Annotated in this window: 54 protein-coding genes and 1 tRNA gene (2 of these 55 cut by a window edge); 27 read left to right on the forward strand and 28 right to left on the reverse strand. The window is 68.0% G+C overall.

Annotation, left to right across the window (positions count from 1 at the left end):
* The 4 genes from ACTIEW_RS04700 to ACTIEW_RS04715 form a co-directional block, all read left to right on the forward strand.
* Positions 1-1,184: the 3' portion of a circularly permuted type 2 ATP-grasp protein gene (locus ACTIEW_RS04700; protein ID WP_439476761.1), read on the forward strand. Its footprint begins 229 nt before the window's first position; 1,184 of the gene's 1,413 nt are visible here — the last part of the coding sequence; its start codon lies beyond the left edge, outside the window; its stop codon occupies positions 1,182-1,184.
* Between the two features lie 149 nt (positions 1,185-1,333).
* On the forward strand, positions 1,334-2,266 hold the full coding sequence (locus ACTIEW_RS04705; protein WP_439476762.1) for an alpha-E domain-containing protein: 933 nt from the start codon (positions 1,334-1,336) through the stop codon (positions 2,264-2,266).
* Between the two features lie 3 nt (positions 2,267-2,269).
* Positions 2,270-3,097 (forward strand): transglutaminase family protein, encoded by an 828-nt coding sequence (locus tag ACTIEW_RS04710; protein ID WP_439476763.1) that lies wholly within the window; start codon positions 2,270-2,272, stop codon positions 3,095-3,097.
* Between the two features lie 74 nt (positions 3,098-3,171).
* Positions 3,172-3,939 (forward strand): peptidase, encoded by a 768-nt coding sequence (locus ACTIEW_RS04715; RefSeq protein ID WP_439476764.1) that lies wholly within the window; start codon positions 3,172-3,174, stop codon positions 3,937-3,939.
* Between the two features lie 48 nt (positions 3,940-3,987).
* On the opposite strand, the gene ACTIEW_RS04720 is transcribed toward ACTIEW_RS04715, so the two are convergent.
* Positions 3,988-7,329 carry an amidohydrolase family protein gene (locus ACTIEW_RS04720; protein ID WP_439476765.1) on the reverse strand — a complete coding sequence of 1,114 codons (3,342 nt, stop codon included), beginning with the start codon at positions 7,327-7,329 and terminating at the stop codon, positions 3,988-3,990.
* Between the two features lie 155 nt (positions 7,330-7,484).
* Positions 7,485-7,560: transfer RNA gene (locus ACTIEW_RS04725), tRNA-Lys, on the reverse strand.
* Between the two features lie 213 nt (positions 7,561-7,773).
* Between ACTIEW_RS04725 and ACTIEW_RS04730 the strand changes: the two genes are divergently transcribed.
* Together ACTIEW_RS04730 and ACTIEW_RS04735 are read left to right on the forward strand one after the other, a co-directional pair.
* Positions 7,774-9,225: an amino acid permease gene (locus tag ACTIEW_RS04730; protein ID WP_439476766.1), complete on the forward strand. Its 1,452-nt coding sequence runs from the start codon at positions 7,774-7,776 to the stop codon at positions 9,223-9,225.
* Entirely contained in the window at positions 9,225-9,578 is a 354-nt protein-coding gene (locus ACTIEW_RS04735; RefSeq protein WP_439476767.1) for an Hpt domain-containing protein, read from the forward strand. Before ACTIEW_RS04730 ends, ACTIEW_RS04735 begins: the two co-directional genes overlap by 1 nt.
* On the opposite strand, the gene ACTIEW_RS04740 is transcribed toward ACTIEW_RS04735, so the two are convergent.
* From ACTIEW_RS04740 to ACTIEW_RS04750, 3 genes are read right to left on the reverse strand one after another with little or no spacing between them, the layout of a single operon-like run.
* Positions 9,575-9,958, reverse strand: coding sequence for a DUF1330 domain-containing protein (locus ACTIEW_RS04740; RefSeq protein WP_439476768.1), 384 nt, complete (start codon positions 9,956-9,958; stop codon positions 9,575-9,577). The genes ACTIEW_RS04735 and ACTIEW_RS04740 overlap by 4 nt on opposite strands.
* A 3-nt stretch (positions 9,959-9,961) precedes the next feature.
* Positions 9,962-10,306: a chorismate mutase gene (locus tag ACTIEW_RS04745; RefSeq protein ID WP_439476769.1), complete on the reverse strand. Its 345-nt coding sequence runs from the start codon at positions 10,304-10,306 to the stop codon at positions 9,962-9,964.
* Positions 10,278-11,093: a ferredoxin--NADP reductase gene (locus ACTIEW_RS04750; protein ID WP_439476770.1), complete on the reverse strand. Its 816-nt coding sequence runs from the start codon at positions 11,091-11,093 to the stop codon at positions 10,278-10,280. The genes ACTIEW_RS04745 and ACTIEW_RS04750 overlap by 29 nt, the downstream gene beginning before the upstream one ends.
* A 104-nt stretch (positions 11,094-11,197) precedes the next feature.
* Between ACTIEW_RS04750 and ACTIEW_RS04755 the strand changes: the two genes are divergently transcribed.
* From ACTIEW_RS04755 to ACTIEW_RS04775, 5 genes are all read left to right on the forward strand, one after another.
* Positions 11,198-13,546 carry a DPP IV N-terminal domain-containing protein gene (locus ACTIEW_RS04755; RefSeq protein WP_439476771.1) on the forward strand — a complete coding sequence of 783 codons (2,349 nt, stop codon included), beginning with the start codon at positions 11,198-11,200 and terminating at the stop codon, positions 13,544-13,546.
* Positions 13,480-15,105, forward strand: coding sequence for an amidase (locus tag ACTIEW_RS04760; protein WP_439476772.1), 1,626 nt, complete (start codon positions 13,480-13,482; stop codon positions 15,103-15,105). Before ACTIEW_RS04755 ends, ACTIEW_RS04760 begins: the two co-directional genes overlap by 67 nt.
* 17 nt (positions 15,106-15,122) lie before the next feature.
* On the forward strand, positions 15,123-15,599 hold the full coding sequence (locus tag ACTIEW_RS04765; RefSeq protein WP_439476773.1) for a low affinity iron permease family protein: 477 nt from the start codon (positions 15,123-15,125) through the stop codon (positions 15,597-15,599).
* Positions 15,596-15,871: a SemiSWEET family sugar transporter gene (locus ACTIEW_RS04770; protein WP_439476774.1), complete on the forward strand. Its 276-nt coding sequence runs from the start codon at positions 15,596-15,598 to the stop codon at positions 15,869-15,871. Before ACTIEW_RS04765 ends, ACTIEW_RS04770 begins: the two co-directional genes overlap by 4 nt.
* 140 nt (positions 15,872-16,011) lie before the next feature.
* On the forward strand, positions 16,012-17,277 hold the full coding sequence (locus ACTIEW_RS04775) for a tyrosinase family protein (RefSeq protein WP_439476775.1): 1,266 nt from the start codon (positions 16,012-16,014) through the stop codon (positions 17,275-17,277).
* Positions 17,278-17,281: 4 nt separating this feature from the next.
* On the opposite strand, the gene cysC is transcribed toward ACTIEW_RS04775, so the two are convergent.
* Together cysC and cysD are read right to left on the reverse strand one after the other, a co-directional pair.
* Positions 17,282-19,132 (reverse strand): adenylyl-sulfate kinase, encoded by a 1,851-nt coding sequence (cysC, locus tag ACTIEW_RS04780; protein WP_439476776.1) that lies wholly within the window; start codon positions 19,130-19,132, stop codon positions 17,282-17,284.
* Positions 19,132-20,037, reverse strand: a complete 906-nt coding sequence (gene cysD / locus ACTIEW_RS04785) for a sulfate adenylyltransferase subunit CysD (protein ID WP_439476777.1) — start codon at positions 20,035-20,037, stop codon at positions 19,132-19,134. The genes cysC and cysD overlap by 1 nt, the downstream gene beginning before the upstream one ends.
* Before the next feature lie 167 nt (positions 20,038-20,204).
* Here cysD and ACTIEW_RS04790 point away from each other — a divergent pair, with 167 nt between their 5' ends.
* Complete coding sequence (locus ACTIEW_RS04790; protein WP_439476778.1) at positions 20,205-20,429, forward strand: hypothetical protein; 225 nt, start codon at positions 20,205-20,207, stop codon at positions 20,427-20,429.
* A gap of 134 nt (positions 20,430-20,563) precedes the next feature.
* Here ACTIEW_RS04790 and ACTIEW_RS04795 read toward each other — a convergent pair whose 3' ends face one another.
* The 9 genes from ACTIEW_RS04795 to ACTIEW_RS04835 are packed head-to-tail and all read right to left on the reverse strand — an operon-like array spanning position 20,564 to position 29,438.
* Positions 20,564-20,956: a RidA family protein gene (locus ACTIEW_RS04795; protein ID WP_439476779.1), complete on the reverse strand. Its 393-nt coding sequence runs from the start codon at positions 20,954-20,956 to the stop codon at positions 20,564-20,566.
* Positions 20,953-21,375 carry an acyl-CoA thioesterase gene (locus ACTIEW_RS04800; RefSeq protein WP_439476780.1) on the reverse strand — a complete coding sequence of 141 codons (423 nt, stop codon included), beginning with the start codon at positions 21,373-21,375 and terminating at the stop codon, positions 20,953-20,955. Before ACTIEW_RS04800 ends, ACTIEW_RS04795 begins: the two co-directional genes overlap by 4 nt.
* A complete protein-coding gene (locus tag ACTIEW_RS04805; RefSeq protein WP_439476781.1) occupies positions 21,372-22,970 on the reverse strand; it encodes an AMP-binding protein in 1,599 nt (532 codons plus the stop codon). The genes ACTIEW_RS04800 and ACTIEW_RS04805 overlap by 4 nt, the downstream gene beginning before the upstream one ends.
* Positions 22,963-24,132, reverse strand: coding sequence for an acyl-CoA dehydrogenase family protein (locus tag ACTIEW_RS04810; protein ID WP_439476782.1), 1,170 nt, complete (start codon positions 24,130-24,132; stop codon positions 22,963-22,965). Before ACTIEW_RS04810 ends, ACTIEW_RS04805 begins: the two co-directional genes overlap by 8 nt.
* A gap of 3 nt (positions 24,133-24,135) precedes the next feature.
* A complete protein-coding gene (locus tag ACTIEW_RS04815; RefSeq protein WP_439476783.1) occupies positions 24,136-24,948 on the reverse strand; it encodes an enoyl-CoA hydratase family protein in 813 nt (270 codons plus the stop codon).
* Entirely contained in the window at positions 24,945-25,448 is a 504-nt protein-coding gene (locus ACTIEW_RS04820) for a MarR family winged helix-turn-helix transcriptional regulator (RefSeq protein WP_439476784.1), read from the reverse strand. Before ACTIEW_RS04820 ends, ACTIEW_RS04815 begins: the two co-directional genes overlap by 4 nt.
* Entirely contained in the window at positions 25,445-26,206 is a 762-nt protein-coding gene (locus tag ACTIEW_RS04825; RefSeq protein ID WP_439476785.1) for an SDR family NAD(P)-dependent oxidoreductase, read from the reverse strand. Before ACTIEW_RS04825 ends, ACTIEW_RS04820 begins: the two co-directional genes overlap by 4 nt.
* On the reverse strand, positions 26,203-28,500 hold the full coding sequence (locus tag ACTIEW_RS04830; RefSeq protein WP_439476786.1) for a bifunctional salicylyl-CoA 5-hydroxylase/oxidoreductase: 2,298 nt from the start codon (positions 28,498-28,500) through the stop codon (positions 26,203-26,205). The genes ACTIEW_RS04825 and ACTIEW_RS04830 overlap by 4 nt, the downstream gene beginning before the upstream one ends.
* 38 nt (positions 28,501-28,538) lie before the next feature.
* Positions 28,539-29,438 (reverse strand): LysR family transcriptional regulator, encoded by a 900-nt coding sequence (locus tag ACTIEW_RS04835; RefSeq protein WP_439476787.1) that lies wholly within the window; start codon positions 29,436-29,438, stop codon positions 28,539-28,541.
* Between the two features lie 113 nt (positions 29,439-29,551).
* Here ACTIEW_RS04835 and ACTIEW_RS04840 point away from each other — a divergent pair, with 113 nt between their 5' ends.
* Positions 29,552-29,740 carry a hypothetical protein gene (locus ACTIEW_RS04840; RefSeq protein WP_439476788.1) on the forward strand — a complete coding sequence of 63 codons (189 nt, stop codon included), beginning with the start codon at positions 29,552-29,554 and terminating at the stop codon, positions 29,738-29,740.
* A gap of 14 nt (positions 29,741-29,754) precedes the next feature.
* Positions 29,755-31,539 carry a PHA/PHB synthase family protein gene (locus tag ACTIEW_RS04845; protein ID WP_439476789.1) on the forward strand — a complete coding sequence of 595 codons (1,785 nt, stop codon included), beginning with the start codon at positions 29,755-29,757 and terminating at the stop codon, positions 31,537-31,539.
* On the opposite strand, the gene ACTIEW_RS04850 is transcribed toward ACTIEW_RS04845, so the two are convergent.
* Positions 31,536-32,405 carry a TSUP family transporter gene (locus tag ACTIEW_RS04850; protein WP_439476790.1) on the reverse strand — a complete coding sequence of 290 codons (870 nt, stop codon included), beginning with the start codon at positions 32,403-32,405 and terminating at the stop codon, positions 31,536-31,538. The genes ACTIEW_RS04845 and ACTIEW_RS04850 overlap by 4 nt on opposite strands.
* A gap of 80 nt (positions 32,406-32,485) precedes the next feature.
* On the opposite strand from ACTIEW_RS04850, the gene ACTIEW_RS04855 reads away from it, so the two are divergent.
* Positions 32,486-33,658 carry a M24 family metallopeptidase gene (locus ACTIEW_RS04855; protein WP_439476791.1) on the forward strand — a complete coding sequence of 391 codons (1,173 nt, stop codon included), beginning with the start codon at positions 32,486-32,488 and terminating at the stop codon, positions 33,656-33,658.
* On the opposite strand, the gene ACTIEW_RS04860 is transcribed toward ACTIEW_RS04855, so the two are convergent.
* Genes ACTIEW_RS04860 through ACTIEW_RS04870 form a run of 3 tightly spaced genes read right to left on the reverse strand, consistent with a single transcriptional unit; the run spans position 33,655 to position 36,208 of the window.
* Positions 33,655-34,305 (reverse strand): GntR family transcriptional regulator, encoded by a 651-nt coding sequence (locus ACTIEW_RS04860; protein WP_439476792.1) that lies wholly within the window; start codon positions 34,303-34,305, stop codon positions 33,655-33,657. The genes ACTIEW_RS04855 and ACTIEW_RS04860 overlap by 4 nt on opposite strands.
* Before the next feature lie 2 nt (positions 34,306-34,307).
* A complete protein-coding gene (locus ACTIEW_RS04865; protein WP_439476793.1) occupies positions 34,308-35,309 on the reverse strand; it encodes a 4-hydroxyproline epimerase in 1,002 nt (333 codons plus the stop codon).
* Between the two features lie 2 nt (positions 35,310-35,311).
* Positions 35,312-36,208 (reverse strand): dihydrodipicolinate synthase family protein, encoded by an 897-nt coding sequence (locus ACTIEW_RS04870; RefSeq protein ID WP_439476794.1) that lies wholly within the window; start codon positions 36,206-36,208, stop codon positions 35,312-35,314.
* 69 nt (positions 36,209-36,277) lie between these two features.
* On the opposite strand from ACTIEW_RS04870, the gene ACTIEW_RS04875 reads away from it, so the two are divergent.
* Positions 36,278-37,525, forward strand: a complete 1,248-nt coding sequence (locus ACTIEW_RS04875; RefSeq protein WP_439476795.1) for an NAD(P)/FAD-dependent oxidoreductase — start codon at positions 36,278-36,280, stop codon at positions 37,523-37,525.
* A gap of 25 nt (positions 37,526-37,550) precedes the next feature.
* Here ACTIEW_RS04875 and ACTIEW_RS04880 read toward each other — a convergent pair whose 3' ends face one another.
* From ACTIEW_RS04880 to ACTIEW_RS04900, 5 genes are all read right to left on the reverse strand, one after another.
* A complete protein-coding gene (locus tag ACTIEW_RS04880) occupies positions 37,551-39,167 on the reverse strand; it encodes a cisplatin damage response ATP-dependent DNA ligase (RefSeq protein WP_439476796.1) in 1,617 nt (538 codons plus the stop codon).
* Positions 39,167-40,201, reverse strand: coding sequence for a ligase-associated DNA damage response exonuclease (locus ACTIEW_RS04885; protein WP_439476797.1), 1,035 nt, complete (start codon positions 40,199-40,201; stop codon positions 39,167-39,169). The genes ACTIEW_RS04880 and ACTIEW_RS04885 overlap by 1 nt, the downstream gene beginning before the upstream one ends.
* A gap of 141 nt (positions 40,202-40,342) precedes the next feature.
* Positions 40,343-41,569, reverse strand: a complete 1,227-nt coding sequence (gene hemA, locus ACTIEW_RS04890) for a 5-aminolevulinate synthase (protein ID WP_439476798.1) — start codon at positions 41,567-41,569, stop codon at positions 40,343-40,345.
* A gap of 83 nt (positions 41,570-41,652) precedes the next feature.
* The gene (fixJ, locus tag ACTIEW_RS04895) at positions 41,653-42,264 is read right to left on the reverse strand and encodes a response regulator FixJ (RefSeq protein ID WP_439476799.1); all 612 of its coding nucleotides are present in this window, start codon (positions 42,262-42,264) and stop codon (positions 41,653-41,655) included.
* Entirely contained in the window at positions 42,254-43,774 is a 1,521-nt protein-coding gene (locus ACTIEW_RS04900) for a PAS domain-containing sensor histidine kinase (RefSeq protein ID WP_439476800.1), read from the reverse strand. The genes fixJ and ACTIEW_RS04900 overlap by 11 nt, the downstream gene beginning before the upstream one ends.
* Positions 43,775-43,846: 72 nt before the next feature.
* Here ACTIEW_RS04900 and ACTIEW_RS04905 point away from each other — a divergent pair, with 72 nt between their 5' ends.
* From ACTIEW_RS04905 to ACTIEW_RS04915, 3 genes are all read left to right on the forward strand, one after another.
* Positions 43,847-44,005 (forward strand): hypothetical protein, encoded by a 159-nt coding sequence (locus tag ACTIEW_RS04905; protein ID WP_439476801.1) that lies wholly within the window; start codon positions 43,847-43,849, stop codon positions 44,003-44,005.
* Between the two features lie 107 nt (positions 44,006-44,112).
* Complete coding sequence (locus ACTIEW_RS04910; protein WP_439476802.1) at positions 44,113-44,796, forward strand: helix-turn-helix domain-containing protein; 684 nt, start codon at positions 44,113-44,115, stop codon at positions 44,794-44,796.
* Positions 44,793-45,185 (forward strand): response regulator transcription factor, encoded by a 393-nt coding sequence (locus tag ACTIEW_RS04915; RefSeq protein ID WP_439476803.1) that lies wholly within the window; start codon positions 44,793-44,795, stop codon positions 45,183-45,185. The genes ACTIEW_RS04910 and ACTIEW_RS04915 overlap by 4 nt, the downstream gene beginning before the upstream one ends.
* Positions 45,186-45,194: 9 nt before the next feature.
* Here the strand turns inward: ACTIEW_RS04915 and ACTIEW_RS04920 are convergent, their stop codons facing one another.
* Positions 45,195-45,455: a hypothetical protein gene (locus tag ACTIEW_RS04920; protein ID WP_439476804.1), complete on the reverse strand. Its 261-nt coding sequence runs from the start codon at positions 45,453-45,455 to the stop codon at positions 45,195-45,197.
* 291 nt (positions 45,456-45,746) lie between these two features.
* Between ACTIEW_RS04920 and ccoN the strand changes: the two genes are divergently transcribed.
* From ccoN to ccoS, 8 genes are read left to right on the forward strand one after another with little or no spacing between them, the layout of a single operon-like run.
* Complete coding sequence (ccoN, locus tag ACTIEW_RS04925; RefSeq protein WP_439476989.1) at positions 45,747-47,234, forward strand: cytochrome-c oxidase, cbb3-type subunit I; 1,488 nt, start codon at positions 45,747-45,749, stop codon at positions 47,232-47,234.
* Positions 47,235-47,244: 10 nt separating this feature from the next.
* Positions 47,245-47,982 carry a cytochrome-c oxidase, cbb3-type subunit II gene (ccoO, locus tag ACTIEW_RS04930; RefSeq protein WP_439476805.1) on the forward strand — a complete coding sequence of 246 codons (738 nt, stop codon included), beginning with the start codon at positions 47,245-47,247 and terminating at the stop codon, positions 47,980-47,982.
* Positions 47,979-48,152, forward strand: coding sequence for a cbb3-type cytochrome c oxidase subunit 3 (locus ACTIEW_RS04935; protein WP_439476806.1), 174 nt, complete (start codon positions 47,979-47,981; stop codon positions 48,150-48,152). The genes ccoO and ACTIEW_RS04935 overlap by 4 nt, the downstream gene beginning before the upstream one ends.
* Positions 48,145-49,041 carry a cytochrome-c oxidase, cbb3-type subunit III gene (gene ccoP / locus ACTIEW_RS04940; RefSeq protein ID WP_439476807.1) on the forward strand — a complete coding sequence of 299 codons (897 nt, stop codon included), beginning with the start codon at positions 48,145-48,147 and terminating at the stop codon, positions 49,039-49,041. The genes ACTIEW_RS04935 and ccoP overlap by 8 nt, the downstream gene beginning before the upstream one ends.
* Entirely contained in the window at positions 49,038-50,525 is a 1,488-nt protein-coding gene (gene ccoG, locus ACTIEW_RS04945) for a cytochrome c oxidase accessory protein CcoG (RefSeq protein ID WP_439476808.1), read from the forward strand. The genes ccoP and ccoG overlap by 4 nt, the downstream gene beginning before the upstream one ends.
* Entirely contained in the window at positions 50,525-51,010 is a 486-nt protein-coding gene (locus ACTIEW_RS04950) for a FixH family protein (RefSeq protein ID WP_439476809.1), read from the forward strand. The genes ccoG and ACTIEW_RS04950 overlap by 1 nt, the downstream gene beginning before the upstream one ends.
* Positions 51,001-53,175: a heavy metal translocating P-type ATPase gene (locus tag ACTIEW_RS04955; RefSeq protein ID WP_439476810.1), complete on the forward strand. Its 2,175-nt coding sequence runs from the start codon at positions 51,001-51,003 to the stop codon at positions 53,173-53,175. The genes ACTIEW_RS04950 and ACTIEW_RS04955 overlap by 10 nt, the downstream gene beginning before the upstream one ends.
* Entirely contained in the window at positions 53,172-53,399 is a 228-nt protein-coding gene (ccoS, locus tag ACTIEW_RS04960; RefSeq protein ID WP_439476811.1) for a cbb3-type cytochrome oxidase assembly protein CcoS, read from the forward strand. Before ACTIEW_RS04955 ends, ccoS begins: the two co-directional genes overlap by 4 nt.
* An 18-nt stretch (positions 53,400-53,417) precedes the next feature.
* Here ccoS and ACTIEW_RS04965 read toward each other — a convergent pair whose 3' ends face one another.
* Complete coding sequence (locus ACTIEW_RS04965; RefSeq protein WP_439476812.1) at positions 53,418-54,473, reverse strand: 2-oxoacid:ferredoxin oxidoreductase subunit beta; 1,056 nt, start codon at positions 54,471-54,473, stop codon at positions 53,418-53,420.
* Positions 54,470-54,950, reverse strand: the 3' portion of a protein-coding gene (locus ACTIEW_RS04970) for a 2-oxoacid:acceptor oxidoreductase subunit alpha (protein ID WP_439476813.1). The gene runs 1,358 nt beyond the window's last position; 481 of the gene's 1,839 nt are visible here — the last part of the coding sequence; the start codon falls outside the window, past its right edge; the stop codon is at positions 54,470-54,472. The genes ACTIEW_RS04965 and ACTIEW_RS04970 overlap by 4 nt, the downstream gene beginning before the upstream one ends.

The following is a 54,950-nucleotide window of genomic DNA, read 5'->3' on the forward strand; positions in this document are numbered from 1 at the left end:
GGGCAGGGCTCGAGGCCGGGCTCACCCAGCGGGTGCGGGCGATCAATCTGTTCCTGGCCGACGTCTACGGCGCGCAGGAATGTCTGAAGGCCGGCATCGTCCCGGCTGAACTGATCCTGACCAACCCCCACTATGTGCCCGAGATGCAGGGCCGACGGCCGCCGCGCGGAGTCTGGGTGCATATCGCCGGCGTCGATCTGGTCCGCACGGGCGAGGACGGCTTCTACGTGCTGGAAGACAACTGCCGCACGCCGTCCGGCGTCTCCTACATGCTGGAGAACCGCGAGATGATGATGCGGTTGTTCCCCGACCTGTTCGCCGACTATCCCGTCCGGCCGGTCGAGACATACGCCGACATGCTGTTGTCCAGCCTGCGAGCGTCTGCGCCCGAGGCGGCGCTGGCTGATCCGACCATCGTCGTCCTGACGCCGGGGCCGTTCAACTCGGCCTACTACGAACACTCCTTCCTGGCCGACAAACTGGGGGTGGACCTGGTCGAGGGGCGCGACCTGTTCGTCGACGACGGCAAGGTCTTCATGCGGACGACCCAGGGCCGCCAGCAGGTCGATGTGATCTATCGGCGGATCGACGACGACTTCCTCGATCCCCTGACCTTCCGCCCGGACTCCAGCCTGGGCGTGCCGGGGCTGATGACGGCCTACCAGGCGGGGACGGTGACCCTGGCCAATGCGGTCGGCACCGGCGTGGCCGACGACAAGGCCGTCTATACCTACATGCCCGAGATCATCCGCTTCTTCACCGGCGAGGAGCCGATCCTGAAGAACGTTCCGACCTGGCGCTGCCGCGAGCCGGAGGCGTTGAAGGAGGTGCTGTCGAAACTGGACCAGCTGGTGGTCAAGGAGGTTGGCGGCTCGGGCGGCTACGGCATGCTGGTCGGACCGGCGGCGTCGAAGGCCGAGCTCGAGGCCTTCCGCAAGAAGCTGATCAACGATCCCGAAGACTTCATCGCCCAGCCGACGCTGGACCTGTCGACCGCGCCGACGCTGGACAAGGGCGAACTGCACGGCCGCCATGTCGATCTGCGCCCGTTCGTTCTGTCTGATCCCAAAGGGGTCAAGGTGGCTCCGGGCGGGCTGACGCGGGTGGCGCTGAAGCCGGGCTCGCTGGTGGTCAACTCCAGCCAGGGCGGCGGGACCAAGGACACCTGGGTGCTGGATGTTTGAGATCGCGATCAAACATCCGCTCATCCCGGCGAATGCCGGGACCCGGATCACGAGAGCGGTTGATGGGATGACGTACCGATTCCGGTCGAAAGCCCGCCCGTGTCCTTCCATCTGGGTCCCGGCATTCGCCGGGATGAGCGGTTTTTAGTATGCTCTCAAGAACCGCAGACAGCCTGTACTGGACCGGACGCTATATCGAGCGGGCGGATTTCCTCGCCCGCATCCTCGAGGCCACGCTGCGGCTGGCCGCCATTCCGACGCGGGGAGACGGCGACGCCGGGACGGTCTGGGCCAGCGCCCTGGCATCGGCGGGGGCGCCCAAGGCGCTGGGCCGGTCGCCGACCGAGAAGTCGGTGCGCGAATATCTGGCCTTCGCCCCGAACAACGCCTCGTCCATCACCGCCTGCATCACCCGCGCCCGCACCAATGCCCGTTCGGTGCGCACGGCGCTGACGGTCGAGCTGTGGGAGGCCATCAACGGAGCCTGGAACGGGCTGGAGGAGCAGGGCCAGCCGACCCGGCGCGACGAGTTCGCGCGCTTCCTGGAGTGGGTGAAGACCGTCACCCTGTCGGTCGAAGGCGCGACGTCGCGGACCATGCTGCGCAACGACGGCTATTATTTCCTGCGACTGGGCGCGGCGATCGAGCGGGCCGACAACACCGCGCGCCTGCTGGACGTCAAATACCATCTGCTGCTGCCCGAGGGCGAACGCGTCGGCGGACAGCTGGACTATTTCCAGTGGACCACCCTGCTGCGCGAGGTCTCGGCCCTGACGGCCTATCGCTGGGTGTATCGCGACAGCGTCAAGCCGTGGCTGGTGGCCGACCTGCTGGTGTTGAACCGCCAGATGCCGCGTTCGCTTGCCAGTTGCCAAGCCTCGATCGTGCGCTATCTGGAACGGCTGGCCAATGACTACGGACGGCGCGGCCCGGCGCAGCGGCTGGCGGCGGACCGGATGCGGGCGTTCGACAATTCGCGCATCGAGGACATCTTCCAGTCGGGCCTGCACGAATACATCCAGGCCTTCCTCGGCGAGAACCATCGCCTGGGCCAGGCCATTCATGACCAGTATCTGAGCTGACCTGTGCGTATCAGCATCGACCATGCGACCACCTATGCCTACGACCGGGCGGCGCGCTTCATCATCCAGACCCTGAGGCTGACGCCGCGTTCCTCCGAGGCGCAACAGGTCCGCAACTGGCGGGTCGAGACCGACGTCGACGCGCGCCTGCGCCGGTCCGAGGACGCCTTCGGCAACATCGTCCACACCCTCTACACCGAACAGCCGACCCAGAGCCTGACGGTCCGGGTCTCCGGCGAGGTGGTGACCACCGACACCGCCGGCGTCGTCCCAGCGGGGCAGGAGACGCTGTCGCCGCTGGTCTTCCTGCGCGACACCACCCTGACGCGACGGGACAAGCTGATCTCGGTCTTCGCCTCGGAGTTTTCGGCCCATCCGCCGCTTGAGCGACTGCATCGTCTGATGGCGGGGATTCATGGCTCAGTGGCCTTCGAGGTCGGGGTGACGACGCCCACCCATACGGCGGCCGAGGTGCTCGCGCTGGGCCGCGGCGTCTGTCAGGACCATGCCCACGTCTTCATCGCCTGCGCCCGCGAGATGGGCATGCCGGCCCGCTATGTCTCGGGTCATCTGCTGCGCCGTGACGGTCAGGACGATCAGGAGGCGGCCCACGCCTGGGCCGAGGCCTGGATCCCGGATCTGGGCTGGGTCGGCTTCGATCCCGCCAACGGCATCTGCTCCACGGACCGCTACGTCCGGGTCGCCGCCGGGCTCGACTATCGCGGCGCGGCTCCGGTGCGGGGGGCCAGCTATGGCGGCGGCGGCGAGCGGCTGGCCGTGCGGCTCAATGTGCGTGATGCCGACATGCAACAGGGACAGCAACAGGCGTAGGACGTGGGTTACCCGTCGCGGGAATCTGTTACCGTGGACGTCATGACGGACGGGCACCGGGCATTGCGCGCCACATGACCTATTGCGTGGGCATGCTGGTTGAAGAGGGGTTGGCGATGATCGCCGACACCCGGACCAATGCGGGCGTGGACAACATCTCGTCCTATCGCAAGCTGCACATCGTCGACCGCCCCGGCGAGCGGGTGCTGGGCATCTGCACCGCCGGCAATCTGTCCGTGACCCAGACGGCCCTCGCGATGGCGCGAGAGGGGGTCCACCTGCATGTCGGCGAGGAGCCGGAGACGCTGGAGACCGCGCCCACCCTGTTCCGGTGCGCCCAGCTGTTGGGTCATGCCCTGCGCGAGACGCGGCTGTCGATCGCCCCGGCGATGGAAGCTGACAGCCTGAACACCTCGGCCTCGATGCTGCTGGGCGGCCAGGTCGCGGGCGGCCGGATGGGGCTGTATCTGATCTACAGCCAGGGCAATTTCATCGAGTGCGGACGCGATACGCCCTATCTGCAGATCGGCGAGGCCAAATACGGCAAGCCGATCCTCGAGAGCGGTCTGGGCTTCGACACGCCTTTGGCCGAGGGCGTGAAGCTGGGCCTGATCTCCTTCTCGACGACGATGCGCAGCAATGTCGGGGTCGGGGCGCCGTTCGATATGCTGACCCTGCGCCGCGACTTCCTCAGCGGCGAGCATCGGCGGATCGAGGAAGACGACGCCTATTTCACCGATCTGCACGAACAGTGGACCCGCGCCCAGGCCCAGGCCCGGCGGCAGATGCCGGCCCCGCCCTGGCTGATGGGCGGTCCGAGACTGGCGACCAGCCGGAGCTGAGGGCCGGCGGAACCGCGAGCGGTCCCGCCTGACGCCTGACCCCCGACCTCAGTGGCCGTGGTCGCCCTCTGAATCGGCCTCCGTCGCCCCGGCGGCCCAGCCCTCTCCGCCGGTTTCGGCGAACCAGAAGGGCGCGCGGGTCCGCTGGCGCGGCGCGACCTCGTTCATGCCGGAATCGTACACCCGGCCGTTGGCGATGGTGTAGGCGACAGCGGTGGTGTTGCGGATGTTCTCCAGCGGGTTCTGGTCCAGCACCACCATGTCGGCCAGCTTGCCGACCTCCAGCGAGCCGATGTCCCGGTCCAGACCCAGCGATCGCGCGCCGTTCAGGGTGCCGGCGCGGATCACGTCGATCGGAGCCATCCCGCCCTGGGCCAGGCTCCAGAGCTCCCAGTGCGCCGCCAGTCCTTCCCGCTGGCCGTGGGCCCCGATCGAGACGCTGACGCCCTGTTCGGAAAGCCGGGCGGCTTCGCGGGCGACCGAGATGTGGTTCCACTCATTGTCCGGCAGGGTCACCGGCCTGCGCGCGCGGGAATCGAGGATTCGGCGCGGCACGTACTGGGTCAGGATCGGATGGTTCCAGACCTCGCTCTCCTGGTACCAGTAGTTTTCGCCGTAGCTGCCGCCATAGGCCACGACCAGCGTCGGGTTGTAGGCCACTCCGGTCTGCCGCCACAGCTGGTGGACGTCGTCGTACAGATGGGCCAGGGGGATCGAGTGTTCGATCGTGGTGTGGCCGTCGACGATCATCGACATGTTGTGCTGGAACAGCGAGCCGCCCTCCGGCACCACCATCATGTTCAGCTGGCGCGCCGCCTCGATGATCTGCTGACGCTGGTCGCGGCGGGGCTGGTTGTAGCTCTTGACGCTCCACGCTCCCGCCGCCTGCATCCGCCGCAGGGTCGACATGGCGTCGTCAAGGCCATCGACCTGGGCCGTGAAGCCCGTGCTGGCCCCGTACAGGATGGTGCCGGTCGAGAAGATGCGCGGCGCCGTGATCCGCCCGGTGCGGGCCAGTTCGCTGTGGGCGAAGATCGTGCTGGTGTCCGCCGAGGGGTTGTGGATCGTGGTTACGCCGAAGGCCAGCGAGGCGTAGTCGACCCAGCTCTGTTCGGGGATGATCTCGTCCGACCCCATGGAGCCGTGCCAGTGGGCGTCGACCAGACCGGGCATGATGGTCTTGCCGGCCATGTCCATGACCGGCACGCCCGCGGGCACCGGGGTGCTGGCGGCTGAACCGATGGCCTCGATCCGGTTGCCGTTCAGGATAACGACCCCGTTCTCGATGACCTCGGCGCCGTTCATGGTGATCAGCCGGGCGCCGGTCAGGGCCATGCGGCCCTCCGGCACATCGGCCTGGGCGGTGAAGCTGAGGTTGATCCCGGTCTCATCGGGTTTGGGAAGTTCGTCCGGTGCGCCGTCCACGAAGCTGAAGGCCTGGTTCAGGTCGCGGGTGAACAGTTCCGGCCCCAACGACCATTGCAGCCGCCGGGAATCGCCCGACCAGCTCAGCCAATCGCCGGCGTCGCGGGTCATCCGGGCCTGGGGCAGGGACTTGCCCTCGGCGCTGATGGCGACGGGTCGGCCCGACATGACGAAGGGCGCGACATAGGCGTTGAACCGCTCGGTCCAGCCGATCCAGTTCCCGTCGGGTGAGACGGCGAACTCGCTGGCCCATTCCGAGGTCAGGTGGGTGCGTTCGTCCTCGCCGTCGAGATTGACCGAGATCAGCGTCTGCTTGTCGCCGTCGCGGTCCGACAGGAAGACCCGGTCGTTAGCGGCGCCGAACTGCGGCGCGGAGCCGTCATCGGTCATGAAGACCGGCTCGCCGCCCGCCGCCGGGATGCGATAGACGCCCGGATCACGGCTCCACAGAGCGCTGGTCAGGAAGCCGTCGCTGACGGTGCGATAGACGATGGTCCGGCCGTCGGGCGAGAAGGTCGGCTCGATATAGTGGCCGGGTTGCGAGGTCACGACGCGACCTGCGCCGCCGCTCACGGGCACGACGCGGATCGAGCCGAATTCCTGATCGTCCCAGGTTGTATAGACGATCGACCGGCCGTCGCGGGACCAGTTGGGATAGAGTTCGAAATGGTCGCTCTGGCGGGTCAGCCGCCGCGCCGTTCCGGTCGGCAGGTCGCGGATCCACAGATTGCCGAGCGCCTCGAACACGACCTTGGTCCCGTCCGGCGAGGGCCGGGCCCAGCGGATCATGCGGACATCGAATGTGTCGGGCGCGACCTCGACCGGGAAGCGCACCGTGTCCTGCACCCGCCGGGTGTCGGCGACGTGGAAGGGGATGTCCGCCACCGCCTGCGTGCCAACATCGACGCGCTGGATGCGGCCGTCGGCCCAGAAGACGATGGAGCGGTTGTCGGGGGTCCAACTGATCGCCGGATAGACGCCGTGGATGGCCCAGGTTTCCTGCAGGTCGCGGTCGAGACCCGAGAAGACCGGCGTCTCGCGCCCGGACTCGATGTCCATGACATAGAGCACCGACTGGTAGCGAACGCGGCGGATGAAGGCGATCGACTTGCCGTCGGGCGAGGGCGTCGGCCGGATCGAGCCGCCGGGGCCGTTGATATAGGCGTCGATCTCGCCGGTTTCCCGGTCGAGACGGCGGATGATGTAGATCTGGTCGTTGACGTCCTTGGAATATTCGAAGGTCATGCCCGGCGTGGCGTCGTCGCTGAAATAGATATAGCGGCCGTCCGGCGAGAAGGCGGGCTCGCCGGTGTCCTTCTGCTGCGTCCGGCGCTCGGTCATCTGCACGCCGCCGCCGCCCGAGCGGTGGTACATCCACAGCTCCCCGGCTCCCAGCGAGCGGGACGAGGTGAAATGTTTGCGGGCCACGATGAACTGGCCGTCGGGCGACCATTCGGGCTGGTTCAGCAGGCGGAAGGTCTCCTTGGACACCTGCGTCGGGTCCGAGCCGTCGGCCTCCATGATCCAGATGTTGTCGCCGCCGGCCCGATCCGAGGTGAAGGCGATATGGCGGCCGTCGGGCGACCATTTCGGCTGCATGTCCCAGGCCACGCCGCTGGCGATAGCGCGCGCCTCGCCGCCTGAGACCGGCATCACATAGATGTCGCCGAGCAGGTCGAAGACGATGGTCTGGCCGTCGGGGCTGACGTCCAGCGACATCCAGGTGCCGCGGGTCACGTCGATGGGGATGTCGCGCGACGGTCCGGGCGGGTTCTGCACATCCCATTTGGGCGTCTCGGCCGGGGCAGCGGCGGGAGGCGCGGCGACCGGATCCGGCGCGGCCTGCGGCTCGACCGGCCCGGGGACGGGCGGGGCGGCGATCGGCGAGACCGGTTCAGGCGTCTGGGCGGCGGCGGGACAGGCGAGCGCCAGCAGGGCGACCGTGGTCAGAAAAGCGCGCTTCATGGTGTGTCATCCCCGGGGACATGGGCGGACGTCTCTCGCCGCCGTCGACGGCCGCGTCCTTGCGGGGGGAGATGAACATTGTCGGGGGCGGGAAGTCCAGCGGGGGTGATCGCCCAAAGGTCGGGTGGCCGATCAATGCTGGGGGAAGATGACGATGGTGGGTGATGTAGGGTTCGAACCTACGACCCGCTGATTAAGAGTCAGCTGCTCTACCAACTGAGCTAATCACCCGGACCACTCGTCAGGCGGGGCCACGCAAGGCCCGTGCCGTTTCGCCCCGTGCCGGTCGAGGACCGGCTTCGGCGAGGGGCGTTCCTAATGGGAATGCCTCTCGCGCGCAAGGAGATTTCGGGCTCCGTTTCGGTTTGCCGCAGGACCGGCTAGGCTCGAGTCGGAATCAGCCGCGCCCCCACCTGGGCCAGAGCGGCGAGGGGGACGAACGACATGGCTTTCTGGAACCGCCGGCGCTCGATCGACGCCATGCTGGCCCCGCACGACGGTCCGGCGCTGAAGAAGACGCTGGGCTGGCCGCACCTGATGGCGCTGGGCGTCGGGGCCATCGTCGGCACCGGCATCCTGACCCTGATCGGGGTCGGGGCCGGGCTGGCAGGTCCGGCGGTGATGGTCAGTTTCGCGCTGGCGGGTCTGGTCTGCGCCTGCGCCGCCCTGGCCTATGCCGAGCTCTCGACGATGATGCCCGCGGCGGGCAGCGCCTATACCTATTCCTATGCCGTGCTGGGCGAGCTGATCGCCTGGATCGTCGGCTGGAGCCTGATCCTCGAATATTCGCTGGTCGTGTCGGCCGTGGCGGTGGGCTGGTCGGGGTATGCGACCGGATTCCTCGCCGGGATGGGCGTCGAACTGCCGGCCATGTTGGCGGCGGGACCGCACGTCGAGGGCGGGCTGATCAACCTGCCGGCGGTGTTCATCATCGCCGTGGTCACCGGCCTGCTGCTGCTGGGCACCCGCGAGAGCGCGACGCTGAACGCCATACTGGTGGTCATCAAGATCGTCGCCCTGATCGCCTTCGTGGCCATCGCCCTGCCGGCCTTCGACGCGGCCAACTTCACGCCCTTCATGCCCAACGGCTTCGGCTCTCCGGCCCTGCCGTTCGCGGAGCAGATCACCGGCCAGCCCGTGGTCCAGACCGGAGTCATGGCGGCGGCGGCGATCATCTTCTTCGCCTTCTACGGCTTCGACGCCATCTCGACGGCGGCGGAAGAGACCAAACGGCCCGAGCGCGATCTGGCCATCGGCATCGTCGGCTCGATGGTGGTCTGCACGGTCCTGTATCTGATCGTGGCGGCCGCCGCGATCGGCGCCCGGCCAGTGGCCACTTTCGCCGAAAGCCCCGAGCCACTGGCGCTGATCCTGCGTGAAATGGGTCAGGGCACGGCGGCGCAATGGATTGCGGTCTCGGCCGTGGTCGCCCTGCCAACCGTCCTGCTGGCCTTCCTGTTCGGCCAGAGCCGCATCTTCCTCGGCATGGCGCGCGACGGCCTGTTGCCGCGCAAGCTGGCCAGGGTGTCCTCGCGCGGCGTGCCGGCGGTGGTGACCATCTTCACCGCCATCGTGGTGGCGGGGCTGGCTGGCGTCATGCGGCTGGACGAACTGGCGTCGCTGGCCAACGCCGGGACGCTGGCGGCCTTCGCGGCGGTCGGGGTCTGTCTGATCGTCCTGCGCATCCGCGACCCGCACCGCCCGCGCGTGTTCAAGGCCCCGCTGTGGTGGCTGGTCGGAGCGATCACCATTGTCGGCTGCGTGATCTTCTTCTTCAGCCTGCGGCCCTCGACCCAGATGTGGTTCCTCTACTGGAACATCGCCGGACTGGTCGTCTATTTCGGCTGGTCGGCCTGGAACTCGCGGCTGGCCAAGGGTGAGGAGACCGCCGGCTGATGGCGCTGCGCGACCTGTCCGGCGCGGTCGACTTCACCGTGCTGGAGCGGATGACCGGCGGCGACGACGCGATCACCGAGGAGGTGTTGGGCCTGTTCGTCCAGCAGGCCGCCATGTGGTCGCCGCTGCTGGACGTCCGCGAGGACGGCTGGCGCGACGGCGTTCACACCCTGCGGGGGGCTGCGGCGGGCATAGGCGCCGGAAGGCTCGCGGCGGCCTGCCAGACAGCCGAGGCGGCGGACAAGGCCGAGGCCCCGCCGCTGCTGGACCGGGTGCGTGACGCACTGGAAACGGCTCTGGCCGACGTTGCGGCCTATCGGCACGAACTGATGCTGAGGTCGCTTCGGGGTTAGGGGGCGACTCCGTCCACGATATAGGCCCGTGACGTGGAAGCGGCCTGCCGGATCGGCAGGATCGCCTGGTATTCCGGGGAGGCCAGAAAGTTTGCCGCCGCCTGGTGTGAAGGAAACTCGACCACGACGATCCGGGCCGTCGGCGGTTCGCCGATCATGGGCGTAACCGCACCCGCGCGGACGATATAGCGACCGCCGAAGGCCTCCACCACGGCCGGAGCCTGCCGGACGTAGTCGGCATAGGCCGCTGGATCGGTGACGGTGATCTCATTGATGATATAGGCCTTGGCCGCCGCACTCGGGGCGGTCTGGGCCACTGCGGGCGCGCTGAAGGTCAGGAGCGCAAGAGCCGCGAGCGGCGCGATCAGGCGGCGGGTCATCTGTCAGCTCCGTGTCCGGTCGAACGCCTCGAACTCATGCGCGATACAGCGGTCGATGAGCAAGCGCCAGACCGGCTCGGCGATGGCCGGCGAAAGGCCGGCGGGACCGGCGGCGGCCAGCACCTTGGCGACCACGTCCTCGATGCGGGCGTCGTCATGCACGACCGAACGGTCCGGCTTGATGCGGGCGGCGGCGTCCATATAGCGCTGGCGCTCGGCCAGCAGACGGACGAGGGCGCGGTCGAGGGCGTCGACGCCCTGACGGACCTCGGCCATGGAGGCGCAGGCTTCCGGCGCCGTGCGCGGATCGATCGGGACGCTATCCGACAAAGGCGCGCTCCAGCACATAGTCGCCCGGTTCGGCGTTCGAGCCTTCCTTCATCCCGAAGGATTCGAGCAGTTCGCCCGTTTCCTTGATCATGGCCATGGAGCCGCAGAGCATCACCCGGTCGCGCTCGGGCGAGAAACCCGCGGGCAGGCCGAGGTCGGCGAACAGGGCGCCCGACTTGATGCGGTCGGTGATCCGGCCCGGCGATTCGAACGGCTCGCGGGTGACGGTGGGATAGTAGGTCAGCTGGGCCCGGGCCTCCTCGCCGATCAGGGGGTCGTCGTGGATGCCGGAGGTGAAGAAGTCGCGGTAGGTCAGGTCGGCGACATTGCGCACCGTGTGGCAGACCACGACATGGCCGAAGCGGCTGTAGGTGTCAGGGTCGCGCGCCACGCTGATCCAGGGCGCCAGGCCGGTGCCCGTCCCGATCAGCCACAGACGCTCGCCGCCGGTCAGGGCGTCCAGCACAAGGGTGCCGGTCGGCTTCTTGCCCATCAGCACGGTGTCGCCCGGCTGGATCTTCTGCAGGCGTGAGGTCAGGGGGCCGTCGGGGACCTTGATCGACAGGAACTCCAGCTGTTCGTCCCAGGCCGGGCTGGCGATGGAATAGGCGCGCAGGATCGGCTTTCCCCCGTCTTCGCCCGGGAGGCCGATCATCACGAACTCGCCGGAGCGGAAACGGAAATCCTCGGGGCGGGCGATGGCGAAGCTGAACAGCTGGTCCGTCCAGTGGCGCACCCACAGCACTTCCAGTTCATGGAAGGCGGAGGCTTTCGCGGGCGGGAAGGCGGCGGCGACGTCGGTCATTGCGGGCTTATTAGGGGGTGTGGGGGCGGGGGGGAAGCCGTGCGGGTGTCGCGTTTGCCGCAAGGGGGATGACGACGCCGGAATCTCCCTCTAGCGTCACCGCCATGCGCAGCAATCTCCTCGCCTCCACCCTGTTTCTCGCGGCGCTGTCGCCCTTCACCGCCGCAATGGCGCAAAGTTCAGGCGGGGCGCCGGACCCGGCGATCCTGACGCCCGAGCGGGTATTCGCCAATCCGTCGCTGGCCGGGCCGGTGGCGCGGGGCGTCAGCTTGTCGCCCGACGGCGAATTGGTGGCCTTCCTGCGCTCCCGAGAGGACGACGTCGACGTGCTGGACCTGTGGGCCGCGCCGACGGGCGAGGGCGAGCCTTTCAAACTGATCGACGCCCGGGCGCTGGTCCCCGACGCCGGCGAACTGTCCGAGGCCGAGAAGGCGCGGCGCGAGCGGATGCGGATCAGCCAGCGCGGCGTGGTCGAATATTCCTGGGACCAGCAGGGGCGCTACATCCTCGCGCCGTTGGAGGGCGACATCTTCCTAGCCGAACGGGCCGGCGGGGCGGTGCGCCGTTTGACCGAGACCGAGGCCGACGAGATCGACGCCAAGGTCTCGCCGCAGGGCAATTTCGTCTCTTTCGTGCGCGAGCAGGACCTCGTCGTTCTGGACCTGAACGGAAACCGCGAAACGGCGGTGACGACCGACGGCGACGGGCTGATCACCTGGGCCACGGCCGAGTTCATCGCCCAGGAGGAGATGAACCGCGACACCGGCTACTGGTGGAGCCCCGACGAGCGCTACATCGCCCTCCAGCGCACCGACGAGTCGACGGTCGATATCATCCCGCGGCTTGACATCACCGGCGGCGGAGCCCGTGTGATCGAGCAGCGCTATCCGCGCGCAGGACGGCCCAATGCGGTGGTCGAACTGTTCGTCCATGACCGCGAAAGCGGACGCCGGACCCAGGTCGATCTGGGCGAGAACCGCGACATCTATCTGGCCCGCGTGGACTGGTCCGCCGACGGCCGCACCCTCTATGTCCAGCGCCAGTCGCGCGATCAAAAGACGCTGGACCTGCTCAGCGTCGATCCCGCGACGGGCGCGTCGCGCGTGATACTGACGCGCACCTCGGACGCCTGGGTGCCGCTGACCGACGACTTCAAGCCGCTGGACGACGGTCGCTTCATCTGGTCGTCGGAAGAGACCGGCTGGAGGCACCTGTACCTCTATGAGCGTGACGGGACCCTGGTCCGGCCGATCACCCATGGCCCGTGGCCGGTGAAGAGCCTGAACGGCGTCAATCAGCAGACCGGCGAAGTCTTCTTCACCGCCTCATTCGGCTATGCCCAGAGGCCCGAGGGCGTCACCGGCGGCCACAGCGCCTGTCCCCTGCCCGGCGGCCGGGTGACGATGTGCGCTGTCCAGGGCGAGCGGCCCATCATCCAACGACTATGGCGCGCCTCGCTCAACGAACTGCGACAGGCCACGCCGGTGACGAGCGACGGCGGCTGGTGGTCGGCCTCGATGAACCGGACCGGCACCGCGTTCGTCGGCAACTACTCCGACCTGGACACGCCGCCGCAATCTGGCCTGTACCGCGCCGACGGGACGTTCGTGCGCTGGATCGAGGAGAACCGGCTCGATGAGGATCACCCCTTCTGGCCCTACGCCGCGCGGCGGCAGACGCCGACGTTCGGCACGCTGGACAGTCATGGGGAGATGCTGGTCTGGCAGATGACCACGCCGCCGGGCTTCGATCCGTCGCGGCAGTATCCGGTGGTCATGCAGGTTTATGGCGGACCGTCGGGCGGCGGGGTCAAACAGGGCTGGCAGGGCGCCTCAAATCAACTGTTGACCGAGGCCGGATATATCGTCTTCCGCCTCGACAATCGCGGCGAAGGCGACCGTTCGGCGGCGTTCAAACAGGCCCTCTATCTGCGTATGGGTCAGCCTGAGATCGAAGATCAGGTGTTGGCCGCGAACTATCTGAGATCACTGCCCTATGTGGCTGATGACCGCATCGCCATGATGGGCTGGTCCTACGGCGGATTCATGAGCCTGATGGCCCTGACCGAGCCGGACATGGGCCTGGCCTCGGCCATCGCGGGCGCTCCGCCTACGGAGTGGAGCCTGTACGACACCCACTACACCGAACGCTACATGTCGACGCCCGAGTTGAACGCGGCGGGCTACGCCGCCTCGGACGCCATACCGCGCCTGCCCAACCTGACCGGCCGTCTGCTGCTGATGCACGGCATGGCCGACGACAACGTCATCCTCGAGAACTCCACGCGGGTCATCGACGCGCTGCAGGCCTCGTCCATTCCCTTCGAACTCATGCTCTACCCCGGCCAGCGCCACGGCGTCCGGGGCAATGAAAGGCAGCTGCAGCAATGGCGAACCTACCTCGACTTCCTGGATCGCACGATTGGTTCACGGGCGCCCGCCGCGCAGGACTGATCGCGGGGGCGGTTGCGGCCTTCTCTCTTTCGGCCTGCGCCACGCCCAATGATGATGGAAGCTGGACCCTTACCGGTGAGGACGGCGGAAGAATATTCCAACCGCCGACCGCCGCAGCGGTCGTGGACGGGCATTTCCCCGGGTCGACCGCCGTCGAGGGCTCTCTGGCGCTGATCGCCAGCATCGACCATGTCGGGCCCCAGCCCTTCAACGCCGTGATCGCGGTGACCCCCGCCCTGCTGGGAGACGGGGAGCCGCCAATCCCTTCGGGCGGACTTCGCGGTCTGCCGGTCCTGCTCAAGGACAACATCGAGACCGCTGACATGCCGACGACCGCCGGGTCGCTGGCGCTGGAGAACAATGCGCCCGGTCGCGATGCGCCCCTGGTCACCCGACTGCGCCGGGCCGGCGCCACCATCCTCGGCAAGGCCAACCTGTCCGAATGGGCCAACATCCGGTCGTCCAACTCGATCAGCGGCTGGAGCGCCGTCGGCGGACAGGCGCTGAACCCCTATGACCCGGCGCGCACCCCCTGCGGCTCGTCTGCCGGCAGCGCGGTGGCCGTCGCCATCGGCCTGGCGCCCGCCGCTATCGGCACCGAGACCGACGGCTCGATCACCTGCCCGGCCTCGGTCAACGGCGTGGTCGGGTTCAAGCCGACCGTGGGGCTGGTCAGCCGCACCCATATCGTGCCCATCGCCCATTCTCAGGACACCGCCGGGCCGATCACCACCACGGTCGAGGATGCGGCCATCGTGCTGTCGGCCATCGCGGGTTCCGACCCGCTGGACCCGGCCACGGCCGAGGCCGATTCGCGCAAGGTCGATTATCGCGCGGCGCTGGACGCGAGTTCGCTGCAAGGCGCCCGGCTCGGCGTGATGCGCTTCCTCGTCTCCAACTATTCCGCCGAGGCCCAGGCCGAGTTCGAGCGGGCGCTGACCAATCTGCGCGCGGCGGGGGCCGAGATCGTCGAGATCACCGAGGCGCCCGCAGACTTCCGCCAGATCGGCGGCTGGGAGCTGACTGTGCTGCTGACCGAGCTCAAGCACGACCTGAACCTCTATCTGGCCTCGACCGATCCAGAGCAGGTGCGGACGCGGACCTTGGCCGACGTCATCGCTTTCAACGCCGCCGAGCCGCGCGAGACAGTGCTGTTCGGACAGGAGCTGTTCGAACGGGCCGAGGCGACCGGTGGGCTGGACGACCCGGCCTATGTCGAGGCGCGAGCCCGCTCGTTCCAGGCATCGGGGCCGGACGGCATCGACCGGATGATGGCCGACAACAGCGTCATCGCCCTGATCGCTCCGACCACCTCGCGGGCCTGGACTAATGACCCCGACGACGACGACCGGTCGCAGGGCTCGGCCAGCCGGCTGGCGGCGGTGGCCGGCTATCCGCACCTGACTGTGCCGATGGGCTTCGACCGCGGCATGCCGGTGGGCCTCAGCTTCATCGGCGGCAAATGGGACGACGCCCGCATCCTGTCGCTGGGCCACGCCTATGAACAGAGGACGCACGAGCGGCGGCCGCCGCCGCCGCCCGTGCAACCTTCGTCCTGACGGACGGTTGAGGCGCGATGGAAAAGCAGTTCGTCAAATTCGCGACGGCGACCGCCAAGGTGGCAGGCAAGCCCTGGACCTTCATCGGCTGTCTGGCGATCGTGCTGGTCTGGGCGGCGACCGGTCCGATCTTCAAATTCAGCGAGGCCTGGCAGCTGGTGATCAACACCGGCACGACCATCATCACCTTCCTGATGGTCTTCCTGATCCAGAACACCCAGAACCGCGACGGTGCGGCGATGCAGGCCAAGCTGGATGAGTTGCTCCATGCGGTGAGCGCCGCCGACGAGCGGTTCATCGGGATCGAACACCTGACCGAGAAGGATCTCGCCAAAATCCTGGCGGAGGTCGAGGCCCGCGCCCAGCGCCTGCACGGCGACGACCAGATGCCGGTCGTCGCGACCCGGGCCGAAGACCTGTCGGTGGCGGCGGGCAGCGCCGCCGGAAAGCCGGCTGCGAAGAAGGCGCCCCGCCGGCGCAAGGCGTCCGCATGAGCGATCTGGCCGCCACTATCGTCGGCACGGCCGCAGCCCTGTGTTCGATCACCAGTTTCGCGCCACAGATGATCAAGATCTGGAGGGAGCGCGACGCCTCGTCCGTATCGCTGAAGACCTATTCGCTCACAGTGATCTGCTTCGTGCTCTGGACGACCTACGGCGTGCTGACCGGCGCCTGGCCGATCATCGTCGCCAATGCCTGCGCCCTGGTCATGGCCGCCGGCGTACTGGCGATGAAGTGGCGGTTCGACGGTCCACGGTCAGCCTGAGCCCGCGAACCGCCGACAACCTGCGGGCGATGCCGATGGACAGGGCGGCGAGGTTCTGAAAGCCTAACGCCATTCTGAAGGCGGGGGCCTGACCGATGTTGCTGAACCGAAGAGGCGCGCTGGCGGGTGCGGGCGGTCTGATGACCGCTCTGGCGACAGGCGAGGCCTGGGCGCAGGACGCACGGCGCGTCCGCAGGGCGGCATCCTCCCTGAGCTCCGCCGACACCGACATCCTGGCGTTCGCCGAAGGCGTCAAGATCATGAAGCGCCGCTCGGATTCCCTGTCGTGGGAAGCCCAGAACCGGCTCCACGCCCAGCGCGCCGAGCACGGCAACTGGCGGTTCCTGCCCTGGCACCGGCTGCAGGTGGCCCATCTGGAGCGGATCATCGCCCAGGTGACGGGGCATTCAAACTTCGCCATGCCGTATTGGGACTGGCAGGTGGACCGCTTCCTGCCGCCGTGGGTGCTGGATCCGACATCACCCCTCTATGAACGTGAGCGCGATCCGGCGGCCGAGACCCTCGACTTCCAGAAAGCCCGCTTCGCGCAGAGCCGCGACGTGGCGCGCGTATCGGCCGACAATTTCGACGCCTTCTGCGGTCGCGAGCGGGCGGCCGGCCGGGTCGAGGCGTATGGCCACAACATCATCCACATGCTGGTCGGCGGCCTGATGGGAAGCACCCGGACGGCGGCTCTGGACCCGGTCTTCTGGCTGCACCATTGCAATGTCGACCGGGTCTGGGCGACCTGGCACCAGAAGAACGGCGACCTGTCCTATCCCCGGCCGTGGAAGGACGTCTCAATGTCGGGCTTCACGGGTCCCGACGGCCGGCAGACGGGACGCTGGGTCGCGTCGCGCATCACCACCACGCGCAGCCTGGGCTATCGTTATGACAGCCTCTATGCGCCGCTGGTCTTCGCTCTGCCGCCGGGCGCGCTGAGCGGCCCACCTGTGTCGACCAGCGAGGTCTCGGTAAGGGTCGACGCCGACACGAGTGACGGCTCCGTCCGCCTGGAACTGCCCGCCGAGATCGTGCGTCTCCTGCGCGAGGCGCCGGGTCGGGTGACAATCGAGGGGACAGGGGTCGTCGCCTATGAACGGTCTGAAAACCTGACCGGCCGGGCCATCGCCACCAGCGTGTTCGCCGAAAAGGGTCGGGTCGATCTGGGCGTATCCCCGACTTTCGTGCATTTCGGCATGGGCGAAGCGGGCGACCATGCCGGGCACGACGACTACGCCCATGTCTTCACCTTCGACAGCGCCGTCGTCGAACTGGCGCGGCTGACCACCGGGCCGCTCGCGATCGTGTCCACGGCCCATGACCTGCGACCGGAAGAGCAACGACCGCCGGTGCGGGCGGTGTCGCTGGAGACGACCTTGACGGTGACGGAATACGCCGCCTGAGGCCTCAGGCCGGCCGTCCGGCCGCTTGGGCCGCATGGACGAGGGCGATGATCCGGTCGGCCGCCTCATCCGCCGAGCAGGCGGCGGCGTCGATCCGCAGTTCGGGCGCTTGCGGCGCCTCATAGGGGCTGCCGATGCCCGTGAAATGGCTCAGCTGGCCCGCCCGCGCCTTGGCGTAGAGACCCTTGACGTCGCGCTCCTCCGCGACCTCCAGGGGGACGTCGACGAAGATCTCGACGAACTCGCCTGGCTCCATCCGCTCACGCGCCATCCGCCGTTCCTCGCGGAAGGGCGAGATGAACGACACCAGTACGATCAAGCCTGCGTCCGTCATCAGCCGCGCCACCTCGGCCACGCGGCGGATGTTCTCGACCCGGTCGGCGTCAGTGAAGCCGAGGTCGCGGTTCAGGCCGTGACGGACGTTGTCGCCGTCCAGCAGCACCGAATGCAGGCCCTCGGCGAGCAGCCGCTGCTCGACGCGGTTGGCGATGGTCGACTTGCCGGCGCCGGACAGGCCGGTGAACCACAGGACAAGCGGTGCCTGGCGCTTGAGAGCGGCGCGGTCGCTGCGACTGACGGTCAGAGCCTGCGGATGGATGTTCGCCGCACGGCGCAGGGCGAAGCGGATCATGCCGGCGCCGGCGGTCTCGTTGGTCATCCGGTCGATCAGGATGAAGCCCCCCAGGTCGCGGCTGATGGCATAGGGCTCGAAGGCGACGGGAGTATCGAGCGCCAGGGTGCAAAGTCCGATGTCGTTCAGGCTGAGGGTCGGCGCCGCCAGCAGCTCTCCGGTATCCACATTGACCTTGTGCCGCAGGTCGCTGATCCGCGCCGCGACCGTCTCCACGCCCAGTTTGAGCCAGTAGGATCGACCGGGCAGCAGCGGACGATCGGACATCCAGACCAGGTGGGCCTCGAACTGGTCTGCGACCTCGGGCGGTGCGCCGGCGGCGGCGATCAGGTTGCCACGTGAGACGTCCACTTCCGGGGTCAAGGTCAGTGTCACGGACAGGCCAGTCGGGGCCTCGTCAAGATCACCGTCCATAGTAACGATGCGGTCGATGGCGGCGCTGACGCCCGACGGCAGGATGCGGACGGCATCGCCCGGACGCGCCGTGCCGGCGACGATCCTGCCCGCGAAGCCGCGGAAGTCCGCGTTAGGGCGGCTAACGCCCTGAACGGTCATGCGCAGCGGGCCGGGCGCGTTCTCAGCCAAACCGACCGTCCGCAGATGCGCCATCAGTCCGGGGCCATTGTACCAGGGCGTCAGGTCGTCCGCTGTCGAGACATTCCCTCCCGTCAGGGCGCAGGTCGGAATGGGTGTCACGTCCGTAAGGTCGATCTGGTCGGCGAAGGCGCGGTAGTCGTCGACGATGGCCTCGAACCGGTCCTGCGACCCCTCGACCAGATCCATCTTGTTGACCGCCAGCACGACCCGGCGGACGCCGAGCAGGGCCAGAAGCCGGCTGTGCCGGCGCGTCTGGGTCAGCACGCCCTTTCGCGCATCGACCAGGACGATGGCCAGGTCCGCCGTCGAGGCAGCGGTGACCATGTTGCGCGTGTACTGCTCATGGCCCGGGGTATCGGCCAGGACGAAGCGGCGCTCGCCGATGTCGAAGAAGCGGTAGGCGATATCGATGGTGATGCCCTGCTCGCGCTCGGCTGAAAGGCCGTCGACGAGGAAGGACAGGTCCGGCGCGCCATCGAGATCGGGCAGGGCCGCGATCTGGTCGGAGGGGATGGCGCCGGCATCATAGAGCAGGCGGCCGATCAGGGTGGACTTGCCGTCGTCAACCGAGCCGCAGGTGATCAGGCGGACGATTTGCTTCGGGCCGGGGTCATTCAGCGCCGCCATCAGAAATAGCCCTCGCGCTTCTTCCGCTCCATCGAGGCCGACGGATCGTGGTCGATCGCCCTGCCTTGCCGTTCGGACACCGAGGCCTCCCGGACCTCCCGCACAACGGCCTCCAGCGTGCCGGCGTCACTGTCGACGGCGGCGGTCAGGGGCCAGCAGCCGAGGGTGCGGAACCGGACCCGGCGCATCCGCGCTGCCTCGCCCGCTCGCAGCGGCATGCGGTCATCGTCCAGCATCAGCAGGGCGCCGTCGCGCTCGATCACCGGCCTTTCGGCGGCGAAATAGAGCGAGGGTAGGGCGATGTTTTCGCGCTGGATATAACGCCAGACGTCGAGCTCGATCCAGTTCGACAGGGGGAAGACCCGCACCGACTCTCCGGCGTTCAGGCGGGTGTTGTAGAGGTTCCAGAGCTCGGGTCGCTGGCGCTTGGGGTCCCAGCCGTGCGCCGCCGTGCGAACCGAGACGATCCGCTCCTTGGCCCGGCTCTTCTCTTCGTCGCGGCGTGCGCCGCCGAAGGCCGCGTCGAAATGACCCTCGTCCAGCGCCTGTTTCAGGCCCTGGGTCTTCCACAAATCGGTATGGACATTCGCCCCGTGATCGAACGGGTTGATCCTGTCCGCTTCGGCCTCGGGATTGCGATGAACCAGCAGCCGCATCCCTGCCGATGCCGCGGCCTCGTCCCGGAAGGCGTACATCTCGCGGAATTTCCACATCGTATCGATGTGCAGCAGCGGGAAGGGCGGCGGGGCCGGGAAGAAGGCCTTGCGCGCGAGGTGCAGCAGAACCGCCGAGTCCTTGCCGCCCGAGAACAGCAGCACGGGCCGTTCGCACTCGGCGACGACCTCCCGGAAGATGTAAATGGCCTCGGCCTCGAGTCGGCCGAGAACGTCGTCGTGCAGCCGCATGGTCCGCCCTGTCGCCCAGACCTACCAGTGACCGCCGAATCGTCCGGCGCCAAGTCTGCCGGCTGAGTAGGGTTCGGCGGCGGGAGCTGGACCATCTCGACGGAAAAAGCGGGGAACCGCCTCTCCATAAGACGGTTGTATCGCCTGACACACCAAGGAGCTGACTTATGAAGAAGACGATTGCTGCCGTTCTGGTCGGGGGGATGCTTGTCGCAACCCAAGCCATGGCAACGACCCAAGCCACGGCTCGCGTCGCCGATCGGGTGGGCGCGCAAGCAGACGAAGCCAGCGAATTCGGGGGCTCACTGTCACCCGCGCTGATTTTCTTTGCTGTGACCGTCGCGTCCTTCGCGCTGATCACCACGGTCAACGACGACAGCGAAAGCGACTGAGCGGACGGGTTGTCACTGACGACCAACGATCAGGAAGTTCTCAGGCGTGCGGCTTCCGGTCGCGCGCCTGAGACATTTTTGGTGCCGAATTCGAATTAGCCCGCTTGGCGTAAGCGTCGGCACCATCGCCCCGCTCAGCCCACAACCGCCGTGGTCTCGATCTCAATCCGTGCGGCGTCCTCGATCAGGCCTTTCACCTCGACTACGGCCATGGCTGGATAGTGAGAGCCGATCAGTTCTCGCCAGACCGCCCCGATGTCGCGCAGGGCGGCGAGGTATTCAGTCTTGTCGATGACGTACCAGGTCATGCGAACGATGTGTTCCGGACCAGCCCCTGCTTCGGACAGGACAGCGAGGGTGTTCTCGATGGTCTGCCGGAACTGGCCGGAGAAGCCCGTCTCGACAAACACCCCTTCGGGCGTCCAGCCGATCTGGCCAGCTACGAATACCGTGCGACCGGTCGCCTCGATGCCGTTGGAATAGCCCTTGGGCCGGGGCCAGCCTTGGGGCAGCAGGGCACGGTTCATTCGGGCATCTCCACGTAGGGGGCGATGAGGGCGCGCAAGGTTTCGGGCCACGTCTCGGATTTCAGCGATGCGCCGACATAGACGATGGTCTGGGTCGCCTCGAAGCGTAGCTGCCCGCCTGAACTGATACGATGGCGCAGGCCGCAGGAGGCGCCGCCCAGTCTGGTTACGGTCAGGGCGAAGGTCAGTTCGTCCTCCAGCCGCGAGGGGACGATGAAGCGGGCCTCGACGGCGGCGGTGGGCACGCTGACGCGACGGTTGACGTGCAGTTCGCGGAACGAGGCCTGCAGCGGCCCGGCGAACCAGTCTTCGACCACGCCGTTCAGCATCTCGAAATAGCGCGGGAAGAAGACGATGCCCGCGGCGTCGCAGTCGGCGAAGCGGACTCGTCGTTCGGTAGTGAAGACCTGGCCGCTCATGCGCCCGCCTTCAGCCGGAAACGCTGCAGCTTGCCGGTCTGGGTCTTGGGCAGGGCGTCCACGAAATCGAGGGCGCGGGGGTATTTGTAGGGGGCGATGACGCCCTTCACATGGTCCTGCAGCGCGTTTCTCAGAGGGTCGGAGGCGGCGTGGTCGGGGTTCAGGACCACGAAGGCCTTCACGATCTGGCCGCGCTCGGAATCGGGGACGCCGATCACCGCGGCCTCGGCCACGGCGGGATGGCGCAGCAGCGCGTTCTCCACCTCGGGCGCGCCGATATTGTAGCCGGAGGAGACGATCATGTCGTCGGAGCGGGCGACGAACCAGAAATAGCCATTCTCATCGAGCCGATAGACGTCGCCGGTCAGATTCCAGCCGTCCTGCACATAGGCCGCCTGCCGGTCGTCATCGAGATAGCGGCAGCCGGTCGGGCCGCGCACCGCGAGACGTCCGGTCTCGCCGGCCGGGAGGGTGCGGCCGTTCGCGTCGATGATCCGGGCTTCGTAGCCGGGCACGGCCTTGCCGGTGGCGCCCGGACGGATGGCGTCGCCTGAGGCGGAGATGAAGATGTGGATCATCTCTGTCGAGCCGATGCCGTCGATGATGCGGACGCCGGTAGCTTCATGCCAAGCGTCGGAGCTGGCGGCGGGCAGGGTCTCTCCGGCCGAGACGCAGGTGCGCAGGCTCGACAGGTCGCGTTCGCCGGTCAGCTTCAGCAAGGCTCTGTAGCCCGTGGGGGCGGTGAACAGGGCCGTGGCGCGGCGGCGTTCGACCGTCTCGGCCAGGGCGTCGAAGCCCGGGCGGGGAGCAAAGGCGGTCGCGGCGCCGACGGCGGCCGGGAAGACCACCAGCCCGCCCAGGCCGAAGGTGAAGGCGATCGGCGGGGTGCCGACGACGATGTCGTCCTTCGTCAGGCCGACGACGTGCCGTCCGAAGGTGTCGGCCATGGCGAGGATGTCGCGATGGAAGTGGACGCAGCCCTTCGGCTTGCCCGTGGTGCCCGAGGTGAAGGCGATCAGGGCGGGGTCGTCCGCGGCCGTGTCGACGGCGTCGAAGCCGCCCGGTTTGGCCTGGGCGGCGGCCTGAAGGGCGGCGGAGTCCATGACGCGGGTCAGCGACGGGGCGGCTGCGCTCGCTTCCGCAACGACGTCTCCGAACATAGCGTAGACGAGGGCGTGGCTGATCCGGGCCTTGTCGATCACGGTCGCCAGTTCGGCGGCCCGGAGCATCGGCATGGTGGCCACGACCACGCCGCCGGCCTTCAGGATCGCGAACCACGCCATCACGGTCCATGAGGAGTTCGGGCCGTGCAGCAGCACGCGATTGCCAGGGACCAGCCCCATGTCCTCGACGAGAACCCGCGCCATTCGGGCAGAGATGGCATCGACCCGGCTCCACGAAAACTCGTGGTCGAAGTCGATGAGCGCCCGGGCGTCGGGACCGGCGGCGGCAAGCGCGCGGCGCAGCAGTTCGGCGGCCGCGTTCAACCGCTCGGGATAGGCCAGCTCGGGCAGGCTGAAGATCAGGTCGGGCTGCTGTGCAGACGGCGGCAGATGGTCCCGCACGAACCGGTCGATGTGGGAGGTTTCACCCATGGGCGCCTCCCGCCATGGCCGCCAGCGCCTGCCGGGCGATGACGATCTTCTGCACCTCCGACGCGCCCTCGTAGATGCGCAGGGCGCGGATCTCGCGATACAGCCTCTCGACCGGGTGGCCCGAGACGACGCCGAGACCGCCGAACAGCTGGACCGCCGCGTCGATGACCGCCTGGGCCTCGTCTGTGGCGTAGAGCTTGGCCATGGCGGCCTCGCGGGTGACGCGCGGCGCGCCCTGATCCTTGAGCCATGCGGCGCGGTAGATCAGCAGGGCCGAAGCGTCGATCTTCAACGCCATCTCGGCCAGCGAGGCCTGCACCAGCTGCAGGTCGCTCATAGGCGCGCCGAACAGGTTGCGGGCCGTGGCGCGCGTCGCGGCTTCGTCGAAGGCGCGGCGCGAGAAGCCGAGGGCGGCCGCGGCGACGGTCGAGCGGAACACGTCCAGCGTGGCCATGGCGATGCGGAAGCCCTCGCCGGGCGCGCCGAGGATGCGGTCGCCGGCGATGCGGCAGGAGGTGAAGCGGATCGTGGCCAGCGGGTGCGGCGCCATCAGGGGGATGCGTTCGACGACCTCGAAGCCGGGCGTATCGGCATCGACGACGAAGGCGCCGAGCCCTTTCGCCCCGCCCTCTCCGGTGCGGGCGAAGACGACATAGCGGTCAGCGAGGCCGCCGTTGGAGATGAAGGTCTTGGTTCCATCCAACAACCAGCCGTCGCCGTCGGGGCGGGCGGTGGTCGACAGGGCGGCGACGTCGGAACCGGCGTCGGGTTCGGACAGGGCGAAGGCGGCGATGGTCTGACCCGAGGCCACGCCCGGGAGCCAGCGGGCCTTCTGCTCGTCCGTGCCGAACAGGCTGATCGGGCCGGAGCCGAGGCCCTGCATGGCGAAGACGAAGTCGGCCAGGCCGGAACGGCGAGCAAGGGTCTCGCGCGTCAGGCAGAGGGTGCGCACGTCCAGCTTTCCGTTCGCGTCGGGCACGGCGTTGTTCAGCCAGCCGCCTTCGGCCAGCGCTTTCAGGATCGTCCGGCAGTCGCCGTCGAGGTCGTGGTCGCCGTGGAGGCCCATGGCCTCGGTCCGGTCGACCCAGGCGTCCAGCTCAGCGGCGAAGGCGCGGTGGCGGTCGTCGAAGAAGGGCCAGTCGAGGAAGGTGCGGTCCGCCATGACTCAGTTTCCCTCGAACACCGGCTCGCGCTTGGCTGCAAAGGCCTCGTAAGCGCGGCGGAAGTCGTTGGTTTTCATACAGATGGCCTGCGCCTGGGCCTCGGACTCGATGGCGGCGTCGAGGCTCATGTCCCATTCGACGTTGAGCTGGTTCTTGGTGACGCCATGAGCGAAGGTCGGGCCCTTCGCCAGCGACTGCGCCAGCTCGCGGGCAGTGTTCATCAGGGTGTCGGGTTCGACGAGGCGATTGTGGAAGCCCCAGCGCTCGCCCTCGTCGGCGGTCATGACCCGGCCGGTGAAGAGCAGCTCCGAGGCCCGGCCCTGACCGATCTGGCGGGGCAGGATGGCGCAGGCGCCCATGTCGCAGCCGGCGAGGCCGACGCGGGTAAAGAGGAAGGCGGTCTTCGTCCGCGGCGTGGCGATGCGCAGGTCCGAGGCCATGGCCATGATGGCGCCGGCCCCGACGCAGACGCCGTCCAAAGCTGCGATGATCGGCTGCGGGCAGCTGCGCATGGCCTTGACGAGATCGCCAGTCATGCGGGTGAACTCCAGGAGTTGGGGCATCGCCATCCGGGTCAGAGGGCCGATGATCTCGTGCACGTCGCCGCCGGAGGAGAAATTGCCGCCGGCGCCGGTGACGACGACGACCTTGCAGTCGGTGGCGTGGATCAGGGCGCGGAACAGGTCGCGCATCTCGGCATAGGACTCGAACGTCAGCGGATTCTTCCGCTCGGGCCGGTCCAGCGTCAGGGTCGCAACCCCATCGTCGTCGACCGACCACAGGAAATGGGCCGCCTTGTAGTCGCGCGCCTTCATCCGTTCAGCTCCTCGTGAGTGGTGGCGTGAAGCGACCGCTTGGTGCGCTCCAGCAAAGCGGTCAGATCATCGGCCTCGGTTTCGGTGAGTCCCGCGAACAGGGCCTCGATCCAGCGCTCGTGCGCGGCGGCCATGACGGCGAACCGTGTCTTGCCCGCCGCAGTCAGACGGACCCGCTGCACCCGGCGGTCGGCGCCGGCCATGGGCTGGATCAGGCCGTCAGCCTTCAGGCGCGCGGCCAGGCCGGTGACATTGCCGTTCGACACCATCAGCCGGTCCGCGGCCTCGCCCATGGTCAGGCCGTCTTCGCCCGCGCGGTCCAGCGCCGACAGCATGTCGAACCGGGGCAGGGTGGTGTCGAACTCGTCGCGGAGCCTTTGCGACACGCGTTGTTCGATGGTGGTGGAACAGGTCAGTAGCCGCAGCCAGAGGCGGAGCGAGCGCTTGCCGTCCGGGGCGCCGCCCAGCCTGTCCGGCAGCGAGGCGACGGCGGGGCTCACAGCTCGCCGCCCGAGACAGGCACCGCCGCGCCGTTGACGCCCGAGGCGCCGTCGCCGCAAAGCCAGACGACGGTCATCGCCACCTCGTCCGGGGTGATCAGCCGGCCCTGCGGATTGGAGGCGGCCAGAGCGGCGCGGGCCTCGTCCTCGCTACGGCCGGTCTTTCCGACGAGGACCTCGACCGAACGCGCGACCAGATCGGTCTCGGTGAAGCCGGGGCAGACGGCGTTGACGGTGACGCCCTTGGCGGCGACCTCCAGCGCCAGGGCGCGGGTCAGGCCGACGAGGCCGTGCTTGGCCGCGACATAGGCGGAGACATAGGCGTAGCCCTTCAGACCGGCGGTCGAGGCGACGTTGACGATGCGGCCCCAACGGCGCGTCAGCATGCCGGGCAACACCAGCCGCGCGGCCTCGGCGGGGGCCTCGAGATTGAGGGCCAGCATGGCGCGGAAGGCATGGGCGTCGGTCTTGAGGAAGGGGGCCGAGGTCGCGGCGCCGGCGTTGTTGACCAGAATATCGATCGGGCCGAACCGGTCGCGGCCCGCTTCGATGGCGGCGGCCAGCATGTCGGGGTCGGTGACGTCGGCGGGGGCGGCGAAGGCGAGGTCGCCGATGCGGTCGGCGGTCTCGGCCAACCGGCCGATGTGGCGTCCGATCAGGGTGACCTGACAGCCGGCCTCAGCCAACCGTTCGGCTGTGGCCCGCCCGATGCCGGAACCGGCGCCGGTGACCACCGCATGATGTCCGGTCAGACTCATACCGGTCCCGCCTGCTGCTGCCGTTCGAGGTTGCGGGCAAGCTGTGAGAAACCCGCGAGATACTGGACCGGCGGCTGGATCCCGCGCCAGCCCAGTTCGGCGGCGGCGCGGAGGCTCCAGTTCGGATCGGCCAGATGCGGCCGGGCGAGGGCGCACAGATCGGCGCGCCCGGCGGCGAGGATGCTGTTGACGTGGTCGGTCTCGTAGATGTTGCCGACGGCCATGGTGGCCACGCCCGCCTCATTGCGGATGCGGTCGCTGAACGGGGTCTGGAACATCCGGCCGTAGACAGGTTTCGCCTGCTCCGAGGTCTGGCCGGCGGAGACGTCGATCAGGTCGCAGCCGGCCCCGGCGAAGGCGCGGGCGATGGCCACAGACTCCTCCGGCGTGGCGCTGTCCTCGACCCAGTCGGTGGCGGACAGGCGGACCGACATTGGCTTTTCTTCAGGCCAGACGGCGCGCATGGCGGCGAAGACCTCGAGCGGGAAGCGTAGCCGGTTCTCCAGCGAGTCGCCGTAGTCGTCGGTGCGGTGGTTGGAGATCGGAGTCAGGAAGGACGACAGCAGATAGCCGTGGGCGCAGTGCAGCTCGGCCATGTCGAAGCCGGCCTCGTCGGCCCACCGGGCGGCGCGGACGAAGTCGTCGCGGACGCGGTCCATGTCGGCGCGGGTCATTTCGCGCGGAATCTGGTCTTCGTCCGACCACGGAATGGGGGAGGGGGCGATCAGGGGCCAGCCGTCCTCGAGCGGCTGATCGGCGCGCGGACCCCACGGGCGTTCGACCGAACCCTTGCGGCCGGCATGGGCCAGCTGGATGGCGATGCGGGATCCCTGGGTGTGGACGAAGTCGACGATCCGCTTCCAGGTGTCGCGGTGCTCGGGCCGGTACATCCCGGCGCAGCCGGGCGTGATGCGGGCGTCGGCGGAGACGTCGGTCATCTCGGTGAAGACCAGTCCCGCCCCGCCCAGCGCCCGACCGCCGAGATGGACGAGGTGGAAGTCGCCGACCAGTCCGTCCTCGGCCGAATACATGCACATCGGCGAGACGACGACGCGGTTGGGCACGGTCAGGCCGCGCAGGCGCAGGGGCGCGAACATTGGCGGCGGCGGTTCCGGCGAGGGCGGCGCGCCCGCAGCGTCGGCGAACCAGCGCTCGACGCCGGTGAGGAAGGCGCGGTCGCGAAGGCGCAGGTTCTCGTGGCTGACGCGCTGGCTACGGGTCAGCAGGCTGTAGGCGAATTGCAGCGGTTCAAGCCCGACGTAGCGGTCGACCGTCTCGAACCATTCGGTGGAGTTGCGGGCCGCGCTCTGCAGCTTGAGCACCTCGACCCGGCGCTCGGCCTCATAGGCGGCGAGGGCAGCGTCGAGGTCGCCGCCGTCGATTAAGGCTTCGGCGAGGCGGATGGCGTCCTCGAACGCCAGCTTGGTGCCGGAGCCGATGGAGAAGTGGGCCGTGTGGGCGGCGTCGCCCAGCAGCACCACCTTGCCGTCGCGCCAATTGGAACAGGCGACGCGCGGGAAGTTCAGCCAGGCCGAGCCGCGCAGGTGTTTGGCGTTGCTCATCAGGGCGTGGCCGCCCAGCCAGTCAGCGAAGAGGGCCTCGGCGGCGCGACAGGTCTGGTCCTGATCGAGGCGATCGAAGCCGAGGCCGCGCCAGGTCGCCTCGGTGCATTCGACGATGAAGGTCGAGGCGCCCGGTTCGAACTGGTAGGCGTGGGCCCAGATCCAGCCGTGAGGCGTCTCAACGAAGGCGAAGGTGAAGGCGTCGAACGACTGTTTCGTGCCCAGCCAGATGTATTTGTTGGTCCGTACGTCGATATCGACGCCGAAGACCTCGGGGTGATCGTTGCGGACCCGGCTGTTCAGCCCGTCGGCGGCCACGACGACGTCAGCGTCCAGCGCGCGGATGTCAGCGACCTCGCTCTGGAACCGCAGGTCGATGCCGAGCGACCTAGCGCGCTCGTGCAGGATGGTGAGCAGTCGCTGACGTCCGATGCCCGCGAAACCGTGGCCCCCGGAACGGATCGTCTGGCCGTGGATATGGACGTCGATGTCGTCCCAATGGACGAAGGCGGCCTCGATGACAGCCGCGGTCTCCGGATCATTGGCCTTAAGATTGGCCAGGGTCTGGTCGGAAAAGACCACGCCCCAGCCGAAGGTGTCGTCCGGGCGGTTGCGCTCGTGGACCACAACGGACAGCGACGGATCGCGCAGCTTCAGGGAAATCGCGAGGTACAGGCCGCCCGGCCCGGCTCCCACGACGGCGATGCTTCTGACAGCTTGATCCGACGACATATTTTAAGCTTGAAACAATCTGGCGCGGAAGTCCAGCGTCAGCCGCCGGTGAACATGGCTCGGTCCGCCCTGACCGCCTCGACGATCATCGCCGTCACCGCCCGGATGCGGGCCAGGGGCTTGAGGTCGGCGTGGGTGACCAGCCACAGGCTGCGGTCCAGATGCACGGCGTCAGGCAGGACACACCGCAATCCGGTCTCACGCGCGGCGATGAAGTCAGGCAGGACGCACAGGCCGGCGCCGGCGAGCGCCGCCTGAAGCTGGGCGATCAGGTTGGAGCTCTGCAGGGCGACATGGATGTCGACATCGGGCGCCTGCATATAGTCGAGCTCGGGCGCATAGAGCAGGTCGCCGATGTAGCCGATGAAGCGCTGACCGGCCATGTCGGCGCGGGTGCGGATCGGCGGGCGGACGTCGAGATAGGCGGGGGCCGCGTAGAGGCTGAGCCCGTAGTCGGTCAGCTTACGCGAGATCAGCCGGCCCTCGCGCGGCGCGCTGAGGGTCACGGCGATGTCGGCCTCGCGCTTGGACAGGCTCAGCACGCCCGAAATGGCCACCAGCTGGATATCCAGTCCGGGATGCCGATCCGCCAGCCTCGCCATCAGTGGCGCAAGGACATAGCTGCCGAACCCCTCGGGCGCGCCGATCCGGACCGTGCCGGTCAGGGCCTGGTCCGCCTCACCCAGTTCGCTGGCCGCCTGCAGGGTCAGGCTTTCGATCTTCTCCGCCGTCGGCATCAACCGTTCGCCATGGGGAGTCAGGGTGTAGCCTTGGGGGCTGCGGTCGAACAGGCGGGCGCCCAGTCCGTCCTCCAGCGCCGCGATGCGTCGCGCCACGGTCGTGTGGTCCATGCCCGTCCGCGCCGCGGCCGTGGTCAGCCGCCCGGTGCGGGCCACGGCCAGAAAGGCGCGCAGGTCGTTCCAGTTGAAATCGGCCACCGTCCGCTCCTGTGCAAAAACGCACAACGATTGCGCAAATCTTGGCATCGTCAAGACAGAAAAGCCATGACATACCGCCGCCATCCGAACGTCTCCGTTCCGAGGACACCGTCATGGCTTTCGACTCCGCCGCCTATACGCCCGCCATCCGGACCGCTATTCCCACGCCGACAGTCGCGCTGATCGACGCGTTCGACGCTCCCTGCCCGACCTGGGCGGCCGAGAACCCGGACCGCGCCCTGGCGTTGCTGTTCGTGGCCCCGCGCGACTGCGCGGCCGTGGATGTCCTCGTCTCGCTGTAAGCGGAAAGCCTGCCATGACCGTTTCCCCGCCGCCGGTTCCCCAGCTGCCCGATCCGACCGTTGTGGCCGAGACCCTGACCACCCTGATGCAGAACGCCGCCGCCGCGGTGCGTACGACCATGGCCCAGGCCGCCACGCCCCAGGCGCTGCCTTATGACCCGGCGACGCTGACGCGGGCGATGATCGACTTCAACACCGCGGTGATGACCCAGCCCGTGGCCCTGTTCGAAGCCCAGGCGAAGAACTGGAACGACTGGACCGCCCTGTGGCGCACCATGGGCGAGCGGGCCATGGGCCAGGAGGCCGCCCCCGTCGCGGCCCCCGCCAAGGGCGACCGCCGCTTCTCGGACCCGGCGTGGAGCGACGAGCCGGTCTATGACTATCTGAAACAGGCCTATCTGCTGGCCGCGCGCCAGCTGCAGGATTTCGTCGCCGCCGCCCCGGTCGATGACGCCACCCGCGCCCAGGTCGACTTCGCCAGCCGGCAGATGATGAACGCCCTGGCGCCGAGCAATTTCGCCCATACCAATCCGCAGGTCGCCCGCCGAACCATCGAGAGCGGCGGCCTGAATCTGATGACCGGCCTGTCGAACCTGCTGGAGGACGTCGGCAAGGGTCAGGGTCTGGTCAGTCGCCGTGCGCCGAACGATTTCGAACTGGGCGTCAACGTCGCCGCCACGCCGGGCGCGGTGGTCTTCAGGAACGACCTGATGGAGCTGATCCAGTATGCGGCGACGACCGACAAGGTCTATCGCCGTCCGCTGCTGTTCGTGCCGCCTCTGGTCAACAAATACTACCTGTTCGACCTCACGCCGAAGGCCAGCTATCTGAAATGGCTGGTGGATCAGGGCCACACGGTCTTCGTCATCTCCTGGGCCAACCCGGACGAGAGCCACGCCGACAACGGCATGGAGGCCTATGTGAAGGACGGCGTGGTGGCCGCCCTGGACGCCGTCGAGGCGGCCACGGGCGAGGCGGACGCGGATCTGGTCTCCTACTGCCTCGGCGGCACACTGTCGGCCATGACGCTGGCCTATCTCGCCGCGACGGGCGGCGCAGAGCGCGTCGCCTCGGCGACCCTGATCGCGACCCTGGTTGACTTCGGCGACATGGGCGAATGGTCGGTGTTCACCGGCGAGGACGACCTGAAGGCCTTTGACCGCTATCTGGACGACAAGGGGTATGTCGAGGCGCACGATCTGACCAAGCTGTTCTCGGCCGTTCGGGCCAACGACCTGATCTGGTCGTCGGTGGTGAACCACTATCTGCTCGGCGACGAGGCCCGCGCCTCGGACCTGCTGTGGTGGTTCGACGACGGGTCGCGCATCCCGGCGCGGATGCTCAAGGAATACGGCCGCCAGATCCTGCGCGGCAACCAGCTCAAGGACGGCGGGGTCGCGATCGACGGCGTGACGCTGGATCTCAAGGCCATCGAGACCCCGGTCATGATCGTGGCGCTCAAGGACGACCACGTCTCGGCGTGGAAGAACACCTACGCCGGGCGTCAGTATTTCGGCGGACCGACGCGGTTCCTGCTGGGCGGATCGGGCCACAACGCCGGCATGATCAACCCGCCGACCGCCAACAAGCACGGCTACTGGACCAACGACGAGGCCCCCTCCGATGCCGAAGCTTGGCTGGCCGGCGCGGAGCAGAAGACCGGCTCGTGGTGGCCCGAATGGCAGGGCTGGCTCGACGCCGCCTCGGTTGACGACAAGGTCAAGGCCCGCAAGGTCGGTTCGGGCAAGCTCAAGGCCGGGGCCGCCGCTCCGGGCGACTACGTTCGCGTTCGCCACTAGGTCTTCGGGACGTCCCCTTTGGTCGCCGCCCGCAACAGCAGGGCGGCGGCATAGAGAACCACGACCACGACGGCCCAGCGCAGCGGCTCGATCGGCATTTCCTTGACCACGAAGGCGGCGACCAGAACGGCCGGGATGCCGCCGAGGGCGATTCCGATGACGATCCGCAGGTCGATGCGTTCCGCGTGGATGTAGCGGAAGCCGGTGGTCGGCATCAGGAAGGCGCAGGCGCTGGCCATGACCGGAAAGGCCAGGCGCGGGTCCAGCCCCAGCAGGCTGAGCAGGATCAGGGAAGGGGCGTAGAGGCCGATGCCGAAGGCCATCAGCATCCCCATGACGAAATGGGCCGCGACGGCGATCCAGAGCAGGCGGGGCTCCAGCGCCGTGGCGGTTCCGCCGATCGGCATCAGGTCCAGATTGCTCATGGCGTAGAGGGCCGCGGCGATCAGCAGGGCGACTCCGACAATTCCCTGCACCACGCGCACCGGGGCCCGGACCATCAGCGGCGCCCCGACCACGGCGCCTGCCACCGCCGCGACGATGCAGGTCACCAGCAGCATGGGGTCGACGTGGACGCCCAGCAGCACCAGGAATACGGCTGACTGCACCATGGTGGGCAGGGCATGACCCACGTTCAGGGTCGCGGGGATGAAGCTGTCGGGCGTCATCTTGCGGAACCGTAGCCATGCGGTCGTCGGGGCGAATGAGCCGATGCCCAGGGTGTCGAAGAAATTGGCGACGGCGCCGAGGACGATGGACTCGAGCCCGGGCGCGCCGGTCCCGCGCTTCAGCGCCGCCCGTCCCAGCACAACGACGAAGGCCGTCGCCAGCAAGGCCAGCGCTGTCAGCAAAATTGTCAGGACCAAGGTCTTCCCCCCTTGTCGTTCGATAGCCAACTGAGCACGATCGTATACGATACTCAATCCAGTGACGTTCGGAGCGGGCCATGGTCAGCGTTTCAACATCGAGCCCGGCTCCCATCGGCGCAGCCGAGCGGCAGACGCGTCTGGCGGACCTGCGGCGCGGCATGGAGGCCGCGGGGGTCGAGACGCTGCTGCTCGGCTCGACCTCAAGTCTGCGCTACTTCACCGGGATCGACTGGTACGCCTCCGAACGCCTGCTGGGCGCCCTGGTCCATGCTTCGGGTGGGCTGGACTACATCACGCCGCGCTTCGAGCTGGAGAAGGTCGAGGGGCTGATCACCCTCCCGGGGGAGGTCCTGACCTGGGAGGAGGACGAGAGTCCGTGGCGGCTGGTCGCCGACCGGATCGGGACCGCGGGTCGGATGGCGGTCGACGAGCGGATGGCGCTGGCCATGTATCGCAGCCTGCGCGCCGAGATCGACGACGCGCGCCTCGCCGACGCCGACCCGCTGATCCATCCGCTGCGGAGTCGGAAATCGCCCGCCGAGATCGCCCTGATGCGTCATGCCAAGGCCATCACGATCGAGGTCCACCGCCGCGCCCACGGCCAGCTTCACGCCGGCCAGCGCGCCTCGGAAGTGGTCCGCTTCATCGACGATCAGCATCGGACGCTGGGCGGATCGGGCAATTCCTTCTGCATCGTCTCCTTCGGCGAGGACACATCCCTGCCGCACGGCGGGGAGGGCGACCGGGCCCTGGCCTCCGGTGATGTGGTGCTGATCGACACCGGCACACGGATCGACGGCTACAGCTCGGACATCACCCGGACGTATGTGTTCAGCGACGCGAGCCCGGATGTGCGGCGCGTCTGGGACGCCGAGAAGCGGGCCCAGGCCGCGGCCTTCGCCGCCGCCCGGCCCGGCGTGGCCTGCGAGGCCGTCGACGCGGCGGCGCGGCGGTCGCTGGAGGCCGACGGCTTTGGCCCAGGCTACGATCTGCCCGGCCTCCCACACCGCACCGGCCACGGCATCGGCCTCGACATCCACGAGGGCCCCTATCTGGTGAAGGGCGACTCGACGCCGCTGGCGACGGGGATGTGTTTCTCAAACGAGCCGATGATCGTCGTGCCGGGCCGTTTCGGCGTGCGGCTGGAAGACCATTTCCATATGACCGACGCCGGCCCGGAGTGGTTCACCCAACCCCAGCACAGCCTCGACGAGCCGTTCGCAGACGTCCCGGTCTGGCCCGCCGGCTAGACGTCGGGCAACTGGGCCCGCAGGTCGACCAGGGTCGCCCGGATGTGCGCCCGGGCCTCGCGACGCACGACTTCGGTTCGCCGGTCCAGCCAGGCGTGCAGCAAGGTCTCGTGCTCAAGGCTCGCGCGGTCGAGCCGGCGGTGCTCGCCCAGATGCACCCGCACATAGCGTTCCGACAGGGCCAGCAGCCGATCGACGGTCTCGATCGTGACCCCGCGCCCGGACGGCCGCACCAGCGCCAGATGGAACTCGCGGTTGCGCCGGCCGACGTCGGCCAGGCCGTTCCGCAGGGTGGCGTCCAGCGCGGTGAAGGCTAAACGCGCGGCCTCGCGCGCGGCATGGTCGGCCTCAACGGCGCCCAGAACGCAGGCGTTCGGTTCGATGCGCAGACGCAGGTCGAAGACATCCTCGGCGTCGGCGCGCGACAGAGGGCGGACGATGTAGCCACGGTTGGGGTAGGAGACCACCAATCCGTCGCTTTCCAGTCGCGCCAGGGCCTCGCGCAGGGGGATTTTGCTGACCCCCAGCTCCAGCGCAAGGGCGTCCTGACGGATGGGCGTATCAGCGGGCAGGCGGCCGGACAGGATGCGCTCGCGGGCCTCGGCGAAGACTTGATCCGGCAGGAGGCGCGGGGCGCGGATCCTCATGCTCAGGCCACCTGGAAGCCGTGGGCGAAGACGTCCTCGTCGTCGATCCAGATCTCGTTCAGCCCGGTGGCTATGGCGGAACCCTCGACCGAGGGAATGATGGCGGGTCGTCCGCCGACTTCGGTCTCGGCTTCGACGCGGCCGATGAAGCGACTGCCGATATAGCTTTCGTGGACGAAGGACTGGCCGACCGGCAAGCGGCCGGTCGCGTGAAGATGCGCCAGCCGCGCCGAGGTGCCGGTGCCGCAGGGGCTGCGGTCGATGGCCTTGTCGCCATAGAAGACCGCGTTGCGCCCGTCGGCGCCTTCACCCTTGGGCTCGTCGGCCCACAGCAGGTGAGAGACGCCGCGAATGGTCGGGTCGAGCGGATGCATCGGGGTGAAGGCCTCGCGCACAAGCGTCCTGATCACCGGCGAAAGCTGCAGAATGCGCGCGGCGCCGAGGGCTTCGAGCCCGGCATAGGCGCCCTGAGGCTCGATGATGGCGTAGAAATTTCCGCCATAGGCGACATCAACGGTCAGGGGGCCGAAGTCGGGCACGTCGATTTCGATGCCCTGCTTGTCCAGCCAGGAGGCCACATTGCGGATGCGGACCGACCGAACCCGGCCTCCGTCCTCTACATAGTCCAGCTCGATCACCCCGGCCGGGACCTCGGCGATGACTTTGCCGGGCGTGCGCGGGGTGATCAGGCCGTGTTCCAGCGCAAAGGTGACGATGCCGATGGTCCCGTGGCCGCACATCGGCAGGCAACCGCTGGTCTCGATGAACAGGATGCCGACATCGGCGTCCGCGCTGGTCGGCGGATAGAGGAAGCCGCCACTCATCATGTCGTGACCGCGCGGCTCGAAACACAGGCCGGTGCGGATCCAGTCATAGCGCGCCATGAAATCCTGACGCCGGGCGCTCATGCTGTCGCCGGTCAGTTCTGGTGCCCCCTCGATCACCAGCCGCACGGGATTGCCGGCGGTATGGCCGTCGATGCAGCGGAAGACGTGGCGGGCCACGGCTAGAGGACCGGGCGGGTCGCGGCGGCCTTCTCGACCATGGCGACGACCTCGGCCCGGCGGGCTCCGACCAGCGGGTGGCGCGGCGGGCGGACCCGTTCATGGCCGCGGCCCATGATCTGTTCGGCCAGTTTGATCGACTGGACCAGATCGTGATCGGCGTCGAGGTGCAGCAGCGGCATGAACCAGCGGTAGATCGCCAGGGCCGTAGTCATGTCGCCGCGTTTGAAAGCGTCCCAGAGGGCGAGCGACTCCTTCGGGAAGGCATTGGTCAGGCCCGAGACCCAGCCCTGCGCGCCCAGCATCAGCCCTTCCAGCGCCACATCGTCGAGCCCGGCGAACAGGACATAGCGGTCGCCGAATTCGTTCAGCAGGTCGGTGAAGCGGCGGGTGTCGGGCGCGCTCTCCTTGAGGGCGACGACATTGGGCAGGTCCGACAAGGCGTGCAGGGCCTCAGAGCCGATACTGACCCGATAGGCCGGCGGGTTGTTGTAGAGCATGATCGGCAGGCCGGTGGCTTCGGCCACGGTCCGGAAATGCGCGGCCAACTCGGCCTGGGTCGGGACATAGACCATGGCCGGCAGGACCATCAGGCCGTCGGCGCCGATGGCCTCGGCGTCGCGGGCGAAGGCCGCCGCGCGGCGGGTGTCCAGCTCGGCCACGCCGGCGATCACCGGCACACGCCCGGCCACGGTCTTGACCGTCGCGGCCAGCATGGCGCGCTTCTCGTCAGCATCGAGCGAGTTGTTTTCGCCCACCGTGCCCATGACGATCAGGCCGTGCACGCCGTCGCGGATCAGCCCATCCTGCACCGTGGCGGTGGAGTCGAAATCGATCGAGAAATCCGCCGCGAACTGCGTGGTGGCGGCGGGGATCACGCCCTCCCAGGAAATCGACATCCGGTTCTCGCTTAGAGTGACTTAAGTCATTATCGTATACGATCTTGATCTTGAGGCAACGGGAGTCCGATGCAACCGAAGTCCTATCTCGTCATCGGCGGCGGTCTGGTCGGGGCCGCCTCGGCCCTGCGGCTGCAGGCGGCGGGCTTTGTGGTGACCCTGATCGATCCGGGCGATCCGCGCCGCGCCGCCTCGTTCGGCAATATCGGTCATATTGCCGCCGAACAGGTCTCGCCCCTGGCGTCGCGCGAAAGCCTGCGGACCTTCCCCGGTCGCCTGTTCGGCCTGGGCGGGCCGCTTGATTTCCGCTGGCGGGACGCCGGACTGTGGGGGCCGTGGGCGATGCGGTTCATCGCGGCCTCGAGCCCCGCTTGTCACGCGCGAGGGCAGGCGGCCCTGACCGCCATACTCGCCCAAGCCCTGCCGGCCTGGCGGCGGCTGGCGGAGTTCTCCGGCGCGCCGGACGTCGTCGGCCGCGACGGCCACGCCGTGGTCTGGATGTCGGAGCGCGCGACCGGAAAGGGCATGCGAGGTTGGGAGCGGGCGCCGACGGGCAGCGCCGCCTTCAGACCGATGGGCGCGGACGATCTGGCCCCCTATGCAGCGGTGATGACGCGCGCGCCGGTCGCAGGCATCCGTTTCTCCGGCACCGCCCAGGTCAGCGAGCCCCAAGCCGCCCGCGACGCCTTGATGGCCGCCTTCAGCGCGCGAGGTGGCGAGGTGGTTCACGCCCGGGTCGCGCATCTGTCCAGCGGTGATCGCGTGATCGCCCATCTCGAAGGCGGCGGCTCGCGCGAGGCCGAAGGCGCGCTGATCGCGGCGGGGGCATGGGCGGGGCGATTGATGCGCGGCCTGGGCGTCGAGGCCCCGGTGATCGGCGAGCGCGGCTATTCAGTGCAGAGCGCCGACCACGACTGGGACGAAGCCCTGCCGCCGACGGTGTTCGAGGAACATTCGATGGTGGTGTCCCGCTTCACCAGCGGCCTGCGCGCCTCGAGCTTCGTCGAGTTCGGGTCCCCTGACGCGCCAGGAGATCCGCGCAAATGGCGCGCGCTGGAGCGCCGGCTGGCGCGCCTCGGCATCCGCTTCTCGCCCGAACCGGACCGGTGGGTCGGGCCGCGGCCGACCCTGCCCGACTATCTGCCCGCGGTTGGCCGGCTGGAGCGTGATCCGCGCATCCTCTACGCCTTCGGCCACCAGCACCTCGGCCTGACCATGTCGGCGATCACCGCCGAGCTGACGGCGTCACTGGCTCTGGGCGTGAAACCTGTGATCGACCTGACGCCGTTCAGGATCGAACGGTTCAGCCGAGGTTGATGGAAAGGCGCGAGCCCGCTTCCATTCATCCCCTCTCGGCCTGATCCAGCATCCCCTCCAGTGTCGCCAGTTCGTCCGCTTCCTTCGCGGGCTTGTCCCAGCGGATGCGGCTGATCCGCGGGAAGCGCATGGCGACCCCGGACTTGTGGCGCTTCGATCGTTGCAGTCCTTCGAAAGCCACCTCCAGCACCAGGCCGAATTCGCGGCTCGCCTTCACCGACCGCACCGGACCGAAGCGTTCGACCGTATTGTCGCGCACGAACTTGTCGAGCTGCGTCAGCTCCTCGTCGGTGAAGCCGAAATAGGCCTTGCCCACCGGCGTCAGGGCGTGGCTGCCGTCGACGTCCTCGGTCCAGACCCCGAAGGTGAAGTCGGAGTAGAAGCTGGACCGTTTGCCGTGACCCCGCTGGGCGTACATCAGCACCGCATCGACCAGATGAGGGTCCTTCTTCCACTTGAACCAGGGGCCCTTGGGCCGGCCCGCTTCATAGACGCTGTCGAGCCGCTTCAGCATCAGGCCTTCCGCCGCCTGTGGGTCTCCCTCCGGCGGCGCCGCGCGCAAGGCGGCGAGGGCGTCCCAGGAGACGAAGGGCTGGATCGGGGACAGGTCGATCCGGTCGGACGCCAGCGAGGCGACCAAGGTCTCCAGCCGCGCTCGCCGTTCTCCAAATGTCAGCTTGCGCAGATCGACGCCGTCCGCCGCCAGGAGGTCGTAGGCGCGAATGCCGGCGGGATGCGCGGTCATGACCTTGGCGTCCGCCGTCTTGCGGTTGAGGCGCTGCTGCAGGTCGCCGAATGACCCGACCCGCCCGTCGCGGAGCACCAGAAGCTCGCCGTCGATCACGCCCTCATGGGTCAAGGCCGCCAATACGTCCGGGAAGGTCGGGGAGATGTCCTCCCCGGTGCGGCTGTACAGGCGCTTCACTCCGCCCTCGCTGACCGCCTGCACCCGGATGCCGTCCCATTTCCATTCGGCGGCGTAGGCGGCGGGGTCCAGCCTCTCCATCTCCGCCTCGTCGATCGGCTGGGCCAGCATGACCGGGCGGAAGCGGCCGTAAGCGTCCGCCGAAGGACGCTCGGCCCGGCCGTCCAGCCAGGCCAGAAGATCGGCATAGGGCGGGGCCTGGGCGTGCCAGACCTCCTGGATATCCGGCACTTCCACCCCGCCGAAGTCGGCCGCCGCCTGCCACGCCAGCCGCGCCGAGACGCCGACGCGCAGGCCTCCGGTCACCAGCTTCAGCAGCGCCCAGCGGCCGTCGGCGTCAAGCGCATCCAGCCAGCCCTCGATCAGCCCCTGCACCTCGCCGCGTTTCGCTTGCGTCAGGGCGTCGATCACCTCCGACAGGTCCGGTTCCCGATTGGCTCCGTGGCGGGTCGGCCAGATCAGGGCCGCGGTCTCGGCGAGGTCGCCGACATAGTCGTAGGACAGCCGGAAGAGTTCCGGATCGACCCGCACCTCGACAGCCCGGCGGATCATGGCGGGCTTGGCGGCGGTGAAGGACAGGGCGCCGGTCAGGGCGGCGAGAGCCCATCCGCGGTCAGGGTCCGGCGTATCAACCAGATGATCGCGGATCAGGCGGAGCTTTGCGTTCCGCGAGGCAGTCAGCGACAGGCGATCCAGAAGGGCGGCGAAGGCGCGCATCAGTCGTCGTCCTCGTCCTCATAGCCCACCAGATGCAACGCCCGCGCCTTGAGCCCGTTCAGCTCGGCCCAGCGGCGCAGGGCGTCGTCGCGCCCGTGGGTGATCCAGACCTCGTGCGGCGACAGTTCGGTCAGGGTGTCAGTCAGTTCGTCCCAGTCGGCGTGGTCCGACAGCACCAGGGGCAGTTCGACGCCGCGCTGGCGGGCCCGGGCCCTGACGCTCATCCAGCCGGAGGCGAAGGCCGTGACCGGATCGGGGAAACGCCGGCTCCAGCGATCCGCCAGGGCGGACGGCGGGGCGATGATGATACGCCCGGCGAAATCCGCCTTGGACCCGGTTGCAGGCGCCAGCGGACCGAGCATCACACCGAAATGTTCGTACAGCCGGTTCAGCCGCTCCAGCGCACCGTGCACATAGATCGTCTCGTCATAGCCTGCCTCGCGCAGCAACCGGATCACCCGCTGCGCCTTGCCCAGGGCATAGGCCCCGACAAGATGGGCGCGCTCGGGGAACTGCTGAACGGAACGCAGCAGCCGTGCGATCTCCAGGGTATCCGGTGGATGACGGAATACGGGCAGGCCGAAGGTCGCCTCGGTGATGAAGACGTCGCTGGGCACCGGCTCGAACGGCGCGCAGGTCGGGTCCCGACGCCGCTTGTAATCGCCGGAAGCCGTGATCGTCAGGCCGTTTTGACGGACCGTCGCCTGCGCCGATCCCAGCACATGACCCGCCGGCGCCAGCGACACCTCGACGTCCCCGACCATGACTCGTTCGCCATAGGCCAACGGTTGGGCGTGACCGGCGAAGTCATGGCCGTAGCGTTCGCCCATGATGGCCAGGGTTTCAGGCGTGGCCAGCACCGAGCCGTGCCCCGCGCGTGCATGGTCAGCATGGCCGTGAGTTATAACCGCCCGATCAACGGGCCGCGGCGGATCGATGAAGAACGCCCCGCCCGGACACCAGAGTCCGTCGGGCGTGGGCCGCAGGATCGAGTCGAAACGGCGTGAAGGACGAGGGTCTGAATACTGGGGCATGAGGGTTCCGGACCGAACTTGCAGAACCTTCAACGCCGCGACAATGCGAGGTTTCCGTTTGGTCTGGTCCGCAACCGGAAACGCCAGGCAGGGGCCCGGTATATCGAGGTCGACGTCTGCCGATCCGGCAGACGAGCTTGATCAAGCGGCTACGGGCAGCCGCGCCACATTGCAGTGGGTCCACAGCCGGTCCATGGCGCGGACGAGGTCGTCCATCATGGCGTCGGTGTGGTTGGGCGACGGGGTGAAGCGCAGCCGCTCGGTGCCCTTGGGCACGGTCGGATAGTTGATCGGCTGGACGTAGACGCCGTGCTCTTCCAGCAGCATGTCCGAGATCATCTTGGTGTGCACCGGGTCGCCGACGAACACCGGCACGATGTGGCTGACCGAGTCCATCACCGGGATGCCGGCGGCCTTGAAGCGGGCCTTCAGGGTGGCGGCGCGTTCCTGATGCGCCTCGCGCACCTCGGGATGGGTCTTGAGCCAGCGTACCGAGGCCAAAGCCCCGGCGGTCAGGGCCGGCGGCAGGCTGGTGGTGAAGATGAAGCCCGAAGCCCAGCTGCGCACCGCGTCGATGATCACCGCATCGGCGGCGATATAGCCGCCCATGACGCCGATGGCCTTGCCGAGCGTGCATTCGACGATGTCGATGCCGTCCAGCACCCCGTCGCGCTCGGCCACGCCCGCGCCGGTCGCGCCGTACAGGCCGACCGCGTGGACCTCGTCGAGATAGGTCAGGGCGCCGTATTTGCGGGCCAGGGCGATGGTGCCGGCCAGGTCGGCGATGTCGCCGTCCATCGAATAGACGCTCTCGAAGGCGATCAGCCTGGGCGCCTCGGCCGGGGCGTCGCGCAGCAGGGCCTCGAGATGTTCCAGATCGTTGTGGGCGTAGATATGCCGCTCGCAGCCGCCGTTGCGGATGCCGGCGATCATCGAGGCGTGGTTCAGGCTGTCCGAGAAGATCACCAACCCCGGCAGGATGCGCTGCAGCGTGGTCAGGGTCGCCTCATTGGCCACATAGCCCGAGGTGAACAGCAGGGCCGCCTGCTTGCGGTGCCAGGCGGCCAGTTCGGCCTCCAGATCCACCGCAGACCGGGTCGTGCCCGAGATGTTGCGGGTGCCGCCGGCGCCCGCGCCGACCGCGTCAATCTCGGCCTGCATGGCCTGAAGCACCACCGGATGCTGACCCATGCCGAGGTAGTCGTTCGAGCACCAGACGATGACGTCCTGCTCGCTGCCGTCCTCGCGGCGGCGGATGGCCCTGGGGAACTCACCGCGCACGCGCTTGAGGTCGGCGAAGACGCGATAGCGCCCTTCGCCCTTGACCTGCTCGACAGCGGTCTGGAATGCGGCCTGGTAGTCGAACATCGGTATGGACCTCGCGGCGAGCCGGACCAATCCCACCTGAGCCAGGCCGGGTCACCTCCGGGAAACCCCTGAAGGCCAGAGGTTCACGGGCGCTGGACGAGGATCGTCATCCGGACCAGTTCCGAGAGGCTCCGGGCCTGCATCTTGGTCATGACATTGGCCCGGTAGACCTCGACCGTCCGGGGGCTGATCTCCAGATCGTAGGCGATGACCTTGTTGGCCTGGCCGGCGACGAGACCGTCCAGCACCTGCCGCTCGCGCGATGAGAGGCTGGCGAGTCGTTCACGGAGTTCGGTATCCCGTCCCGCGTGTTCGGCGGCTTGGGCCTGGTTGGCGATGGCAGCGCGGATCGACACCACCAGGGCATCGTCGTCGAAGGGCTTTTCGATGAAGTCCCTGACGCCGGCGCGGACCGCTTCGATGGCCAGCGGCACGTCCGCGTGACCGGTCATGACGATGACGGGATGGCGTACGCCGATTTCAGCCAGCCGGCGAACCATCTCCAGCCCGTTCATGTCCGGCATGCGCACATCCGTGACAATGCAGCCCGGTTCCAGATTCGTGGCGTGCGCCAGCAGGGCGGCGGCGGACTCATAGGTCCTTGAGACCAGATTCGCGGTGTCCAGAAGGAAGGCCAGGGAATCCCGGATCGCGGCGTCATCGTCAACAATATGGACCACCGGCTCATTCGGCATCGCTGAGTTCCTCCTCGCCTACGGCGCGCAGTGTAAAGCAGAATCGGGTGCCCCCGCCTGGGTTCGGCTCCATCCAGATGCGCCCGCCGTGCGCTTCGATGATGGTTCGTGAGATTGACAGACCGACGCCCATGCCGGTCCGCTTGGTAGTGATGAAGGGCTGGAACAGCTGGTTGGCAATCTCGGGGCTGATGCCCGAACCCGTATCGGCCACCGTCACCTGGGCGTGATCATCCGCCGCCGGGTCGATCCTGATCTCCAGGACCCTTTTCGAACCCGCCTCCATGGCTTCCATCGCGTTGCGTATCAGATTGAGCGCCACTTGCTGGATCTGGACCTTGTCGGCGAGGACAAAATCGATTCCGGGCGCGAACCGGAACTGGACGCGGACGCCATGCTCCTTGGCCCCGACCAGGGCAAGGGCGCTGGCCTCCTCGATCAGTTTGGGCAGGCTTTCGACCCGACGCTCGGCCTCGCCGCGCGCGACGAAGTCGCGCAACCGGCGGATAATTTCTCCGGCGCGAAGAGCCTGTTCGCCCGCCTTCTGGATGGCTTCCAGCAAACGTTCGCGCGGCACCGGCTCAGCGGCGAGCAGTCGTGATGAACCTTTCAGGTAGTTAGCCATAGCCGAGAGCGGCTGATTCAGCTCGTGCGCCAGGGCCGAGGCCATCTCCCCCATGGCGGTCAGTCGCGAGATGTGGACGAGTTCGGACTGCAGTTCCTGCAGACGCTGTTCTGTGTCCTGCCGCTCGCTGAGGTCGCGGACGAAGCCGGTGAAGAAGCGCCGGTCTCCCAAAATCATCTCGCCGACTGACAACTCCATCGGAAAGGTCGAGCCGTCACGGCGCTCTCCCACGACGACCCGGCCGACCCCGATGATACGCCGCTCGCCGCTGGTCAGATATCGATCGAGGTAGCCGTCATGCTGCTCCCGGTAGGACTCAGGCATCAGCATCTTCACATTGCAACCGATCACCTCCTCGGCTTTCCAGCCGAACAGGCGCTCCGCCGCGACGCTGAAGGACTGCATGATCCCGCGCTCGGTGATGACGACCATGGCGTCCGGAACGGTGGCGAGGATCGACCGGAGATGGGCTTCGCGAGCCAGCAGGTCGCGATTCACAGCCACCGAGCGGGACCGCATGGACTGAAAGGCTTCTCCGCCGGCCGTGATCAGCGCGCCGATCAGCAGGAAGATGGACCCGCCGATCAGGTCCCCGCTGGTCAGACCATCGGCGGCGCCCGAGACATACAGGCCGCAGGCAAGGCCAAGCACGGTCGCGACGGCGCCGGAGGCCGCGCCGCCGAGCGCCGCCGCGCCGACGACAGCCGGGATGAAGATCAGGAACGCCAGCCGGTCCTCGAGCGGCGGCGACATCGCCAGGCGCAGCATGAGCCCCGTGGCGGTGGCGACGACAGCGGTCGCCAGACCCAATCGGGTATGTCGCGTCGCCAGCATCCAGTCCCGGATGGGCCGGGCCTCGATCGCCTCCGGGGGGGTAGTCGTCATCATCGCCTCCGCAACACCCCGTAGGTGAAACCCCCGAATTCCACCAGACGCGGCCGGCGGCTAGGTCGGCGAATGCCGCGCAATGAAGCGCTCCAGATCGATGAACTGTGCCGGGTCGAAGACCGTACGGTGACCATACTGGCGGAGGCCTCCCGTCTGATGCGAGTCGTGGCTGCCTGTTTCGATGCGGGCCTGCTCCCCGTCGAACGTCGGCACGCCCGGGCGGTGTAGCGGGACCCATCTCCGGGCATCAGGGAAATCCCCTAGGGGGCAGACCCGAATACCGGTGAACGGGGCAGGGTCCTAGCTTGCGGCATCGACCGTGCCTGGAGGATCGGATGACCGCCCTACGCTATCGCGAACCTTGGGAAGTGGTTGCCCCCTCGTCGGACGCGCCCCCGGATTGCGCGCTCTGCGGCGCTTTCGCCAGCGCGACGACGGCCCCCCGGTCGCCCTTCGCCCCGGGCGCGCTTCTGTTCCGGCAAGGTGACGCGGTCCGGCTCGTCTATCGCGTGATGAGTGGTGCTGTGGTCAGCTACCGTCTGCTGAGCGATGGCCGCCGTCAGGTCACAGGCTTTCATCTGCCGGGTGACTTTCTCGGCCTCGAGGCCGGCGTGGAGCATGCGACCACGACGGAGGCCCTGAGCCGCGTCGACGCCCTGGCGATGGAGCGGACGGAGCTGGCGGGACGCGCCGCGACCGATGTCGGTCTCGCCCGGGCTCTGTGGCAGGTCACCGTCCGCGCCTTCCGGCGTAGCGAGGACCACGCCCTGATTCTCGCCCGGCAGGGCGCTACCGAGCGTGTCGCCGCCTTCCTTCTGGATTTCGCCGAACGGACGGGCCGGCCGGAAATCATTGACCTGCCCATGACCCGGCAGGACATCGCCGACCATGTCGGCCTTACCATCCATACAGTCTCGCGCACCCTGTCCCAGCTCCAGGCCCAGGGCATGGTTGAGGCCCGGTCGTCCCGTCATGTGCGCCTGCTGCAGCGGCGCCGGCTGGAGGGATTGTGCGCGTGACGGCGGCTCCCGTCAGCGTCCCGGCCCGACCTTGCGTCATCCTGGTCGATGACGATCCCGCAGTGACCCACGCCATGCAGTTCTCATTCGACCTCGAGGGGCTCGATGTCCGTAGCTTCCGCGACGGCGAGAGTCTGCTGGCCACGGGCGACCTGCCGGACACCGGCTGTCTGATCCTGGACCACCACCTGCCGGGCATGGACGGCTTGGCGCTGCTGGAGCGTCTTCGTGCGACCGGCGTCCGCCTGCCGGCGATCCTGATCACGACCAATCCGCGGACCGCCCTGCGAAACCGGGCGGCGGCGGCGGGCGTGCCGATCATTGAAAAACCGCTCTTGACGGATGCCTTGCTGACGACCGTCCGAAAGGCGCTCGCCCGCCAAGCCTGAAGCGCGGCGTCACTCTGCGCGCTGAAGCACGCGTCGGGATTGTAGAAGCCATGCGCCGGCGCCCGAGGCTCCGATCGCGGCGAGAAGCAGGGTCCCGGCGGCGATGCACCGCACACAATGTCCGAGGGTCGGCCCGCACATCGCCGCCGTTCTGGCCATGTGTTCGGCCGCCAGCAGGCCAGCCGCCGCAGCCGCGCCTCCCAGCGACAGGCCGAGGATGATGAGGGCAGCGCCCAGCACCTGTTGTTCGTGAATGTCCTGACTCTGCATCTCGGGTCTCCATAACGCACAAGACCTGAGAATTGCCCGCTCAGCTTTGCGCCAGCGCAAGGCGCCGGTGGCGAAGGCCGGGCACGGAAACATCCTCTGCTCGAGGGATCCATCCGAATGCCGTCCATCGCCACACCCGACGCCGACACCCCCTCAGACGTCGTCGCCCTGTTCCTGTTCCTCGGCGTGGCCGCGGTATTGGCCCTGTTTGCGACCGGCCTGACCGATGACTCGGCCTTCCGGTTTCACGGCTACATCCTGATGGCCGCCTCGGTCCTGGCTTTGAGCGCCATGACCATCGGCGTCGCCCATGGCTGGTTCCGGTCAGACCCCAAACGCTATGAGGACGGGGTGATCCGCGCCGGGGTCATCGCCACCATGTTCTGGGGCGTCATCGGCATGACGGTCGGCGTCTTCATCGCCGCCCAGCTGTCGTGGCCCGAAATCTTCTACTTCCCTGAGCATGGCTGGCTGAATTTCGGTCGCCTGAGGCCGCTGCATACCTCGGGGGTCGTCTTCGCCTTCGGAGGCAATGCGCTGATCTGCACCTCGTTCTGGGTGGTGCAGCGCACCTGCAAGGCGCGGCTGGCCGGCGGGATCTGGCCGTGGTTCGTGTTTTGGGGCTACCAGCTGTTCATCGTCCTTGCGGCCACCGGCTACGTCGCCGGCATCACCCAGTCGCGCGAATATGCCGAGCCTGAGTGGTACGTCGATATCTGGCTGACCATCGTCTGGGTCGCCTATCTGCTGGTCTTTCTCGGCACGATCTGGAAGCGCAAGGAACCCCACATCTACGTGGCCAACTGGTTCTACCTGGCCTTCATAGTCACCGTCGCCCTGCTGCACCTCGTCAACAACGCGGCGGTCCCGGTCGGCCTGCTTGAGGCGCGCAGCTATTCAGCTTTCGGCGGGGTCCAGGACGCCCTCGTGCAGTGGTGGTACGGCCACAACGCGGTCGGCTTCTTCCTGACCGCAGGTTTCCTGGCGATGATGTATTATTTCGTGCCGAAGAGGGTCGAGCGGCCGGTTTATTCCTACCGCCTGTCGATCGTGCACTTCTGGTCGCTGATCTTCATCTACATCTGGGCGGGCCCGCACCACCTGCACTACACGGCTCTGCCGCAGTGGGCGCAGACGCTGGGCATGACCTTCTCGATCATGCTGTGGATGCCGTCCTGGGGCGGGATGATCAACGGGTTGATGACCCTGTCGGGGGCCTGGGACAAGCTGCGCACCGACCCGGTCGTCCGCATGATGGTCGTGGCCATCGCCTTCTACGGCATGTCGACGTTCGAAGGGCCGCTGATGTCCATCCGGACGGTCAACGCCCTGTCGCACTACACCGACTGGACTATCGGCCACGTCCACTCCGGCGCCCTCGGCTGGGTCGGCTTCATCACCTTCGGCGCCATCTACTGCATGGTTCCGTGGCTGTGGAAGAAGGACCGGCTGTACTCCAACGCCCTGGTTGAGTGGCATTTCTGGATCGCAACCACCGGCATCGTTCTCTACATCACCGCGATGTGGGTCTCCGGCGTCATGGAAGGCCTGATGTGGCGCGAATACACGCCCGACGGTTTCCTCGCCAACAGCTTCATCGAGACCGTGTCCGCCAAGCATATCCAGAACGTCATCCGCACCGTCGGCGGTCTGATGTTCCTGAGCGGCACGCTCATCATGTCCTACAACCTGTGGCGAACGATCCGCATGCCGTCCTCGCGTTCTTCCGCGAACGTGCCGGCGACGACCATCGAGCCGCAACTCCTGCCGGCCCAGTGAGGATCAGACCATGTGGAAGCAACATCACAGGTTCGAGCGGCATTCGCTCTGGCTGGTCATCGGCATCACCATCGTGGTGTCCATCGGCGGCATCGTCGAGATCGCCCCGCTCTTCTGGGTCGAGAGCACGATCGAGGAGGTCGAGGGCGTCCGCCCCTACACCCCGCTCGAGCTGGCCGGGCGCGACATCTACATCGGGGAGGGCTGCTACGGCTGTCACTCGCAGATGGTCCGTCCCTTGCGCGACGAGGTGGAACGCTACGGCCACTACAGCCTCGCCGCCGAGAGCATGTACGACCATCCCTTCCAGTGGGGATCGAAGCGCACGGGGCCTGATCTGGCGCGCGTCGGCGGCAAGTATTCGAACGACTGGCACGCAGAGCACCTGTCCAACCCGCGATCCCTCGTGCCCGAGTCCAATATGCCTCCATACCGGTTCCTCGCGGACCAGGATCTGGATCAGCACGCCATTCAGGCCAAGCTGAGGGCGATGGTTGCGGTCGGCGTTCCCTACACGGCCGATCAGGTCGAAAACGCCGTGGCGGATCTGAACGCACAGGTCGATCCGTTCGCGAGCCAGACCTCGGCTCTGCGCAGCCGCTACGGACCCCGCGTGGCCCAGGGCGATTTCGACGGCAATCCCGAGCGGCTGACCAAGATGGACGCCCTGATCGCCTATCTGCAGCAGCTCGGCACCATGGTCGACTTCCGCACCTATCAGGCTGAAGACCCGGAGAACCTGCGATGAGCGGCTTCGACTACGAAACCGTGGCGCGGTTCGCCCAGCAGGGCGGCACCCTCTACTTCGGCGCCGTCTTCATCGCTGGCGTCGTCTACGCGCTGTGGCCGAAGCATCGCGAGGCCTTCAAACGCCTCTCCCACCTTCCGCTCGAAAAAGACGAGGACGAGCATGTCTGAGCCCGAGCGCGACGATCACTCCGGCGTCGAGACGACGGGGCATGAGTGGGACGGCATTCGCGAGCTGGACAATCCGCTGCCGCGCTGGTGGCTGTGGGTGTTCTACGGCAGCATCGTCGTGGCTGTCGTTTTCTGGGTCTTGATGCCGGCCTGGCCGGGTCTGAAGGGCTACACCCCCGGCGTTCTCCATCAATCGGACAGGGCCGATGTCGCCCAGCAGCTCCAGGCGCTCCAGGTCCAGCGCGGTCGCGGCGAGACGATGCTGGCGACGGCGTCCCTTCAGCAGATTGAGGCGGATCCGGACCTCCAGGCCCATGCCCTGTCAGTCGGCCAGTCGGTCTTCGGCGACAACTGCGCCACCTGCCACGGCGCCGGCGGCGGCGGCGCCCGGGGTTATCCGAATCTGCGGGACGACGTCTGGCTCTGGGGCGGTTCGCTTGAGGAAATCGAGCACACCCTGCGCGTCGGTGTCCGGTCAGCCCACCCCGAGACCCGCACTTCGCAAATGCCGGCCTTCGGTCGCGACGGTATGCTCAACGCCGCCCAGGTTTCCGACCTGACGGACTACGTCATGCGCCTGTCAGGACGGCCGGCGGATGCCGCCGCTGTCGGCCGGGCGCAACAGCTCTACGCCGACAACTGCGCCGCCTGTCATACGCCGACGGGCGTGGGCGATCGTCTGCTGGGCGCGCCGGATCTGACGGACCGCGAGTGGCTGTACGGCTCCGACCGCGAGTCCATCCGCGGCCAGATTCACAACGGCCGCAACGGCGTCATGCCGACATGGGAGGGCCGGTTCTCACCGGGCGTGATCAAGGCCCTGGCCGTCTATGTCCACGTCAACGCCGGGGGCGGCGAGGCGTCCGGAGTCGCCGCAGCCGCGCCATGACCATCATCATCGACCGGACCCGTGATCGTGCGGCGACAACGGGTCCGGTCTCCATTGCCGAAAAGCAGCGCGAGAAGGCTCGCCCCAAGGGTCTCTACAAGGCCCGCGTGCCGATCTATCCCAAGCTGGTTCACGGCCGGTGGCGGTGGATCAAATGGACGCTGCTGATCGTCATGCTGGCGATCTACTACATCACCCCGTGGATCCGGTGGGAGCGGCCCGGCGCCCTGCCGGACCAGGCTGTCCTCGTCGATTTTGACGGCGGCCGCTTCTATTTCTTCATGATCCAGCTGTGGCCGCAGGAGGTGTATTTCATCACCGGCCTGCTGGTGCTTTCGGCGCTGGCCCTGTTCCTTGTCACCTCGCTGTTCGGCCGGTTGTGGTGCGGCTACGCCTGTCCCCAGACGGTGTGGACCGACCTCTACATCTATATCGAGCGGATGTTCGAGGGTGACCGCAACGCGCGGATGCGGCTCGACGCGGCTCCGATGTCGTTCAACAAACTTTGGCGCAAGACGGGAAAACACGCGGTCTGGATCGGCGCGGCTTTCGGTACCGGTGGCGCCTGGATCTTCTATTTTCACGACGCGCCGGACCTGATCCGCACCTTCTGGCTCGGGACGGCGCCGATGACGGCCTATGTCTCCTGCGCCATTCTGACCTTCACGACCTATGTCTTCGCCGGACATATGCGCGAGCAGGTCTGCATCTATATGTGCCCCTGGCCGCGCATCCAGGGAGCCATGCTGGACGACCAGTCCTTCCAGGTGACCTACCGTTACGACCGGGGCGAACCGCGCGGGCCGCACAAGAAGTCGGAGTCCTGGGAAGGCCGCGGCGACTGTATCGACTGCAACCAGTGCGTGGTGGTCTGCCCCATGGGCATCGACATCCGCGACGGCGCCCAGTTGGAGTGCATCAACTGCGGCCTGTGCATCGACGCCTGCAACGAGGTCATGGACAAGGTCGGCCGGCCGCGCGGGCTGATCGCCTATGACACCGATGCGGCCGTCGCGGCCCGGAACTGCGGACAGAAGCCGCAGCACCGTCTGATCCGCGCGCGGACCCTCTATTACGGCATCGCCCTGGCCGTCGTCGGCGGCCTCATGATCTGGGGCTTCAGCACCCGGAAGGCTCTGGACGTCCACGCCCTGCGCGACCGGAATCCGGCTTCGGTCCGGCTGCACGACGGAGCCGTTCGCAATGGCTACACCCTGAAGATCGCCAACCACGGCTTTGAGGTGGCGACCGTCGAAATCCGCTACGCCGGCATTCCAGGCGCGACCCTGAGAAGTCCCGGACGGCCCCTTGCGGACCCGCTGAGCCTTCGGGTCGATCCCAACCGGGTGACGCCTGTACGGGTCTTCGTCACCGCGCCCGTGGATCAGGTCGGCGACGGCAGCCGGCCCGCGACATTCGAAATCCGGTCGGGTGACCAGGTCCAGACCGTCCGGACCGCCTTCGACTATGGAGAAGCCCGTTGATGCCTGCACCCTCCGCACCTCGGGTCCCGTTCACGGTCAAGGGCTGGCACGTCGCCGCCGGCGTCGTGGCCTTCTTCGTCATTGTGATCGGGGTCGATGCGGCCTTCCTGACCCTGGCCTACCGCACCCATCCCGGGCAGGTCGCGCCCCGGCCCTATGAGGCGGGACTGATCTACAATGCCGAGCTGGAGCGCCTGCGGGCGCAGGAGGTCCTCGGCTGGCGCGTTGCAGTAGAGGCCCGGACCGACGGCGTGATGGTCCTGCTTCAGGATCGGGACCGCCAACCGTTGAGCGGCCTCAAGGTCACGGCCACACTTTTGCGACCGGCCACCGAACAGGGACGCAGCGTCCTGACCCTGACTGAGACGGCGCCGGGGCGTTACGTCGGCGACCGTGCCGGCCTGTCCGGAGTCTGGGATACCCGTGTCGATGCCGAGGGCGGCGGCCAGTCGTTCGTCGCTGAACGGAGGCTGACATGGCCGTGACTTTCGACGCGGCGGCCCGGCCCGACATGTCGGCCTTCCTGCGTCGGACGGACGACGGTCAGACCCGTCTTGACCTGCTGGTGACCGGGGCGCGCTGCGCCGGGTGTATCGCCAAGATCGAGCGCGAGATGGCCCGCCTTCCGGGCGTGGATTCGGCACGGTTGAACCTGTCCACCGGACGCCTCGCTCTTGGCCTCGACAACGTCGCCGTCGATCCCGGCCGCATCATCGCCGCTCTCGCGCGGCTCGGCTACCCGGCTACACCATACGATCCGGGCGCCGCCCTCGTGCAGCGCGACCAGGAGGGGCGTCAGCTGATCCTCGCCCTGGCGGTGGCGGGCTTCGGCGCGATGAACGCCATGATGTTCTCGGTGCCGATCTGGGCCGGGTTGTTCGATCAGGAACTCGGCCCCGCCACCCGTTCGATGATGATGTGGATGTCGGCGGCCGTCGGCGCGCCCTGCGCCATTTTCGCGGGGATGACCTTCTTCCGGTCGGCCTGGCGGTCGCTGCGGGCGGGCCGGGCCAATATGGACGTGCCGATCTCGGTCGGGGTGATCCTGACCCTGGCGATCAGCTTTTCCGAGACCATCCTGAATGGCCGCGACGCCTATTTCGACGCCGCCGTCTCCCTGTTGTTTCTGTTGCTGATCGGGCGCTGGCTGGATCATGTGCTGCGGGCCAAGGCGCGCAGCGCCGCCGGTGATCTGCTGGCCTTGCAGGCCCCCACCGCCTGCGTCGTCAACGCGCTGGGTCGCGAACGGTCGGTCCCGCTGGGCGACATCCGGCCCGGCGACATCCTGCGCGTGCGGCCAGGCGATCGCATCCCGGTCGATGCCGTCCTCGAGGCCGGAGAGGCGTTGATCGACAACAGCCTGCTGACCGGCGAGAGCGTGCCCGAACGGGTCCGGCCGGGCGGGCTATGCCGCGCCGGGGCCGTCAATACGGCCGGCCTGCTGACGGTGCGCGCCAGCGCCCGGTCGGAGGATTCCACCCTGTCCGCCATCGCCCGGCTGGTCGAGGCGGGGGCCCAGTCGCGCTCGCGCTATGTGCGGCTCGCCGATCGCGCCGCCGCCTTCTATGTGCCGGTGGTGCACGCGGCGGCGCTGGCGACCTTCGCCGGCGGCTGGGCCCTGGGCCTCGAGCCGCGGGAAGCACTGATCCGGGCCGTAGTCGTGCTCATCGTTACCTGCCCATGCGCCCTCGGACTGGCGGTTCCCGCGGTGCAGGTCGTCGCGTCCGCCCGGCTCTTCCGGCGTGGCGTGCTCGTCAAGTCGGGTGCGGCGCTCGAGCGGCTGGCCGAGATCGATCATGTGGTCTTCGACAAGACTGGTGTGCTGACGGAGGGAAGGCCTGCCCTGGTCGGGGCGTCGCCGACGATCATCGCCCTGGCGGCGCCGCTGGCCCGGGCCTCCAGCCACCCGATGGCGCGCGCCATAGCCCGCGCGGCGGGCGAGGGGCCCCTGGCGACAGAGGTGGTTGAGCATACCGGGCTGGGCGTCGAGGGCTTGATCGACGGCCGCCGCGCCCGGCTGGGCCGGGCGGCGTTTGTGGGCGTTCCGACCCTTCGTTCCGGCGAAACCGAGCTGTGGTTCGGCTTTGAAGGCGACCCGAGGGTCCGCCTGCAGTTCTCGGACGCCCTGCGGCCGGACGCCGGCGACACGATCGCGGCTCTCAAGGCGCGCGGGATCACGATCGAAATCCTGTCGGGCGACCAGGTCGGCGCGGTCAGGGCCGTGGCCGGGGCCGTCGGCGTCGCCGCCTGGCGCGCCGGACTGCTGCCGCAGGAGAAGGCCGAGGCAATCGACCGCCTCGCCGCCGCCGGCCGCAAGGTCCTGATGGTCGGCGACGGCTTGAACGACGCCGCGGCGCTGGCGCGCGCGCACGCCGCCGTCGCGCCCGGAACGGCGCTGGCGGCCAGCCAGAACGCCGCCGACCTTGTGCTGACTGGAGACGCCCTGATGGTGGTCGTCGAGGCTATAGACGTCGCGCGCTCGGCCCGCCGCCGCGCGCTCGAAAATTTCGGCTTTGCGGCGCTCTACAATCTCGTGGCCGCGCCGGCCGCGATGCTCGGTCTGGTGAACCCCTTCGTCGCCGCCCTGGCGATGTCCGGTTCGTCGCTGGTCGTGACGCTCAACGCGCTTCGGGTGAGGAACCGGCGATGAACATCATCTTCCTGCTCGCGCCGTTCTCGGTGGTTCTCGGCCTGATGGCCGTCGGCGCCTTCGTCTGGACCCTGCGCGCCGGTCAGTACGAGGACATTCAGGGTGCGGCGGAGCGCATACTGATCGACGACGATGATCCTGACGCGCCGGGGACCGGGGCCCGTAAGCTTCCCACGGCTTCTTCGGCCAAAGTCCACGGCGCCCATCTGGGGAGGCCGTCATGACGCCGGGGCTCCCGACGGTTAGCGCAGCCCCGCGTTGATCCTGACGAGGGCGGCCGTTCCCGGGACCAGTTCGGCGTCGGACAGGGCGTTGAGCGGCTTGGCGACCGTCGCCAGGGCGTCATGCAAATCTTCGGACTCGGGGTCGACATAGAGCAGGCCGGTGACGATCTCGCCGACGGCCCCCCGTTCGTGCAGATAGGCCATGGCCTTGACCCGGTCCGTCGCGTCGTAGTCCCGGGCGACCTTGCGCAGCATCAGGATCGAACCGTCGTGCTGGGCCACCTCGACCAGGGAACCGGGTGCGTAGGCGGCCGTCACGGGCGCCCGGCCAAGGATCACGTCCAGCCGGTTGACCGCCTCATTGTGCTCGCGCACCCAGTCGAAACTCTTGGTCGATCCCTTGTGGTTGTTGAACGCCACACACGGACTGAGGACGTCGATGAAGGCAGCCCCCTTGTGCGTCAGGGCCGCCTTGATCAGCGGCACCAGCTGGTCCTTGTCGCCGGAGAAGCTGCGGCCGACAAAAGTCGCGCCGAGCTGCAGGGCCATGGCGACCAGATCGATGCCGCTGTCCGAATTGACCGCACCCTTCTTGGACTTGCTGCCCTTGTCGGCGGTGGCGGAGAACTGGCCCTTGGTCAGGCCGTAGACGCCATTATTCTCGACGATATAGGCCATGTTGACCCCCCGCCGCATGGCGTGGGCGAACTGGCCCAGACCGATCGAGGCGCTGTCGCCGTCGCCGGAGACGCCCAGGTATATCAGCTCTCGATTGGCCAGATTGGCGCCGGTCAGCACCGACGGCATCCGTCCGTGCACGGTGTTGAAGCCATGGCTGGCGCTGAGGAAATAGTCCGGCGTCTTGGACGAGCAGCCGATCCCCGACAGCTTGGCGAGACGATGGGGCTCCAGATCGATCTCGAAACAGGCCTGAACGATGGCGGCGCTGATCGAGTCGTGGCCGCAGCCGGCGCACAGGGTCGAGACCCGGCCCTCGTAGTCGCGGCGGGTGAAGCCGAGCTTGTTGGTCGGCAGGGACGGGTGATGGAACTGCGGCTTGACGATCCAGGTCATTGCGCCATCTCCCCGGCCGCATTGGCGTCGACCGCGCCCATCCCCCGGGCCAGCTCGGCCTGGATGAAGCGCGCGGTGATTGGCGAGCCGTCATAGTTGAGCACCTTGACCAGCCGGGCCGGGTCTACCCCGCCCTCGTTGATCAGCAGGGTGCGAAGCTGGGCGTCGCGGTTCTGCTCGACCACGAAGACCAGTTCGTGATGGGCGACAAAGTCGAACACCTCGCCCGGGAACGGGAAGGCGCGGATGCGCAGGGCGTCCACGTTCAGGCCCTGCGCCTCGAGACCCGCCAGGGCCTCGTCCATCGCCGGCGAGGTCGAGCCGTAGTAGATCACGCCATAGGATGTCTGTTTTGGGGCCTTCCGCAGGATCGGAGCGGGGACCAGCGCCTTGGCCGTGTCGAATTTGCGCAGCAGCCGCTCCATGTTGTCGACATAGACGGAACCTTCCTCGCTGTAGCGGGCATAGGGATCGCGC

The sequence above is a fragment of the Brevundimonas sp. genome, assembly GCF_051860745.1.
In the GTDB taxonomy this organism is placed as follows: domain Bacteria; phylum Pseudomonadota; class Alphaproteobacteria; order Caulobacterales; family Caulobacteraceae; genus Brevundimonas.

Excerpts from the sequence above, each read along its gene's own strand:
- ACTIEW_RS04885 (WP_439476797.1), bottom strand. The coding sequence starts at position 40,201 with ATGCCCCAGTATTCAGACCCTCGTCCTTCACGCCGTTTCGACTCGATC.
- ACTIEW_RS04920 (WP_439476804.1), bottom strand. The coding sequence starts at position 45,455 with ATGCAGAGTCAGGACATTCACGAACAACAGGTGCTGGGCGCTGCCCTC.
- ACTIEW_RS04720 (WP_439476765.1), bottom strand. The coding sequence starts at position 7,329 with ATGAAGCGCGCTTTTCTGACCACGGTCGCCCTGCTGGCGCTCGCCTGT.
- ACTIEW_RS04795 (WP_439476779.1), bottom strand. The coding sequence starts at position 20,956 with ATGAACCGTGCCCTGCTGCCCCAAGGCTGGCCCCGGCCCAAGGGCTAT.
- ACTIEW_RS04965 (WP_439476812.1), bottom strand. The coding sequence starts at position 54,473 with ATGACCTGGATCGTCAAGCCGCAGTTCCATCACCCGTCCCTGCCGACC.
- ACTIEW_RS04805 (WP_439476781.1), bottom strand. The coding sequence starts at position 22,970 with ATGGGTGAAACCTCCCACATCGACCGGTTCGTGCGGGACCATCTGCCG.
- ACTIEW_RS04705 (WP_439476762.1), top strand. The coding sequence starts at position 1,334 with ATGCTCTCAAGAACCGCAGACAGCCTGTACTGGACCGGACGCTATATC.
- ACTIEW_RS04740 (WP_439476768.1), bottom strand. The coding sequence starts at position 9,958 with ATGACCCGCCGCCTGATCGCGCCGCTCGCGGCTCTTGCGCTCCTGACC.
- ACTIEW_RS04800 (WP_439476780.1), bottom strand. The coding sequence starts at position 21,375 with ATGAGCGGCCAGGTCTTCACTACCGAACGACGAGTCCGCTTCGCCGAC.
- ccoO (WP_439476805.1), top strand. The coding sequence starts at position 47,245 with ATGTGGAAGCAACATCACAGGTTCGAGCGGCATTCGCTCTGGCTGGTC.
- ACTIEW_RS04735 (WP_439476767.1), top strand. The coding sequence starts at position 9,225 with ATGGCGCTGCGCGACCTGTCCGGCGCGGTCGACTTCACCGTGCTGGAG.
- ACTIEW_RS04935 (WP_439476806.1), top strand. The coding sequence starts at position 47,979 with ATGAGCGGCTTCGACTACGAAACCGTGGCGCGGTTCGCCCAGCAGGGC.
- ACTIEW_RS04830 (WP_439476786.1), bottom strand. The coding sequence starts at position 28,500 with ATGTCGTCGGATCAAGCTGTCAGAAGCATCGCCGTCGTGGGAGCCGGG.
- ACTIEW_RS04825 (WP_439476785.1), bottom strand. The coding sequence starts at position 26,206 with ATGAGTCTGACCGGACATCATGCGGTGGTCACCGGCGCCGGTTCCGGC.
- ACTIEW_RS04950 (WP_439476809.1), top strand. The coding sequence starts at position 50,525 with ATGCCTGCACCCTCCGCACCTCGGGTCCCGTTCACGGTCAAGGGCTGG.
- ACTIEW_RS04900 (WP_439476800.1), bottom strand. The coding sequence starts at position 43,774 with ATGACGACTACCCCCCCGGAGGCGATCGAGGCCCGGCCCATCCGGGAC.
- ACTIEW_RS04810 (WP_439476782.1), bottom strand. The coding sequence starts at position 24,132 with ATGGCGGACCGCACCTTCCTCGACTGGCCCTTCTTCGACGACCGCCAC.
- ACTIEW_RS04760 (WP_439476772.1), top strand. The coding sequence starts at position 13,480 with ATGGCGAACCTACCTCGACTTCCTGGATCGCACGATTGGTTCACGGGC.
- ccoG (WP_439476808.1), top strand. The coding sequence starts at position 49,038 with ATGACCATCATCATCGACCGGACCCGTGATCGTGCGGCGACAACGGGT.
- ACTIEW_RS04750 (WP_439476770.1), bottom strand. The coding sequence starts at position 11,093 with ATGACCGACGTCGCCGCCGCCTTCCCGCCCGCGAAAGCCTCCGCCTTC.
- cysC (WP_439476776.1), bottom strand. The coding sequence starts at position 19,132 with ATGGCGGCGCTGAATGACCCCGGCCCGAAGCAAATCGTCCGCCTGATC.
- ACTIEW_RS04730 (WP_439476766.1), top strand. The coding sequence starts at position 7,774 with ATGGCTTTCTGGAACCGCCGGCGCTCGATCGACGCCATGCTGGCCCCG.
- ACTIEW_RS04855 (WP_439476791.1), top strand. The coding sequence starts at position 32,486 with ATGGTCAGCGTTTCAACATCGAGCCCGGCTCCCATCGGCGCAGCCGAG.
- hemA (WP_439476798.1), bottom strand. The coding sequence starts at position 41,569 with ATGTTCGACTACCAGGCCGCATTCCAGACCGCTGTCGAGCAGGTCAAG.
- ccoN (WP_439476989.1), top strand. The coding sequence starts at position 45,747 with ATGACCATCGGCGTCGCCCATGGCTGGTTCCGGTCAGACCCCAAACGC.
- ACTIEW_RS04875 (WP_439476795.1), top strand. The coding sequence starts at position 36,278 with ATGCAACCGAAGTCCTATCTCGTCATCGGCGGCGGTCTGGTCGGGGCC.
- ACTIEW_RS04745 (WP_439476769.1), bottom strand. The coding sequence starts at position 10,306 with ATGTGCTGGAGCGCGCCTTTGTCGGATAGCGTCCCGATCGATCCGCGC.
- ACTIEW_RS04790 (WP_439476778.1), top strand. The coding sequence starts at position 20,205 with ATGAAGAAGACGATTGCTGCCGTTCTGGTCGGGGGGATGCTTGTCGCA.
- ACTIEW_RS04870 (WP_439476794.1), bottom strand. The coding sequence starts at position 36,208 with ATGTCGATTTCCTGGGAGGGCGTGATCCCCGCCGCCACCACGCAGTTC.
- ACTIEW_RS04840 (WP_439476788.1), top strand. The coding sequence starts at position 29,552 with ATGGCTTTCGACTCCGCCGCCTATACGCCCGCCATCCGGACCGCTATT.
- ACTIEW_RS04815 (WP_439476783.1), bottom strand. The coding sequence starts at position 24,948 with ATGAAGGCGCGCGACTACAAGGCGGCCCATTTCCTGTGGTCGGTCGAC.
- fixJ (WP_439476799.1), bottom strand. The coding sequence starts at position 42,264 with ATGCCGAATGAGCCGGTGGTCCATATTGTTGACGATGACGCCGCGATC.
- ACTIEW_RS04755 (WP_439476771.1), top strand. The coding sequence starts at position 11,198 with ATGCGCAGCAATCTCCTCGCCTCCACCCTGTTTCTCGCGGCGCTGTCG.
- ACTIEW_RS04770 (WP_439476774.1), top strand. The coding sequence starts at position 15,596 with ATGAGCGATCTGGCCGCCACTATCGTCGGCACGGCCGCAGCCCTGTGT.
- ACTIEW_RS04955 (WP_439476810.1), top strand. The coding sequence starts at position 51,001 with ATGGCCGTGACTTTCGACGCGGCGGCCCGGCCCGACATGTCGGCCTTC.
- ACTIEW_RS04905 (WP_439476801.1), top strand. The coding sequence starts at position 43,847 with ATGCCGCGCAATGAAGCGCTCCAGATCGATGAACTGTGCCGGGTCGAA.
- ACTIEW_RS04775 (WP_439476775.1), top strand. The coding sequence starts at position 16,012 with ATGACCGCTCTGGCGACAGGCGAGGCCTGGGCGCAGGACGCACGGCGC.
- ACTIEW_RS04765 (WP_439476773.1), top strand. The coding sequence starts at position 15,123 with ATGGAAAAGCAGTTCGTCAAATTCGCGACGGCGACCGCCAAGGTGGCA.
- ACTIEW_RS04860 (WP_439476792.1), bottom strand. The coding sequence starts at position 34,305 with ATGAGGATCCGCGCCCCGCGCCTCCTGCCGGATCAAGTCTTCGCCGAG.
- ACTIEW_RS04910 (WP_439476802.1), top strand. The coding sequence starts at position 44,113 with ATGACCGCCCTACGCTATCGCGAACCTTGGGAAGTGGTTGCCCCCTCG.
- ccoS (WP_439476811.1), top strand. The coding sequence starts at position 53,172 with ATGAACATCATCTTCCTGCTCGCGCCGTTCTCGGTGGTTCTCGGCCTG.
- ACTIEW_RS04880 (WP_439476796.1), bottom strand. The coding sequence starts at position 39,167 with ATGCGCGCCTTCGCCGCCCTTCTGGATCGCCTGTCGCTGACTGCCTCG.
- ACTIEW_RS04845 (WP_439476789.1), top strand. The coding sequence starts at position 29,755 with ATGACCGTTTCCCCGCCGCCGGTTCCCCAGCTGCCCGATCCGACCGTT.
- ACTIEW_RS04715 (WP_439476764.1), top strand. The coding sequence starts at position 3,172 with ATGACCTATTGCGTGGGCATGCTGGTTGAAGAGGGGTTGGCGATGATC.
- ccoP (WP_439476807.1), top strand. The coding sequence starts at position 48,145 with ATGTCTGAGCCCGAGCGCGACGATCACTCCGGCGTCGAGACGACGGGG.
- cysD (WP_439476777.1), bottom strand. The coding sequence starts at position 20,037 with ATGCGGCTGCACGACGACGTTCTCGGCCGACTCGAGGCCGAGGCCATT.